Origin of the sequence: Micromonospora sp. NPDC049559, assembly GCF_040676675.1 — a bacterium.
Lineage (GTDB): Bacteria > Actinomycetota > Actinomycetes > Mycobacteriales > Micromonosporaceae > JBFAPK01.
In genome coordinates, this window is sequence record NZ_JBFAPK010000037.1 from 1 (window position 1) to 55,775 (window position 55,775).

The window sequence follows — 55,775 nt, forward strand, 5'->3', positions numbered from 1 at the left end:
CCAGGACCTGGAGGTTCTCCGCCTGCCGTCGGATCCGCGAGTTCGCGTTGTCGATCTGGTAGAGCTTCTCCAGCCGGGCCGGATCCCGCTCGTCGTGATTTGCCCTAGATCGACGGAGGGGTGGGCGCCTCGGCCGCGGCACCCGACGCCCGATGCCGGGTAACGGCCAGGGCGCCGCCGATGCATCGCGGGATGCGGATGTATGGATATCAGCCGAACGCGCGGCTAAGGGAAGCCGCCCGATCGGGTGCGCGTCAGCGGGGATCTTGCGGGGTCACCCCGGTAGTACCCTGGTCCGCATGCTGCCGACCGATCCCGCCCCCGGCGCCGCGGACGTGCTGGACCGCGCCGCGCTCGCCGGTGACGTGGTACGCCAGGTCGAGCGCGTCGCCGCGGCGATGCACCGCGAGCGGCAGATCGGCCTCGCCAAGCTCGGCCTCACCCCGGCCGTGGCCCGGGCCCTGCACGAACTCGACCCGGACCGCCCGCTGCCGGCGCGCGCCCTGGCCGACTCGCTCGGCTGCGACAAGTCCAACATCACGGCGCTGGTGGACAAGCTCGAACAGGCGGGCCTGGTGCAGCGCCGCTCCGACCCGGCCGACCGCCGGCTCAAGACGATCCTGGTCACCGACGCCGGCCGGCGGATCCGCGCCGAGGTGCGTGAGCTGGCCGCGGAGTTCCGGCTGCTCGACGGGCTGACCGACGCCGAACTCGGCACGCTGCGGGAACTGATCGGCAAGGTCTCCAACGCCGCCTGCGACGGGGACCCGTGCGACGATGCCGCCGCCGCGGCCGGCGCTGCCTGCGGCGAGGTCCCCGCGCCTTAGGTCCGCGCCCCCCGATTTCCTTACATACATTTGTCATTTCGAATGCATGTGCGTGGCGTCGCTGTCAATGTTGGTGGCGTTGTCGGGCTAGTGCGGTGCTCATATTCTGAATCAGCCTGTTCGGTCACGTGTACGCGGAAGACCTGAGGATCGGTCCCGCCGCGCGGTCGCCGGTCCCGAAAGGAAGAGCCCGTGTCAGGCTGCGAGGAACCGAAGTCCTATCCATTCGACAAGGACGGCCCCGGTCGGCTGAATCCGCTGTACGCCACGTTGCGCCGGGACCGGCCACTGATCCGGGTCCAACTCCCGTACGGCGAACCGGCCTGGCTGGCCACCCGCTACGCGGACGTGCGGTGCGTGCACGCCGACCCCAGGTTCAGCCGGGCGATGGCCGGTGAACGGGACCAACCCCGGGTCTTTCCGGTGATGCCGGAGGACAACCTCCAGGGCATGGATCCCCCCGACCACGGACGCGTCCGCCGGCTCGCCGCCCGGGTGTTCACCGTGCAGCGGGTTGCCCGGATGCGCCCCCTCATCCAGCGGATCGCCGACGACCTGCTGGACCGGATGGAACGGCAGGGGCCGCCCTGGGACCTGATCGAGGGCTTCGGCGCGCCGCTGACCAGCGGTGTGATCGCCGAACTGTACGGCGTGCCGCCCGCGGACCGGCCACGGTTCGCCGAGTGGTCCAAGGCGCAGACGGCCGTCACCTCCATGCCGCCGGAGCAGATCGAGGAGTACGTCGGAAAGCTCCAGCGGTGGGTCGACGACACGGTCACCAAGCGCATCGAGGAGCCGGGCGACGACCTGATCGGCGTACTGGTCGAGGGCTACCGGGAGGGCTCCGACATCTCCCGGCACGAGGTGGTCACGCTGGCGCGGCTGATGCTCGCGGCCGGGCACGACAGCGTCAGCTACCAGATCGGGCACTGCGCCTACCTGCTGCTGACCCACCCCGACCAGCTGGCGCGGCTGGTCGAGGAGCCGGACCTGATCACGCTCGCGGTGGAGGAGTTGCTGCGGTACGGCAAGACCGACGAGGCGGCCGTCTTCGCGCGCTACGCCCGGGAGGACGTCGAACTCGGCGGTGAGCTGGTCCGGGCCGGCGAAGCCGTGCTGCCGTCCAGGATCTCGGCCAACCACGACGAGGCCGTCTTCGATGATCCAGACCGGCTCGACCTGGGCCGGCGGCACAACCCCCACCTGGCGTTCGGATTCGGGCCCCACCACTGCCCCGGCGCGAACCTGGCCCGGGCGGAGCTCCAGATCGGACTCGGGTCGCTCGTCGCGAGATTCCCCACCATCCGGCTCGCGGTGCCGGCGTCGGAACTGCGCTGGCACGCCGGCGGCCTCGCGCGGGAAATCGTGTCCCTGCCGGTCACCTGGTGACCTCGACTCCTGGTTGGTGAAGCGTGCACCGTGACAGCCTCTCGACCGAAGCGCCGCGGCGGCTACCGTCGCTCACCGGGCTGCGGTTCATCGCGGCCGCGCTGGTCTTCGCCACGCACGTCGTCTGGAACACGAGCCTCGCCGCCGGCCCGTTCGGCGACGGGGTCAGGAGGCTCTTCTCCCTCTCCGGGGCGTACGGCGTCGGCTTCTTCTTCATCCTCAGCGGGTTCGTGCTCACCTGGACGGCCCGGCGGGGGGACACCGCGGGCCGCTTCTGGCGGCGCCGGTTCGTCAAGATCTACCCCTCGCACCTGGTGACGTTCCTGCTGGCCGGGGTGCTGCTGGTCGCCATCGCCCAGCCGATCGCCACGGTGGACTGGGTGGCCAGCCTGTTGCTCGTGCAGGCCTGGTTTCCGGACATCGGGACGAGTTCCGCGATGAACGGCCCGAGCTGGTCGCTCTCCTGCGAGTTCTTCTTCTACCTCATGTTCCCGCTGTTCTTCGCGGCGGTGCGGCGGCTGCGGGCGACGTGGCTGTGGTGGGCCGTCGGCGTGACGGTGGCGCTGATCGCCGGCGCGTTCCTGGTCGCGCAGTTCCTCGTCACCGATCAGCCCCGTCTCACGATCTTCTTTCTCTCCGGCACGTACTCGTTCACGCAGATCTGGTTCGTCTACTTCCTGCCGCCGGTACGGGCGTTGGAGTTCGTCCTCGGGATGCTGCTCGCCCGGATCGTGCTGGCCGGCCGGTGGCCCGCGTTCGGGGTGCTGCCGGCGGCGGCCGTGGCGGTCGCCGGGTACCTGGTGGCCCTCGTCGCCCCGTACCTGGCGGGGACGGGCGGGCTCGCCTCGATCTGGACCGCCCCGCTCATCGCGGCGGCGGCCGTCTCCGACTGGCGCGGCACGGCAACGGGGTTGCGCGGTCGGGTGCTGGTCCGGCTCGGCGAACTCTCCTTCGCCTTCTACCTGGTGCACTGGATAGTGATCATGACGGCGGCGCGCCTCCTCGGCCCCCAGAGGGCCTTCCCGCAGCCGGTCGGGTACGCGCTGATCGCGGTCCTGCTGGCGGTGTCGCTGCTGCTGGCCTGGGTGCTCCACACGGTGGTGGAGGACCCGGTGGTACGGCGGTTCAGCCGACCACGTACCGAGGAACGGGCACCGGAACGCGCGGTGCCGGCCGGCTCGGGCCGGCCCGACGACCGGGCGTTGGCGTTCACCGGCACGCAGGCGGCGGACGACGAACCGCACCACGGCCGCCCGGCCGCCGAATAGGACCCTCCACGTCGCGCAACCTCGTCGGCGTCGCGCTGCCGTGCATATTCGTTGCGGCCGGGTCAACAATTGCGGGGATTGACCCTGTGCCGGTCCATGGAAATAGTCTGGCTATCGTCCCGACAATGGCCCGAGGAGGAAATGTATGTCCGGAAACCCTTCCGGTGACGGTGAATTCCAGGGGCGGAACGATCCTGTGTCCGAGCTTTTCGGCATCGTCTGGGGCTATTCGACCTCGGCGGTGGTGAACACCGCGCTGGAGCTCAGGCTTCCCGATCTCCTCGGCACCCAGGCTCGGTCCAGCAAGGAACTCGCCACGGAGACCGGCACCCACGAGCCGTCGCTGAACCGGCTGCTCCGGGCGATGTCCAGCCTCGGCGTCACGAAGGAGACCGAGCCGGGCACGTTCGCGCTGACGCCGGCCGGGGCGCTGCTGCGCCGCGACGCGGAGAACTCGATGTGGTCGCTGGCCAGCCTGCTGCTGCACGAGTCGATGTGGCGGCCGTGGCAGCAGCTCACGGAGAGCGTACGGACCGGGGAGCCCACCTTCGAGCCGCAGTTCGGCGTCTCCTACTGGACGTACATGAGAGAGCATCCCGAGGTGTCGAGCGTCTTCAACGGCGCCATGGGGAACGCCTCGCAGGACGTCGGCGCGGCGATGGCGGCGACCTACGACTTCAGCCGGTTCGGCACCGCGCTGGACATCGGCGGCGGCAACGGTACGCTCCTCGCGGCGATCCTGCGGGCCACGCCGGGGCTGCGGGGCATCGTCTTCGACAGTGAGTCGGGGGTGGCCGAGGCGCCCGGGTACCTGGCCGAGCAGGGGGTCGCCGACCGCTGTGACATCCGTTCCGGGAGCTTCCTGGAGGAGATCCCGACCGGCGGCGACATCCACATCGTCAAGAGTGTGATCCACGACTGGGACGACGAGCGGGCCGCCGCGATCCTGCGCAACTCCCGCCGCGCCCTGCCCGCCGACGGCCGCCTGCTCATCGTCGAGCCGGTGCTGCCGCCGCCGCCGGTGACCGTGACCCCGCAGGGGCCGTTCGCCTATCTGAACGACCTCAACATGATGATCAGCCTGCGCGGCAAGGAGCGCACCGAGGCCGAGTACGACGCGCTGCTCTCCGCCACCGGCTTCCGCAAGACCGCGGTCGTACCGATGTCCGGTTACGCCCGGGTCAACATCATCGAGGCGGTCGTCGCGCCGTAGCGCCGGTCGAGGTCGTGCCGGCCCTCCGTCCGGTGCCGCCGCAGCGGGCGGGACCGGACGGATCGGCGTGACCGGGTGCGGACGGTTGGGTGATCGCCACCTGGCGGTACGTGTCGGAGTGGTCGGTGGTGGCCCGCGTCGGTAATGCTGTCCGACGTGACCACCCCCCAAGATCTCGACGAAAGGTTCCGGGAGGCGGTGGGCGCTCTCGCCGTCCCGGCCGCCCGGCGCTCACCCGACGAGCCGGTCCGTGACGGTGGCACGCTCACCGGGGAGGCCGCGCTCGAACTCTTCGACGCCCAGCTGACCAGCCGGCACCTGGATCTCGCGGCGCGCTGGCTGCGCAGCTTCGGCGAGGGGTACTACACCATCGGCTCGTCGGGGCACGAGGGGAACGCGGCGGTGGCCGCGGCGGTACGCCCCACCGACCCGGCCCTGCTGCACTACCGCTCCGGCGGCTTCTACTGCGCCCGGGTCGCCCAGGCCACCCCGGGCGGCGCGCTGAGCCGGCCGGTGGCCGGTGCGGGCGCCGAGGGCGGCGAGGAGGCCCCGCGTACCGAGGACCGGGCCGGCGCCGCGACGGCCGGCGCGGCCGGGCGCGACGACGCGGACGGCGTGGACGACGCGGACCCGATCAGCGCCGCCGCCCGGGACGTGCTGCGTGGGGTGGTCGCCTCCGCGGCCGAGCCGATCGCCGGCGGCCGGCACAAGGTCTTCGGCAATGCCGGGCTCGCCGTCATCCCGACCACCTCGACCATCGCCTCGCACCTGCCCCGGGCGGTCGGGGTCGGCTTCGCCATCGAGCGGCTCCGGCGCGCCGGCACCGCGCCGCGCGGTTCGGGACGGCAGCGCCCGCCGGCGTTCCGTGCGGGGGCCGAGACGCGCTCGCCCTGGCCGGCCGACGCGATCGTGGTCTGCTCGTTCGGCGACGCCTCGGTCAACCACGCCAGCGCCACGGCCGCGTTCAACACCGCCGGCTGGTGCGACCACACCGGACTGCGGATCCCGGTGCTCTTCGTCTGCGAGGACAACGGGCTCGGGATCAGCGTGCGCTCGCCCGAGGGCTGGGTGGCCGCCGCGCTGCGGGCCAGGCCGGGGCTGCGGTACTTCGCCGCGGACGGCTGCGACCTGGTCGAGGCGTACGAGGTGGCGGCGCAGGCGGCCGCGTGGGTGCGCCGGCACCGGCGGCCGGCCGTGCTGCACCTGTCGACGGTACGGCTGATGGGGCACGCGGGCGCGGACGCCGAGGTGGCGTACCGCCCGGCCGCCGAGATCGCCCGGGACGTGGAGCGGGACCCGCTGCTCGCCACGGCCCGGCTGCTCGCCGAGGCGGGGTTGGCCACGCCCGAGGAGCTGCTCGCCCGCTACGACGAGGTGGGCTGGCAGGTGCGCAAGGTGGCCGAGGAGGTGCTGGGGGAGGCGAAGCTGACCGCCCCGCCCGACATCGTCGCCCCGCTGGCGCCGCGCCGGCCGGTACGGGTCGCCCGGGCGGTCACCGAGGCCGCCACGCGGGCGGCCGGTCCGGGGGCCGCCGCCCGGGCCGCCGCCTTCGGCGACCGGCTGCCCGAGCAGGAGGGGCCGCTGACCCTGGCGCAGACCATCAACGCGGCGCTCGCCGACGGGTTGCTCGACCACCCCGGGATGGCGGTCTTCGGCGAGGACGTCGCGACCAAGGGCGGGGTGTACGGGGTGACCAAGGGCCTGCGGGAGCGCTTCGGGGTGACCCGGGTCTTCGACACCCTGCTGGACGAGACGTCGATCCTCGGGCTCGGCCTCGGCGGCGGGCTCGCCGGGATGCTGCCCGTACCGGAGATCCAGTACCTGGCGTACCTGCACAACGCCGAGGACCAGATCCGGGGCGAGGCGGCGACCATGCAGTTCTTCTCGCAGGGGGCGTACCGCAACCCGATGGTGGTGCGGATCGCCGGGCTGGCGTACCAGGAGGGGTTCGGCGGGCACTTCCACAACGACAACTCGGTGGCGGTGCTGCGGGACGTGCCCGGCGTGGTGCTCGCCGTGCCGGCCCGGGCCGACGACGCCGCGCCGATGCTGCGCTCCTGCCTGGCCAGCGCGGCGGTGGACGGCACGGTCTGCGTCTTCCTGGAGCCGATCGCGCTCTACCACACCCGCGACCTGTACGCCGAGGGCGACGGGGAGTGGCTCGCCCCGTACGCCGGTCCGGGCGGCTGGGCGGGCAGCCACGTGCCGATCGGCCGCGCCCGCGTGTACGGGGTCGGCTCGGCCGAGGACATTACCGTCATCACATTCGGTAACGGGGTGCGGATGTCGCTGCGGGCCGCCGCCCGGCTCGCCGAGGAGGGGATCGGCACCCGGGTGGTGGACCTGCGATGGCTGGCGCCGCTGCCCGTGGCGGACATCATCCGGGAGGCCTCGGCGACCGGCCGTGTGCTGGTCGTGGACGAGACGCGCCGGTCCGGCGGGGTCGGCGAGGGGGTGCTGGCGGCCCTGGTCGATGCCGGATTTGTCGGTTCTGCCCGGAGAGTAGCCTCTATCGACTCGTTCATCCCACTTGGCCCGGCTGCTCGTCAGGTACTGGTCTCGGAAGATGCAATTACCCAGGGTGCCCGTACGCTGCTGGCACGGTAAATTCCGTTCCACTCGGTGCGCCACTTGCGCCGAGGGGCGCGACTGTGTGGACTTTGCCCTACCGGTGTCACCACTGATGCCGCTAGCAGTTGAGATGAGGAGGCACGCGACAGTGAGCGCGACCGCTGGTCAGGCCGCCGACGGAGTACGGAGCCTGGCGGACCGGTTCGGCATCGAGCCGGGAATGGTGGTCATGGAGATGGGGTACGACGACGACGTCGACCAGGATCTCCGTGACGCCCTGACCGACCGTTGTGGGGAACTGGTCGACGAAGACACCGACGAGGTCGTCGACGCGGTGCTGGTCTGGTACCGCGACGGCGACGGTGATCTCTTCGAACTGCTCGTCGACGCCCTCGGCCCGCTGGCCGACAACGGCGTGGTGTGGCTGCTGACGCCCAAGGCCGGGCGCGAGGGTCACGTGGAGCCGAGCGAGATCAGCGAGTCGGCGCCGACCGCAGGCCTGCAGCAGACGTCGACCGTGAACGCGGGCAAGGACTGGAGTGGCGCCCGTCTCGTCCTGCGCCGGGGCGCCAAGGGCAAGAAGTAGCGGCGCGGGCACCGGCCGGGAGCCAGCCGGTGCCCGTGGAAGACTGGATGCCTTCGCAACAACCAGGGGGAGCAGCGATGCCGATTGGAACTGGTGCGGAGGCGCCGGACTTCGTCCTGCGGGATCAGAACAACCAGGAGGTCCGGCTCTCCGAGTTCCGCGGGCGCCGCGCCGTGCTCCTGGTTTTCTACCCCCTCGCGTTCACGGGCACCTGCCAGGGCGAACTGGGCGAGATCCGGGACAACCTCGACGAGTACCTCAACGACCAGGTCCAGGTCCTCACGGTCAGCGTCGACTCGGTCTACGCCCACAAGGTCTGGGCCGACCGCGAGGGGTACCGGTTCCCGCTGCTCGCCGACTTCTGGCCGCACGGGGCCGTGGCGCAGGCGTACGGGGTCTTCAATGCCGAGCGGGGCTACGCCAACCGGGGCACCTTCGTGGTGGACCGGGCCGGCGTGATCCGGTTCGCCGAACTGAACATGCCGGGCGAACCCCGTGACCAGGCGGGCTGGCGCAAGGCCCTCGCCTCGGTCGCCGGCGCCTGACTCCGGGTGCGAGCACCGATCCTGGCGAGGGTCGGCGTACCCGGAAACCCTCACCTTCCTCGCCTCGGCGCGCCGAGGCACCGGGCGGCAGGGTAAGCTTGCCGCCGCCGGCCCGCCCGCCGTACGGGCGTACCGGGCGCGTAGCTCAGTGGGAGAGCACTCGCCTTACAAGCGAGGGGTCGCAGGTTCGAAACCTGCCGCGCCCACCACCCGCACCAGCCCGCTGGCGGTCGTCGACCGCGGGGCGGAGTGCGTCGACATACTCGGAAGCAGCCGGCGTCGCGACCGCTGACGCCGGCACGGGTCAGGCGGACTGTGGGGCGTGCAGCGACTCGACGGCGCGCACCAGCGGTGCCAGCTCCGGGTTCGTCGCCGCCGCGTCGAGCGCCTCGCGCAGCGCGGTGTCGTTGGTCGGGCGGGCGTGCTCCAGCAACTCCAGGCCGGCGGGCGTGACGTTGGTGTAGATGCCCCGCCGGTCGGTCGGGCAGAGGTAGCGCTCCAGCAGGCCCCGGTCCTCCAGGCGGGTGACCAGCCGGGTGGTGGCGCTCTGGCTGAGCACCACCGCGTCCGCGACCTGCCGCATCTGTAGGTGACCGCCCGGACCGTCGTGCTGCCGGCTGAGCACCTGGAGCAGGGAGTACTCGCGCACGCTGAGGTCGTGCCCGGTCTGTAGGGCGCGCTCGATGTGGGCCTCGATCCGGTCGTGCAGCAGGGAGAGGGAGCACCACCCCTGGGCCAGGGCCGTGAGCGCCGGGTCTGTCGCTGTCATGGGCCTTCCCTCCGTCCCGGAGCCGCTCGGCCCAGTATAGAGCACAATCGCGATATACGGCGTTTGCAATTAGCCCGCGTCTGCAACTATGGTTGTCCGCGTACTAAGCGCATCCGCAACTTTCCGGAGGGAACTCTCGTCATGCCTCTCGCGCTCCTGGCCCTCGCGATCGGGGCCTTCGGGATCGGCACCACCGAGTTCGTGATCATGGGCCTGCTGCCGCAGGTGGCCCACGAGTTCCGGGTCTCCATCCCCACCGGTGGGCTGCTCGTGACCGGTTACGCGCTCGGCGTCATGTTCGGCGCCCCGCTGATGACCGTGCTCGGTACCAAGGTGCCCCGCAAGCGGATGCTCATGGTGCTGATGGGCCTGTTCGTCGCCGGCAACCTGCTCTCCGCCGTCGCGCCGTCCTTCGCGGTCATGCTGATCGGGCGGGTGGTCGCCTCCCTCGCCCACGGAGCCTTCTTCGGCATCGGCTCGGTCGTCGCGGCCGACCTGGTCGCCCCGGACAAGAAGGCCGGCGCCATCGCCATGATGTTCACCGGCCTCACCGTCGCCAACGTCGTCGGGGTACCGCTCGGCACCCTGGTCGGACAGTCCGCGGGGTGGCGGGTCACCTTCGCCATCGTCGCCGCGGTCGGTGTCCTCGGACTGGTCGGTGTCGCCCGCCTCGTCCCCGACGTACCGAAGCCCCAGGGCGTACGCCTCCGGCACGAGGTGTCCGCGCTGCGGAACATCCAGGTGCTGCTCGCCATGGCGATGACCGTGCTCGGCTTCGGCGGGGTCTTCGCGGCGATCACCTACATCGCGCCGATGATGACGCAGGTCACCGGCTTCGCCGAGGGGTCCGTCACCTGGCTGCTGGTCCTGTTCGGCCTCGGCATGGTCGGCGGCAACCTGGTCGGTGGCCGGTTCGCCGACCGCGCCCTGATGCCGATGCTGTACGTCTCCCTGGGCGGGCTCGCCCTCGTCCTCGCCCTGTTCACCCTCACCGCCCACAACCGGGTCGGCGCCGCGGTCACCATCGCGCTGATCGGCGCCCTCGGCTTCGCCACCGTCCCGCCGCTGCAGAAGCGCGTCCTCGACCACGCGCACGGGGCCCCGACGCTGGCCTCGGCCGTCAACATCGGCGCCTTCAACCTCGGCAACGCGTTGGCCGCGTGGCTCGGCGGGCTCGTCATCGCCGCCGGTCTCGGCTACACGGCCCCGAACTGGGTCGGCGCGGTGCTCGCCGCGAGCGCCCTCGTACTCGCCGCCGTGTCGGCGGCCCTGGAACGGCGCGACGCCGGGCACGGCGTCGCGGTGCCCGGTGCCGCCGCGGCTCACGCGGCTCAGCCACCGGTGGCGGCCGTCCGGCACTGACCCGGGTCACGCCGCCGCTGCCGGCCGTCACCGTGCCACCGGGCCCGGGTAGGGCCGCCGCCACGGCGGTGTGCGACCCGAGACCACCCCTCGTCCCAAAAGTCGAACAGTCCAGTTAGGAGAATCATCATGAGCACCACCGCCGTAGCGCCCCTCACCGTCCAGGAGGCGGACGCACTCGTCGCCGCCGCGAGCCGCGCCGCGGAGGCGGCCGGGGCCACCGTCAGCGTGGCCGTCCTGGACGCCGGTGGCCAACTGCTGGCCTTCCGCCGCGACGACCGCGCCGTGCTGATCTCGGGTGAGACCAGCCGGCGCAAGGCGTACACCTCGGTCCAGCTGAACGCGCCGACGGCCGACCTCGTGGACGCCGTACAGCCGGGTGCGCCGTTCCACACCCTACCCACCGCCCTCGACCAGCCGCTGCTCTTCATCGCCGGTGGCATCCCCGTGCACCGCGACGGCCGGCTGATCGGCGCGATCGGTGTCGGCGGCGGCACCCCGGAACAGGACCACTCCTTCGCCGCCGCCGCGGTCGAGACGCTCGGCTGACGGGCGGCTCACGGTACGCACGCCGGCTCACGGTACGCACGCCGGCTCACGGTACGCACGCCGGTTCCCGGGCCGCCTGGGAACCGGCGGGAGCGGCCATGGGCCGGTACCGCCGGGTACGAGCGGTCGGCGGCCGGCCGGTCGGCGCGCACCGACGTGTGTCCGCTATGGACATGGTTCGGTACCGTCCGACCCCGTACCGTCGCCGACGGCGGCTCGTCGGCCACGGCCGCGGTCTCGCCCAGCCGGTCCCGACAGCGAACGAGGAGTTCCCACCGTCATGACCATTCCCGCCGCCGTACGTCGGCCCCGTCCCGTCTCCGGTTCGATCGCGCTGCTGACCCTCGGCGCCATGGCTCTGGGCCTGGCGGGCTGCGGCAGCAAGACCACCGACTTCGACCGGTTCGTCGAGCGGCACCGGTGCGAGAAGCTGGTGCGGGGCGGTGACGGCGACATCGACATGTCCTGCGTCGACCCGCAGAGCGGCAAGCGCGTGGACATCGAGTTCGAGGCCAACGACCGCCCGGGGCAGTACTTCACCGACACGCCCTTCGGCGGCACCGTGCAGGTCTTCGCGCAGGACGAGGTCCGCGACTCCAAGATCTACTCGAAGATCAAGAAGTCCTGACCACGGCGGTGACGCGTCCGCCCGGGTGCCCGGTACCCGGGCTACGACGGCGTCGGCGCGGGCGGCGGTAGGACAGGCGTCGGCGGGGTCGGCGGCGGCGAGGCCGGGCCCGGCGGGGTCGGGCTCGGGCCGGGGCTGGCGCCGGTGCAGCGCGGGTCGTTCGCCACCACGTACAGCTCCCGGAACTCCAGCCCGATCGTGTCAGGCTCGTCCACCCACGCCTCGTAGACCATGTTCGGTCCGTCGCACCGGGTGCGGATCTCCGCGCTCTCGTCGCCGCAGGCCGCGGTCGAGAGCACCACGCCGGCCAGGGCCACGAGGCCGGCCCGTCGGGCCGCCCGGGTTGGTGCTCGCATCATCGGATCAACCTCCGGATGGGGGGAGAGCGGTCCGGAGCGCCACCGGAGCGGCGGTCACCGGCTGGGCGGTGCGGTCGGGGCGGGGCTCGCGGCGAGGCAGCGCGGGTCGTTCGGCACCACCCGTACGGTGCGCAGTTCCAGCTCGGCCTGGTCCTCGTCGTCGGCCTCCAGCCGCCACGACTCGTAGACCATGTTCGGGCCGTCGCAGCGGGTCCGGATCTCCCGCTGGCCGTTCGCGCAGGCGGCGAGCGCCGGCAGACAGGCGAGGGCCAGCACGGCCGGGCCGGCGATCCGGCAGATCCTGCCGAGGACACGACTCATAGACCGACCTCCACGCGCGCGTGGGAAATCTATCCGTGTGACATTGATATCCGATGTCGCGGCGGTGGCCAACCCCTGACATCGGCCGGGGCACGCCCCCGACCGACCAGGTCCCGCCACGCCTCCGCCCGGCGGCCGGGGCTTGCGCGTCGCCGGCCGGGGTGGGCCACCCGAAATATCCGGACCGTGGTAGCCGGCCGCCGGTCTAGGATCGCCCGGTGTTCCGACCGACCACTCCCATCGTCACGTCCCGCCTGCTCCTGCGCCCCTTCACCGTCGACGACGTGGACGACGTCTGGGCGTACCAGCGCCAGCCGGAGGTGGCCCGCTTCATGGCCTGGGAGCCGCGTGACCGCGAGCGGTCCGCGCGCTCCGTCGAGCAGATGACGGGGGAGGACGTACTGGCCAGGGAGGGCGACTGCCTGACGCTCGCCGTGGTCTGGCCGGAGACCGGCACCGTCGTGGGACAGGTGGAACTCGTCTGGCTCAGCGAGGAGCACCGCCAGGGTGAGATCGGGTACGTCTTCAGTCCCCGGTACCAGGGCAGGGGCCTGGCCACCGAGGCCGCCACCGAGCTGCTCCGGATGGGCTTCCGGGAGTTCGGCCTGCACCGGATCATCGCTCGCTGCTCGGCGCGCAACGAGGCCTCGGCGAGGCTGATGGAGCGGCTGGGCATGCGCCGGGAGGCACACTTCGTGCACAACGCGCGGCACAAGGGCGAGTGGAAGGAGGAGCTGGTGTACGCGATGCTGGAGCACGAGTTCCGGCCGCGATAGCGTCGCTCCGGCCGTACCGCCACCGCGCCGACCGCGCCGGTACAGTGCGCGAATGTTCGTGATCGACCTGGGTGACGGGGCCGAGCTGCGCCCGCTGGAGCCGTGGCAGGCCGAGGAGTTCCTGGCCCACATGGACCGGGCGCGCGCCACCGTGGACCCGTGGATACCGTGGGCCAGCCGCAGCACCGACCTCGACTCGGCCCGTGCCACGCTCCAGCGGTACGCGGACCTCGCGGCCCGCGACGCCGGCCGACTGTACGGGATCTGGCTCGACGGCATGCTGGTCGGCGGGACCATGTTCGTCTCCTTCGACGCCACCTACGGAGTCTGCGAGATCGGCTGCTGGTTGGAGCCGGCCGGGCGGGGCCGAGGGTTGATCACCCGGGCGGCCACCCACCTCGTCGACTGGGCGGTACGGGTGCGCGGCATCCACCGGGTCGAGTGGCACTGCCGGACGGACAACACGGCCAGCGGCAACGTGGCGCGCCGGCTCGGCATGCGGCTGGACGGGGTGCTGCGCGAGGAGTTCCTGCACCAGGGCGTCCGGTACGACACCGAGGTCTGGTCGCTGTTGGCGCCGGAGTGGCGCGGGGACGGTACCGCCGGTTGATCCGGTGCGGGCGCGACGGCTACCGGGCCGCGCCGGCATGGCGTCGGCGGCGCGGCGGTCGTCGGTGCGATCCTGGGTCGCATGACCGGATGGCGGGACGTCGAACGGGCGGAGCCGGAGTTCGCGCGGCGCGTGCGGGCGCTGTTCGACGCCCACCGGCACAAGACGATCGCCACCCTGCGCGCCGACGGGTCACCCCGGATCTCCGGGATCGAGGCGAGTTTTACCGACGGCGAACTGGTTTTCGGCTCCATGCCGCACGCGCGAAAGGGTGCGGATCTGCGCCGGGATCCCCGGTTCGCCCTGCACAGCGCCACAATCGACCCGGTCGAGGGCGCCGAGGCGCGGTGGCCGGGCGAGGCGAAGATCTCCGGTCGGGCGGTCGCCGCCGGGCCGATCGTCGATGGAGCGGAGGGTGAGCGCTTCCACGCCGACATCGCCGAGGTCGTGCACACCCACCTCGACGAGAAGGCGACGATGCTCGTGGTCGAGTGGTGGACGCCGGGGCGCGGGCTGCGCAGGGTGGAGCGCGCGTAGCCGGCGCGGTCGCGGGCGTCGCCATATCAGCGGTGGAGCGTTCCGCCTGTCCCCTTTCCGACAGTGGCGTCGGTGAATCGCACCAGTCGCACGGCGGGTGTCGTCACCGGGCCCGGTAGGTAACAATTCGGGCATGACGACCCGTTACTCGTCGCGGCCGAGCAACCGGCGCCCCCTGTACATCGCGCTCGCCACGGTGGTCGGGCTCTTTCTGCTCTGCGCCCTGTGCGGATTGATCACCGCACTGGGCTCGCGGTGATCCGCGACCGCGACGATCCAGCCCCCGAGGGGCGGCCCGAGCGTACCCGGATCCCCTATTCTCTCCCCCTAATCGGAGCCGCACGGGAACCGGGGATCTTGTCTGGCTCGTCCACCGTGGCGGGCACGGGCAAAGTCGGATGGAAGTGTGAAAGTGCCATTGACGCCGCTGGCTCTCCGTGTTTCCTAGCCGACCGGCGCGCGAGCAACTGATTCGGGAGTTCTGCTCCGCGCGCCCCGACCCTGCGGGATGGGTTTCATGCGGGATGAGATGCGGGATCTGATCGAGGCTGCGCACGGCACGATGCGCGAGCACGTCTCGGACGACGGCAACTGGTGTCGTTCCTGCGGCGAACGGCATCCCTGCCAGAGCCGCCGCGACGCGCGGAGCCTGCTGATCCGCACCGGCCGGTTGGTGCTGGCCCGGAACATGCGCCTCACCGATCCGACGCGGGCCGACGCGAAGGACAACCGCCACGGGTACGGTCGGCCGGAGGATCCGCGGAACTGAGCCGGCCCGAACCGGTCGCCGCCGTCACGTCGCCGGCCCTGTCACGTCGCCGGCCCGCGCCACTGGTAGGTCCAGGGCGGACCCTCCCCGAGCAGCGCGGTCAGCTCGTACATCTCGGCCTCGGCCAGTCCCCGCTCGCCGATGTGGTGATGGGTCAGCGGCGGCCGGCCGTTCGGATCCAGCTCGACGGTCACGACCGTACCGTCGGCGGGCCCACCCACCAGGGGGACCTCCGTGGTGAGTTGCATGACCCCATCTTGCCGAGGCGCCCGCGCGCCCGCAGCAGATCGCGCCAGCCCGCCCGGCCCGACCCGCTCCGTCCGAGCCCTCCGGGGCCACGGATCCCCGAGCGGCCGGGCCGGGCTCAGTCTCGCCAGTCGTACGCCAGCTCCTCCGGCCGCCACCCCACGGTGATCCGGTTGATCACCGCGACCAGGGCGCTCTGCCGGGCGGCGGGCGGTACCTCCCGGGCGGCCTCCTCGTTAAGCGCCGCGAACCGGGTCCAGGCCTGCTGCTCCACGCGCTCGGCGGAAACCCAGGGGCGCTCGCACTCCTCGTTCGGGCAGCCGTAGAGGCGCTGCCCGCTGGAGGCGAAGGCGGGCCGCAGCTCCTGGCCGCAGAAGCGGCAGTGCAGCAGGCCGCGCAGGTAGTAGGGGTCGGGCGAGGGCGGCGCGACGTGGGAAGAGTGCATCTCCAAGGCCCCTATTCGTCGGATCGTGGACCGCGGGTCGTTCCTCCTGTCGGGTAGTACGAAGCGGTACGAGTGGTCGGTTCATCACGGCGTCGGGACGGCCGGGGCGGGCCGATCGGCCAGCCCGACGGCGTACCACGGCGGCGACACGCGGCGCGGCATGGCCCGGTGGACGGTGCGGCGGCGACCCGGGCGGCACTCCCTAGACTGGGCGGATGCTGCTCGTCCACGGGTTCTGGCTGGTCGGCGGCCGGCTCGGCCTGTGGGCGGAGGACTCCACCCTGCCCGTACGGCCACCGCGCCGGCCCGGCCGGCCGCCCCGGGAACGGCCGCACCCCTTCGCCGCGGGGCACCCCGCGCTGGCCGAGGCGCTCGCCGTACCCCTGGGTGAGCTGGCGGCCAAGGCGACCACCGGAACCGCCCTGCTCACCCTGCCTACCCGCGACGGCGGGCCGGTCGACGCGCCGGAGCTGGTGCGCGCCGAGCCGGCCGGAGCGGCCCGTGACGCGCTCACCCTGGCCGGCTGGCGGGTCCCGACCCTGGAGTACGACGCCGACCTGGCCCTCGTCGTGCTGCTCGCGCTGCACGGCGACGGCGGCGCCGACCGGGCGGCGCCGACCAGTCGTGGCGGTGCCACGCCGGACGCCGGGACGCCCGCCGACGGCCGGGCCGGGGGTGCTCTCCCCGGCGGCGCCACGCCCGGCGCGGGCGGACCGGCCCGGGGCGCCGATCTGCGCGGCCTCGGCGAGCTGGCCGGATTCGCGGCCGACCTGGTGCGGCGCGGCCGTACCCTGCCGTCGCTCGACCTGACCGGGCGCGGGCCGGGAAGCGCCACGGCCCGATGGCGCCCGCTGCTCACCGGGGCCGACGCGGCCCGCGCCCGCGACCTCGCCCTGGCCCTGCCGCCGGCCGTCCGGGCCGCCGAGCCCGAGGGGGCCGCGGGACCGCTGGTCGCCGACGCACTCGACGCGCTCACCGACGCCGCCGCCCGCACGGCGCTGGACGGCGTACGCCTCATCGAGGCCCGCCGCGCCACCGGCACGGACGCGGCGGTGCGGGCCTGGCTGCGTGCGCTCACCGGGCGGCGGCGCGACTTCACCGCGTCGCCCGAGGCGCTGGCGACCCTCGGCGCGGAGCTGCGCGACTGGCAGCGCGACGCCGCCGGCGGCGCGGTACGCGCCTGCTTCCGGCTCGTCGAGCCGGCCGCGCCGCCGGACCAACCCGACGACGCCGGCCCGGCCGGTCCCGACGATGCCGCCCCGGCCGGTCCGGAGAGTGCGGCGGTGGCGCTCGACGGCGCGGGCGGGGAGCCCGGCGACGTCCGCTGGCGGGTGGAGTTCGCGTTGCAGTCGGCCGACGAGCCGAGCCTCGTCGTCGGCGCCGACCGGATCTGGCAGTCGCGGGGCGCGCTGCGGGCGCTCGCCCGCCGGCTGGAGGCGCCACAGGAGACGCTCCTGGCCGAGCTGGGCCGGGCCAGCCGGCTCTGGCCGGAGCTGGAGGACGCGCTGCGCACCGCCGCGCCGGAGGCGCTGGAGCTGGACACCGAGGGGGCCCACCGGTTCCTCCGCGACGGCGCGCCGGTGCTGCACGCCGCCGGCTTCGGCGTGCTGCTGCCCTCCTGGTGGCAGCGGCCGGGCGCCCGCCTCGGCGCGCGGCTGCACGCCAAGAGCCGTACGGCACCGGGCACCGTCGCGTCGCGCAGCGCGCTCGGTCTCGACTCCCTGGTCGACTACCGCTGGGAGCTGGCCCTCGGCGACCAGGTGCTCTCCGCCGCCGAGCTGCGGTCGCTGGCCAAACTCAAGACGCCCCTGGTGCGCCTGCGCGGGCAGTGGGTCGAACTGGACGCCAAACGGCTCGCCGCCGGGCTGAAGCTGCTCCGCGACGGCGGCGCGATGAGCCTCGGCGACCTGCTGCGCCTCGGCCTCGACGCGGCGGACGAGCCGGGGACGCTGCCGGTGCTGGAGGTACGCGCCGACGGGGCGCTCGGCGACCTGCTCGCCGGGCAGGCCGAGCGTCACCTCGCCCCGATCGACCCGCCCGAGGGGTTCGCCGGGACGCTGCGGCCGTACCAGCGGCGCGGGTTGGCCTGGCTGACCTTCCTCCAGTCCCTCGGCCTCGGCGGCATCCTCGCCGACGACATGGGGCTCGGCAAGACCGTGCAGATCCTCGCGCTGGTGGCGGGGCGCGGGCCGCAGGACGGGCCGACCCTGCTGGTCTGCCCGATGTCGCTGGTCGGCAACTGGGAGCGGGAGGCGGCCCGGTTCACCCCGGGGCTACGGGTACACGTGCACCACGGGGCCGAGCGGGCCCGGGGTGCGGAGTTCGCGGCGGCGGTGGGCGAGGCGGACCTGGTCGTCACGACGTACTCGGTGGCGTCGCGGGACGCGGAGGCGCTGGCCGAGGTGGGGTGGCACCGCGTCGTCGTGGACGAGGCACAGGCGATCAAGAACGCCGCGACCCGCCAGGCGGCGGCGGTACGGTCGCTGCCCGCACGGCACCGGATCGCGGTCACCGGTACGCCGGTGGAGAACCGGCTGGCCGACCTCTGGTCCATCATGGAGTTCGCCAACCCCGGCCTGCTCGGCGGGGCGGCGCGGTTCAAGAGGCGGTACGCCGAGCCGATCGAGCGGCACGGCGACGAGGAGGCGGCGCAGCGGCTACGCCGGATCACCGGTCCGTTCGTGCTGCGCCGGGTGAAGACCGACCGCTCGATCATCTCCGACCTGCCGGAGAAGCTGGAGATGGAGGTGCTCTGCAACCTCACCGCGGAGCAGGCCTCGCTCTACCAGGCGGTGGTCGACGACATGCTGGCCCGGATCGAGACCAGCGAGGGCGCCGAGCGCCGTGGCCTGGTGCTGGCCACCCTCACCAAGCTCAAGCAGGCCTGCAACCACCCGGCCCAGCTGCTGCGGGACGGCTCGGCGCTGCCCGGCCGCTCCGGCAAGCTGGCGCGGCTGGAGGAGATCCTCGACGAGGTCCTCGCGGCCGGCGAGAAGGCGCTGGTCTTCACCCAGTACGCCGAGTTCGGCAACATGCTCCGGGCCCACCTGGCGGCCCGGTACGGGCGCGGGGACCTCGACTTCCTGCACGGCGGCGTCGGCAAGGCCGAGCGGGACGCGATGGTGGCCCGGTTCTCCGGCGACGCCGGACCGCCGCTCTTCCTCCTCTCGCTCAAGGCCGGCGGTACGGGACTGAACCTCACCGCCGCCAACCACGTGGTGCACGTCGACCGCTGGTGGAACCCGGCGGTGGAGGACCAGGCGACCGACCGGGCGTTCCGGATCGGGCAGCGGCGGGCCGTGCAGGTCCGCAAGTTCGTCTGCGCCGGTACGGTCGAGGAGAAGATCGCCGCGATGATCACGGAGAAGCGCGGGCTGGCCGCCCGGATCGTCGGTACCGGTGAGCAGTGGCTGACCGAGCTGTCCACCTCGGAGCTGCGGCAGCTCTTCGCGCTGGAGACCGGGGCGGTGGTCGAGTGAGCCCCGCGTCCCCGGCCCGCGACTTCTCCGACTTCGGCCCGCCCCGGCGGGTCGCCGGCGGGGTACGCGCCCGCAGCACCCGGGGCGCGATCGGCCGGTCCTGGTGGTCGCGGCGCTTCCTGGACGTGCTGGAGTCGTTCGCGCTCGGCACCCGGCTCACCCGGGGCCGGTCGTACGCGCGGGCCGGTCAGGTGCTCTCCGTCGACGTGGCACCCGGGCGGGTGAGCGCCTCCGTGCAGGGCTCCCGGCCGGCCCCGTACCGGGTGACGATCGGGCTGCGGCCGTTCCCCGAGCCGCTCTGGGCCCGGATCGAGGCGCTGCTCGCCGCGCAGGCGCTCTTCAGCGCGCGGCTGCTCGCCGGCGACCTGCCGCCCGAGCTGGAGCAGGTCTTCGCCGAGGCGGGCGCGCCGCTCTTCCCGGCCGGCGTCGCCGAGCTGGCGATGAGCTGCGACTGTCCCGACTTCGCGGTGCCGTGCAAGCACCTCGCCGCGACGTTCTACCTGCTCGCCGAGGCGTTCGACGCGGACCCGTTCCAACTGCTGCACTGGCGCGGGCGAGCCCGCACCGCCCTGCTGGCCCGGCTGCGCGAGCTGCGTACCGGCGAGACCCCCGCCCGCGCGACGGCCGGCGCGAGCCACGGCGGTGCCACGACGCGCGGTACCGCGCCGGGGCGCGCCACGACGAGGCGCGGACGTGGTACGCGGGCCGGTGCGGTCGCCGCCACCGTGGCAGGGGTCGACGCCGCCGCTGATACCGGCTCGGCCTCCGCGACCTCGGATGTGCTCGACGGCCTGCCCCAGGTGCCGCTGGCCGAGGCGGTCGACCGGTTCTGGCTCCCCCCGGTCCCGCTGCCCGAGCGGGCGCCGACGCTGCCCACCGAGCCGGACCTGCTGCTGCGCCAGCTCGGCCCGCCAGGGGCCGCGCTGGGCGGCCCGGGGCTGACGGAGCGCCTGCGCCGGGCGTACGAGCGCTTCGCCGCCCAGCCGGACTGAACCGCCGGATCACGCCGGACCGCCAAATCGGGTCGGCTGGCCGGATCACACCGAACCGCCGGATCGGGTCGAACCGCCCAGTCGGTCTGAACTGTCGAGCCGGATCGGGCCCCGTCGGGCCGGGTCAATGGAACCGGCGGCGGGAACGCCACATCAGTCCGCCGTTCACCAGCAGCGCCGCGGCGCACACCGATCCGGCCAACCCGCCCCCGAACACCGCCACCGCGGGCAGCGACGCCCACAGGACGATGGCGAGTATGAGCAGCAAGCGGTACCGCTTGGCCCGTGCCCGGTCGTCGAGCCGGGCGAAGAACTTCGGGTCGGTCATCCTGAGCTGCCGGACGATCTGGTCGAACCGGCGCTGATCCTCTTTGCTGAGCATGCTGGCCTTCCCCTCACGTCAACGGTCCGGCGGAATACCCGCTGCGCCGCCGGGTCACGCGCCTCGTCGAGGCGCTACTTCCACTCCGCGCACCGGTTCCCGCGCCCGCCGGTCACCGCCACGTCGATCATGGACGTGTGGTCGGTGGTTTGGCGTGGGCTGACCCATTTTGCCCTGGCCGCAACTCCTTGATCGGCGGGGTGGGGGTGCGGGGCGGGGACGTACCCGGCAGGCGGGACGAATGGTCGGAGCGCGGCCGGCGAGGCCGGCTCGCGCCTACGGTGGTCCACCGACTCCGATCCCGTCCGGACCCGGTGCCTCGCCCAGGTCCCGGACCCGCCGGGTCCCGGGACGCCGTCGGTGACGCGCGCGGGGTACGGGCGGCCCGCCGGCCGGCTCGGTCCTGAGTGGACGTCGGCGCAGCCGCCGCTTAGTGGACGCTTAAGTTTCGCTGTGGCGGCGGCCGGTACCGAATTCCGGGCCGCTCACCGGGAACCCCGGCCCGCGCCGACCGCGACGGCATCGGTGCTGGTGGTGGGCGCGTTCCCCGGCGGGGTGCGGTGCCCGGCCGTCCACTGTCGCCTGAGCGCCGCCTTAAGCGGTCACCGGGACGGCATTTCCGCGCCTTGAGGCGCCCGTCGGGCCCGGCTAACTTCCCGGGGCAAGCCCCTCACACGAAGCCGCCGGACTCCCGCCCCCGATTGTGGGTGGTACCGGCGCGCCTCGGGAAGTTGGACCGGTACATGACCGAGCAGAATGTGCCACCACGCCGGCCGGCCGAGTTGCCGAGGCTGGACGACGAGAGCGACGAGGGCGGCGGAGACGACGAGGCCCGGCTGGGCCGGCGCCGGACGCTGATCGCCCTCGGCGTCGCCGCCGTCGCCGGGGCCGGCGCCTTCGCCGTCACCCCGCCGGGCCGCGACCTGGCCGGGCGCCTCTTCGGCGACTACGTCCACCGCGCCGACCGCCACCCGCAGTACCAGCTGCGGTGAGGCGACCCTCGACGGCCGGCCGGCGGGTCCCGGGCTGGGAAGAGAGCCCGGAACCCGCCGGCCGGCGCACGGATCCGGCCGCCGCAGCGAGCGGGTCGGTGTGCCGGACCGGTCGCCGCGCCCGGGGCCGCCGGACGGTCCCGGGACCGGAGACGAACTGGAGGAGCACCGTGCACACCTTCCCGTTGCATCCCGCCTGTCCCGACCTGCTGCGCCTGGCACCGACCCGGTTCGAGGCGCTGCTGCGGGCCGAGGCCGAGCTGGTCGAGGCCGAGAACCACGCCGAGCGCGACCGGTTCGAGACGCTGAACCGCGAGGAGGAGGCGCAGCAGGACGGCCGGGGCGTCACCCGGCGTACGGTCGTCACCGGCGCCGCCGCGACCGTGACGGCGCTGGCCACCGCGCAGTTCGCCACCGTACGGGCCTCGTTCGGCGCCACCGGGGGCGGCACCCTGATCCATGTCTTCCTCTACGGCGGGCTGGACGGGCTGAGCCTGATCGCCCCCGCCGACGACCCGGTACTGGCCAGGGCGCGTCCGGACCTGCTGCTGGCCGGTGACTCGCTGGCGGTCGGCCGCGGGTTCCAGCTCACCAGCGCGTTCGCGCCGCTGGCGCGGTACCTCCGGGCGGGGCAGCTCGGCTTCGTGCCGGCCGTCTCGGACCCGCGCCTGTCGCGCAGCCACTTCCAGGCCGCCGACGCCTGCAACCTGGGCGGCCTGCCGGCCGAGACCGGCGGGCGGAGCTGGCTGGACAGCCTGGTCGACGCCCTCGGCCCGGGTACCGCCTTCCGCGCCGTCGGCGTCGGCAGCACGCTGCCCCGCTCGCTGGTCGGTACGGACGCCGCGCTGTCGCTGACCGGTGTCGGCTCGCTCGGCCTCAACGGCGACGCCCGGTTCCCGGCCGGCACCGAGAAGGCGATCAAGGGACTCTTCACCGACGTCAACCACCCGGTCGAGGAGGCGGTGGCCGAGGGGCTCGCCGCGCTGGGCACGGCGCGGCAGCTCGCCGCGAAGCCGTACCAGCCGGCCGAGGGGGTCCGGTACGAGGGGATCGGCACCTCGTTCCGTACGCTCGCGCAGCTGATCAAGGGCGGCGCCAACGTACGGGTCGCCACGGTCGGCATGGGCGGCTACGACACCCACGAGAACCAGGGCACCGGCCCCGGCGGGTATCTGTACCGGCGGCTCGGGGAGCTGGCCTCCGCCCTGGCCGCCTTCTTCGACGACCTCGGCCCGCTGGCCGCCGACGTCACCGTGATGGTCTCCAGCGAGTTCGGCCGCCGGGTCGCCGGCAACCGGGGCGGCACCGACCACGGGCACGGCGGCGTGGTGGCGATCCTCTCCGGCAGGCGGCTCGCCGGTTCGCTGCTCGGCCGCTGGGACGGGCTGGAGCGGCTCGACAGCGGCGACGTGCCCGAGTACAACAACATGTTTGACGTCTACGGCTCGGTGGCCCAGGGCCGGTTCGGGCTGACCGACGCCGAGGTGGCGAAGGTGTTCCCCCGGCAGCGCTACAACCCGATCAGGTTGTACGCGTGAGCACCCTCCGTTCGCGCGGCCCGGCCCGCCGCCCGCGCCAGACGAGCGAGGGATGGGACCGCCCGCGCCCGGCGAGCGAGGGATGGGACCGCCCGCGCCCGGCGAGCGAGGGATGGGACCGCCCGCGCCCGGCGAGCGAGGGATGGGACCGCCCGCGCCCGGCGGGCCAGCAGCGGGGCCGCCCGCGCGGCCGGGGCGAGGATCGGCACGCCCCGTACCGGCGCCCGGCCGCCTCCGCCACACCGGCAGCCGCCGGTCCGGCCGTGCCGGCGCGGCGCGGACCGCTGCCCGGCTGGTTGGTCGTCGGGCTGCTCTGGCTGGGCCTGCTCGCCAGCGTGCTGCCCTGGTGGCTCGACACGCCGACCGGCTCGCTGCGCGGTACCGCCGCCCAGCTGACCGCCGCCGGCCAGATCACCGGCCTCGTCGCCGGATACCTGCTGCTCGTGCAGGTGCTGCTGCTCAGCCGGCTGCCCGTGCTGGAGCGCTGGATCGGCGCGGAGCGGCTGATCCGCTGGCACCGGGACGTGGGTGCCACCGTGGTCGTGGCGGTCCTCGCCCACCTGGCGCTGATCGTCGTCGGCTACGCCAGGCTGGAGCGCCGGTCGTCGCTGGGCGAGGCGTGGACGCTGCTGCGCGAGTACGAGGACATGCTCGGCGCGTACGCCGCCGCCGGCATCATGGTGCTGCTCGGGCTCACCGGCATCCGGGCCGTGCGCGCGCTGCTGCCCTACGAACTCTGGTACTACCTGCACCTGAGCAGCTACGCCACGCTGCTGCTCGGCTTCGGCCACCAGTTCACCCACGGCCAGCAGCTGTTCCGGCCCGGTCCGGTGCGTACCGGCTGGATCGTCGCGTACGTGCTGGTGCTGGCCGCGCTGCTCGGGGGCCGGGTGCTCGTGCCGCTGCGGCTCAACCTGCGCCACCGGCTGCGGGTGGCCGACGTGGTGGCGGAGAACCGGGACACCATCTCGATCTACCTGACCGGCCGGCGGCTGGACCGGCTCGCGGTCCTCGGCGGCCAGTTCTTCCGCTGGCGCTTCTTCGCGCCGGGCTGCTGGTGGCAGGCGCACCCGTTCTCGCTCTCGGCGGCGGGCAACGGGCGGTGGCTGCGGATCACCGTCAAGGTCGTCGGGCGGCACACCGCCGACCTGCGCGAGCTCGACCCGGGTACGCCGGTCTGGTTCTCCGGGCCGGCCGGTACCTTCACGGCCGCCCACCGGCGCCGCGACCGGGCGCTGCTCATCGCCGGCGGTACCGGCATCACGCCGATCCGGGCCCTGCTGGAGGAGTTGCCGCCGGGCGCGACCCTGGTCTACCGGGCCCGTACCCCGCACGACGTGCTGCTCGGCCCCGAGCTGGACTGGCTCGCCGAGGCCCGCGACGTCGACCTCTGGTACGTGGTCGGCTCCCGCGACGACCCCGGCCCGCGCCAGATCCTCAGCCCGCGCGGATTGCGGGAGATCGTCCCCGACGTCGCCGAGCGCGACGTCTACCTCTGCGGGCCGGCGGGCCTGCTGGCGGAGTCCGTCCGGCTGCTGCGCCGCGCGGGCGTGCCCCGGCGGCGGATCCACCTGGCCACGTTCGAGTTTTGAGTAGGAGGTAGCCCATGCGCCGTGCCATCCTCGCGATCGGCGGCCTGGCCGCGTCCACCACGCTGCTGGTGGCGGTCAAGGGCGCGCCCGCGGTCACACCGGTGGCGCAGGCCGGCGCCGCCGGGCGGTCCGGGGCCTCCGGCGCGCCGTCCGGGCCGGCGGCCGGTGGTGCGTCCTCCGACCCGACGGCCAAGGGATCGGCGCCGCCCGGCCGCTCCGGCGGCGCGAAACCGCCGGCCGGCGCGCGGACCACCGGGCCCGCGAACCGCCCGCCCGCCGGGCCGGTCACCGTCACCGGCGCGCTGGTGGCCAACGAGTACGGCAACGTGCGGGTCCGGGTGACCCTGAACGGTACGGACATCACCGCGGTCACCGCGCTGGAGCTGCCGGAGAGCACGGCCGACTCGACCCGCCGCAGCGCCAGCGTGCGGTCGCGGATGGGGGCGCAGGCCGTGCAGCGCGACAGCGCCGACCTCGACACGGTCTCCGGCGCCACGGCGACCAGCGACAGCTACCGCCAGTCGCTACAGGCGGCGCTGGACCGGGCGGCCCGTGGTGAACGGGGCTGACGTGGCGCCGGCCGGGATCGGGCCGGTGGCCGGGATCGGGCCGTGGTGAGGAGGAGCGCGTTGCCCACCCGACCGGGCCTGCGCCAGGTCGAGCAGATCATGGGTACCGCCATCAGCCTCGACCTCGCCGACGACCTGCCCGGGGCGCGGCTGGCCGCGCTCGCCGGCGAGGTCTTCGACTGGCTGCGCGAGGTGGACCGGCGGTTCAGCACGTACCGGGCGGAGAGCGAGGTCAACCGCCTGGACCGGGGCGAGCTGCTGCCCGCGCGGGCCTCGGCCGAGCTGCGTACGGTGCTGGGCCGCTGCGCCGACCTGTGGGGCGAGACGGACGGCTACTTCGACGCGCACGCCACCGGCCGGTTCGACCCGTCCGGCTACGTGAAGGGCTGGGCGGTGCAGGTCGCCTCGGACCGGCTGCGCGCGGCCGGCGCGGCCAACCACTGCCTCAACGCCGGTGGCGACGTACGGGTCCGTGGGCGCTCCTCGTCGGGCCGGCCGTGGCGGATCGGCATCCAGGACCCCTGGGAGCCGGCGGCGACCTGTTGGGTGGTGGCCGGCACCAACCTGGGCGTCGCCACGTCCGGGGTGTACCTGCGCGGGCAGCACGTGGTCGACCCGCGCCGCGGCACCCCCGCGTACGGGCTGCGCTCGGTCACGGTGGTCGGACCCGACCTGGGCCGCGCCGACGGGTACGCCACCGCGGCGGTGGCGATGGGCCGGGCCGGCCTGCACTGGCTGGCCCGGCTCTCCGGTCACCACTACGCGGTCGTCACCGACGACGGCCGGTACCTCCAGTCACCCGGCTTCCCGGCCACGGAGTGACCCCGGCCGCCCAGCCGGCCGGTGACGCCGGCCGCCCGGCGACGCGGTGACCCCGGCCGCCCGGCGACCCCGGTCCGCCGCCGGTCAGCGGACGGGCCGGTGGGTCCCCGCGGGGCGCGAGCCGGTGGGCCGGGGCCGGCCCGGGCGGGAGCCCGCCGGCCGGGTACCGGCCCACCGGCGGGCCACGGCCGCACCGCTCGGCGCGGCGGCCCCGGTGCAGGCGCACAGGACGTTGTCACCGGACATGTTCACCCCCGTTGGCCGCCCGTGGAAACCGGGCCGCTACCAGCCTTAACGAGTGCGCCAACGGGGGGAAGCTGCGTCACCGGCGCGCCGGCCCGGCGAGTCCGGCCCGCGCCACCGGCCCCCGCGCGGCGACTTCCGGGTGGCGGTTCAGGCGCACCCGCTCGCGCGCACCGGCTTCGTCCGTACCGACTCCCGCACGGCGGGTCAGGCGCGGTGCCGGGCCCGTACCGGCGCGCTCCGCTGCGGCCCCGGATCGCGCCGGGCCGGCGGTCCCGGCTCGGCCGGCGCCGAGCGGTACGACGGCTGGTACGCCGCGCGGTGCGAGGCCCGGTGCGCCGGCAGCGGCGGTCCGGGCGGCGCCGGCGGCAACGGTCCGGGCAGCGACGGCGGTGAGGGCAGCGAGGACGGCGGCGGCGACGGTTCGGCCAGGGGCGGCAACGGTTCGGGCAGCAGCGGCGGCGGCACCTGCCCGGGGAGCGGGGCCGAGGGCAGTGTCCGGCCGGCGGCCCGGAGCGTCTCGACCAGGATCCGCTGAAGTACGCCCGAATCCGGCAGCCGCCATCCGGTGGCCCGTGGCGGCACCGCCCAGCGCACCGTCCCCTCCCGCAGCCGGGTCGGCGGCGCCGGAATCCACGAGTCCCGGCCGTGCCGCAGCACGTAGAAGCACTCGTCCAACTCGGGCCGGAGCGGCTCGCCGGGGCGTACCAGGAACATCCAGCGCCCGGTCGGGGTGACCGCGACCGGCCCGCACGCCGGTCCCGGGTCGGCGCCGGCCCCCGCCCGACGCGCGCCCGGACGCCACCGCGCCGGCACTGGTCCGGCCCGGTGCGACGCGGGCGCGTTCTGCCGCGATCCGACCCGCACCGCCGCGGCGAGCACGCCGCGCCCCAGGTGCGCGGGGACCTCGAGTACGTCGAACGCCCGGCCGGTGGCGAGCAGCAGGCCGTACGGCCCGTCCCGCCACCAGTCGGCGACCCGCCCGACCTCGCAGCTCGCGGCGGTCTCCCAGTCCTCGACGGCGGGATGGCAGGACGTGACGGGGCAGCCGGGCCGGCCGCAGGCGAAGCCGCCGCGGGCCAGACGGGCGCCGGGGAAGACCGGCCAGCCCTCGGCGGCGTAGCGCTTCGCGGCGCGGCGCAGCCGGACCCGGTCCAGCGCCCGGATCCGGTCGGCGACGTGCGGTCCGTCCAGCGCCCGGATCCGGTCGCAGACCCGCGGTCCGTCCAGTGCGCCGATCCGGTCGGCGACCTGCGGTCCGGTCGGCGCGCCGATCCGGTCCGTCGGGCGGGTCGGCGCCGTCGCGCCGGTGTCGTCCGGCGGACGGATGGCGTCGAGCGTGGCCGTCGGCGGTAATGGTGGAACCAGCCCCCACATGTAGGTAGAACCCCCTATTTTCGCGGCGACGGCGGCCCGGACGTCGAGCGCCGTCACTGGCGGAACTTGTGGTCGTTTTTCTCGACAGAACGGCCAGGTGCAAGTTGCACGAAAGTTACGAGCGCCGATCGCCGGAACGCCGCACCAGCTGTGCGACCAGGACTGACGGACGTCGCACAGAACATCGAGAATGAGGAAACCGTCCCATGGAGCTCTCCGGCCCGGAACCGCCGGAGAGGGGAGAGGGGAGGCAGCCGGACGTGGACGAGCTACCGATCGGGCGTCGGGTGGCTTACTGGCGGGGGCGCCGCAAGATGTCGCAGCAGGTCTTCGCCGATCGACTCGGCAAGTCGAAGAGCTGGGTCGACAAGGTCGAGCGGGGGGTGCGCCGGCTGGACAAGTTCTCGGTCCTCTACGAGATCGCCGACGTGCTCCAGCTCGACGTCCAACTGCTGCTCGGCAAGGACCCGGAGCGGCGCAACGACGCCCTCAGCTGCATCGACCAGATCGAGGTGGAGGAGATCCGCGCCGCGCTGGCGCGGTACGACTCGATGACCGCCTTCTTCAAGGCGGTACCGGAGCCGCCGCCGCTGCCCGACCTGGCCAAGGCGGTCAACCATGCCTGGCTGACCTACCAGTACGCCCGCTACGGGGTGCTCACCCGGGCGCTGCCGAAGCTGCTGCGCGACGCGCAGGCGGCCGACGCCGCGTACGGCGACGACGAGGGCTGCCGCAAGGCCGCGCACCTGCTCGGGCAGGTGTACCAGATCGCCTCGTCGGTGCTGCGCAAGCTCGGCGAGCACGAGCTGGCCTGGCTCGCCGCCGACCGTTCGATGGCGGTCTCGCTGCGCGCCGGCGACGAACTCCTGGCCGGGGTGGCCACCTACCGGGTCGGCAACGCGCTGCTCGCCCTGGGCCGGGCCCGGCCCGCGCTGGAGGTCAACGTCAACATCGCGAACCGGCTCGCTCCCGGTGGCGCGAACGACTCGGGCCCGGAGCGGCTGTCGGTCTACGGCATGCTGCTGTTGCAGGGCGCCATGGCGGCGGCCCGGATCGGCGACAACGCGACCGTACGGGACCTGGTCCTGGGCGCGGGTGAGGCGGCCAGGCGGCTCGGCTCCGACCAGAACCACTACTGGACCAGCTTCGGGCCGACCAACCTCCAGCTGCACCAGGCCGCCGCCGCGGTCGAGCTGGGCGAGGGGCGCCAGGCGGTGCAGACGCACGAGCGGATCGAGCCCCAGGTCTTCGCGGCGATGCTGCCCGAGCGGCGGGCGCACCACCTGCTCGACCTGGCCCGCGGCTACACCCAGCTGGGCGACGTGGCGAACGCCGGCCACGCGCTGGTGGAGGGGGACCGGCTGGCCCCGTCGGAGATCAGATGCCGCCCGATCGCGCACGAGGTGATGTCCGACGTCCTGCGTCGCACACGGGGTGCGCCGCCTGCGGCCGTAGCGGAGTTGGCTGAGCACATGGGAGTTGGCATATGACGGCCCCGGCCCGATGACCGGGTACGGCGGCGAGGCGGGCGGCGGCGCGGGGGTCCTGTACGTGATCGCGTGCGGGTCCCCGGTGACCCGGGACGTCGGCCGGTTGGTGACGCTGGGGCAGGCCGACGGTTGGGACGTCTGCGTGGTGCTCACCCCGGACGGGCGGAAGTTCGTCGACGAGCGGGCCCTGGCCCGGCAGACCGATCATCCGGTGCGTTCGGCGTACAAGAACCCCGGGGATCCGGACGTGCTGCCGGACGCGGACGCGATGATCGTCGGTCCGGCGACGGTCAACACGATCAACAAGTGGGCGGCCGGCATCTGCGACACGCTGGCGCTCGGCCTGCTGGTCGAGGGGCAGGGCAAGGGGCTGCCCATCGTCGCGATGCCCTTCACCAACGCCGCGATGGCCGCGCACCCGGCCTTCCGGGAGAGCCTGGCGCGGCTGCGGGACTGGGACGTGACGGTGCTCTTCGGCGACGACGTGCTGCCGCCGCACCCGCCGGGCACCGGCGAGCGGCTGCGGCACCGCTTCCCGTGGGAGCTGGGGTTGGACGCGCTGCGGGCCCGGCGGTACGCCCGGGGCGCGTTCGGCCCGACCGCCGGTGCCCGTTGAGCCGCTCCGCTCCGACCGCCCCTTCCGCCCCGACGATCATGGAGTTGTGGCCGTCGCGAAGACCGCGAAACACTACATATCGGCGACCACGACTCCATGATCGGCGCTGAGGCGGGGCGGCCCCGTCTCGGGCCGGCGACGCGAACGGGCGAGTTCCGCCGGTAAGCTGGGCCGCCGTGAGCACAACCGGATCCCCGACCGTGAGCGTCGGCGACGTCGTGGCGGCGCTGGAACGGCGCTACCCGCCGGCCTGGGCGGAGCAGTGGGACCGGGTGGGGCTGGTCGTCGGCGACCCGGCCGCACCGGTACGGCGGGTTGCCTGCGCCGTGGACTGCGTACCGGAGACGGTCGCCGAGGCCCTCGCGGGTGGCGCGGACATGATCGTCGCGCACCACCCGCTGCTGCTGCGCGGGGTGCACTCGGTGGCGGCGACGACGTACAAGGGGCGGATCGTCCACCAGTTGATCAAGAACGACGTGGCCCTGTACGTGGCGCACACCAACGCCGACGTCGCCAACCCGGGCGTCTCCGACGCGCTCGCGGCCCGGCTCGGACTGGTCGACCTGCGCCCGCTGCACGAGCCCGCGCCGGGCAGCCCGGCCGCCGGCGAGGGCCGCGGCATCGGGCGGGTCGGGCGGCTGCCCCGGCCGATGACGCTCGCCGAACTGACCGGGTACGCGGCCGCCGCGCTCCCCGCCACCGCCTGGGGCGTACGGGCGGCCGGCGAGCCCGACCGGCTGGTGCGTACCGTCGCGGTCAGCGGCGGCGCCGGGGACGGCTTCCTGGCCGACGCCGCCGCCGCGGGGGCGGACGCCTTCCTCACCGCCGACCTGCGGCACCATCCCGCCAGCGAGCACGTCGCCGGCGGCGGCCCGGCCCTGCTGGACGCCGCGCACTGGGCGACCGAGCGACCCTGGCTGGACCAGCTCGCCGCCCACCTACGGGAGAGCCTGGCCGTATCGACGCTGGTGTCCGACCTGGACACCGACCCGTGGACGGTGCACGCCCCGTCACCCGCACCATTCGTGGAGAAGGAGCCCCGGCCATGAAGGCTGACCCGCAAGACCAGCGACGCCTGCTCGACCTGCAGGCGGTGGACACCGCCCTGGCCCAGCTGGCGCACCGGCGCCGTACCCTGCCCGAGTTCGCCGAGCTGGAGTCGCTGGCCCGGGAACTCTCCGCGCTGGAGGACCAGCGGGTACGCGCCCAGGTTGCGGTCGACGACCTGGACCGGGACATCGCCCGGCTGGAGAAGGACATCGAGCAGGTCCGCACCCGCAAGGACCGGGACCAGGCGCGGCTCACCATGGGCTCCGGCCCGGCCCGGGAGCTGGAGGCGTTGCAGCACGAGCTGACCTCGCTCAACCGGCGGCAGTCCGAGCTGGAGGACTCCGAGCTGGAACTGATGGAGCAGCGGGAGACCGCGCAGGGCGTACTCGACGGGGTGCAGCGGCAGCTGGTGGAGGCGCGGGAGAAGCGCGCGGCGGCCGAGGAGCGCCGCGACCAGGCGCTCGCCGACATCACCAAGGAGGAGGCGGCCAAGACGTCCGGGCGGGCCCCGCTGGCGGCGGACCTCCCAGCCGACCTGATCGCCCTCTACGACCGGATCCGCGAGTCCTCCGGCGGCCTGGCGGCGGCGCTGATGCGCGGCGGCCGGTGCGGCGGCTGCCGGCTGGAGCTCTCCGGCGTGGACCTGGCCCGGATCCGGGCCGCGGCCCCGGACGAGGTGGTGCGCTGCGAGGAGTGCCGGCGGATCATGGTGCGCACCACCGAGTCCGGCCTGTGAGCGTGGGTAAGGTCGTCGTCGAGGCCGACGGCGGGGCCCGGGGCAACCCGGGGCCGGCCGGCTACGGCGCGGTGGTGCGGGCGGCCGGCAGCGGCGAGGTGCTGGCGGAGCGCGCCGAGTCGATCGGCGTCGCCACCAACAACGTCGCCGAGTACCGCGGCCTGATCGCCGGGCTGGAGGCCGCCGCCGAACTGGGCGCGGCCGAGGTCGAGGTGCGGATGGACTCCAAGCTCGTGGTCGAGCAGATGTGCGGCCGGTGGCAGATCAAGAACCCCGGCCTGCGACCCCTCGCCGCGCAGGCCGCCACCCTGGTCCGCCGCTTCGACTCGGTGACGTTCGGCTGGATCCCGCGCGAGCGCAACCGGCACGCCGACGCGCTCGCCAACGCCGCCATGGACCGGGCCGAGGGGAAGCCCGTGAAGGCCCCGAAGGCGGCGAAGCCCGCGGTCGAACCGCCGGCCGAGCTGGGGCGTGAGCCGGCGGAGGCGCCGGCGGCGGACCCCTCGGCGCGGGCCCGGGCGCGGGAGATCGCCGCACAGGGCTCCACCGCGCGCAGCTCCTGGGAGCCGCGGCCGGCCTCGACCGCGACCCGGCTGCTGCTGGTACGGCACGGCGCGACCGAGCTGACCGCGCAGCGGCGCTACTCCGGCCGCGGCGACGTGCCGCTCGCCGAGGCGGGGGTGGCGCAGGCGCGGGCGGCCGCGGCCCGGGTGGCCGAGCTGGCCCCGTCGGTCGCGGCCGTGGTCAGCTCACCCCTGTCCCGGTGTACGGCGACCGCCGAGCTGATCGCGCGGGCGGCCGGCGGCGCGCCGGTGGTGACCGAGGACGACCTGATCGAGTGCGACTTCGGCGACTGGGAGGGCCGCACCTTCGCCGAGGTACGGTCCCAGTGGCCGGCCGAGATGGACGCGTGGCTCGCCTCGCCGGCGGTGGCGCCGCCGGGCGGGGAGTCGTTCAACGCGGTCACCAAGCGGGTGCGCCGGGCGGTGTCGACGCTGCTCAAGACGTACCCGGGGGAGACCGTCGCGGTCGTCTCGCACGTCTCACCGCTGAAGATCGCGTTGCGGGACGCGCTCGCGGCGGGCGACGCCTTCCTGCACCGGCTCTACCTCGACCCGGCCGGCATCTCCATCGTGGACAGCTGGCCGGACGGGGGCGTGGCCGTACGGAGCGTCAACGACACGGCCCACCTGCCCCGCGACTGAACCCTGCCGGCGGTCAGCGGTCGAGGAAGGCGAGCACCCGCTCGGCGAAGCCGCGCGGGTCGTCCACCCACGGGTAGTGCGCGGCGCCCGGCCGCACGGCCACCTCGGCGTGGGGGTACAGGGTGGCGAGCCGGTCGGCCGCCTCCGGCGTCGGTACGCTGTCCAACTCCCCGGCCAGGATCAGCACGGGTGCCCGCAGCGCGCGCAGCGCGTCGCGTACCCCGTCGGGGTCGGCGCTGAAGCCGGCGTAGAAGGCGGCGGCAGCCGGCTCGGACCGCTCCCACGCGTCCGCCTCGGCGTGCGCGCGGGCCGCCTCGGTCCACCGGCCGTACGCGAACGGCGCGGCCGCGAGCCGGAGCCGGGCCAGCTCGGCCGGGTCGGTGTCGTCGGGCGGGTCGTCGTGCGCGGCCTGCTGGGCGTCGAGCGCGGCGCGGGCCGGCGGGAACCACCACTCGTCGGCGCGGGAAGCGAGGGCCCGGTCGGCGCCGACCGGCTCGACCCCGACGGCGCGCAGGCTCGGGGTGACCAGGACCAGCCGGTCGAGCCGCTCGGGGTGGCGGGCCGCGTAGAGCTGCGCCACGCTGGCCCCGGCGGAGTGGGCGAGCAGGTCCATCGTGTCGAGGTCGAGGTGGCGGCGCAGCGCCTCCAGGTCGTCGACGAGCCGGTCGCAGCGGTAGCTGGCCTCGTCCGCCGGTACGGCCGAGTGGCCGGTGCCCCGCTGGTCCAGCAGGATCAGCGTCCGTCCGCCGGTCAGGCCCCCGAGGTCGCCCAGGTACGACGAGGCGCGGGCGGGGCCGCCGGGCAGGCAGATCAGCGGCGGCCCGGCGCCGCGTACGTGGTACGCGAGTTCGGTCTGGTCGTACGAGGGGAACCGGGGCACCACGACAGCATGGCGAGTACGGCGTTCCGGCGCCACTGGGCGCAGCCGGCTCGCCGTTCGGCGCACTGGTCGCCGGCAGGTCGCGTGACTGGCGTCACACTGCCGATAATCTCCGCCCGTTGAGTGATCTCTCCAGCGGTGCCGGAGGTGGAGCATGAGCGAGCGCGACGCGCGAATATTCGAGTATTGCCTGATAGCGCGCATGGGGATGCGGTGGCCGGACGGAGCGCGCGCATGAGCGACCCGGACGTGACACCCGCGCCCTCCGGCGGTACGGTGCCGTCGACCGGCGCCGGCACGTCGTCGTCAGCGGCCGGCGGGGGATCTTCCCCGGCGGCCGGCGGCCCGATCTCGGGCGAGGCCACCGACCGCAGCCCGTGGAACTGGCTGCTGTTCCTGCCGATCGTGGTACCGCTGGTGCCCGCGCTGTTCAACATGGACTCGCCGCGACTGTTCGGCTTCCCGACCTTCTACTGGCTGCAGCTGGCCTTCATCGTGCTCGGTGTGACCACCACCAGCGTGGTCTACCGGATGACCAGGAATCGGCGGTGAGGCCACGATGTGGCGCGACCATCTGACCGAAATCATCGTCTTCACCGTGCTCTTCCTGCTGGTGAGCGCGATGGGGTTCGTGGCGGCGCGGTGGCGCGCCCCCAAGGACATGGCCCACCTCGACGAGTGGGGGCTGGGCGGGCGCAGCTTCGGCGGCTGGATCACCTGGTTCCTCGTCGGCGGTGACCTCTACACGGCGTACACGTTCGTGGCGGTGCCGGCGCTGATCTTCGCGTCCGGGGCGGCGGGCTTCTTCGCCGTGCCGTACACGATCATCGTCTATCCGCTGGTCTTCCTGGTGCTGGTCCGGCTCTGGTCGGTGTCGCACCGGCACGGCTTCGTCACCCCGGCGGACTTCGTGCGTACCCGGTTCGGCTCGCCGACGTTGGCGTTGATCATCGCGATCACCGGCATCGCCGCGACGATGCCGTACATCGCGTTGCAACTCGTCGGCATCGAGTCGGTGCTCAAGACGATGGGGGTGACCGGGGAGAGCACCATCGCCCGGCACCTGCCGATCATCATCGCGTTCGCGATCCTCGCCGCGTACACGTACCAGTCCGGGCTGCGGGCGCCGGCGCTGATCGCGTTCGTCAAGGACACGCTGATCTACGTCGTGATCCTGGTGGCGGTGATCTACCTGCCGTACAAGCTGGGCGGCTGGGGCAAGATCTTCGACGCGGCGGACGCGAAGTTCACGGCGTCACCGGCGCCCAGCGACGGCGTGCTGTTGAACGCGAACAACCAGCTCCAGTACGTGACCCTGGCGCTCGGCTCGGCGCTCGCGCTCTTCCTGTACCCGCACAGCCTGACCGGCGTGCTGGCCAGCCGCAGCCGTGGCGTGATCAAGCGCAACATGTCGGCGCTGCCGGCGTACAGCCTGCTGCTCGGGCTCATCGCGCTGCTCGGGTACATGGCGATCGCGGCCGAGGTGACGCCGCTGGACGGTACGAAGCCGGGTACGACCGACAACAACACGGTCGTGCCGCTGCTCTTCGACCACACGTTCCCGAGCTGGTTCACCGGCATCGCGTTCGCCGCCATCGGCATCGGCGCGCTCGTGCCGGCGGCCATCATGTCGATCGCCGCGGCGAACCTGTTCACCCGCAACATCTACAAGGAGTACCTGCACAAGGACGCCTCGGCGGCCGAGGAGGCGAACGTCTCCAAGATCGCATCGCTGGTGGTGAAGGTCGGCGCGGTCGCCTGCATCGTCTTCCTCGACCCGCAGTTCTCGATCGACCTCCAGCTCATCGGCGGCGTGATCATCCTGCAGACGCTGCCGGCGGTGGCGCTGGGCCTCTACACCCGCTGGTTCCACCGGGGCGCGCTGATCGCCGGCTGGGCGGCCGGCATGGGGCTGGGCATGTGGATGCTGTACCAGATCCCGAACCCGGCCACGAAGCGCGCGCACTTCGGCAGTTCGGCGTTCCCGCTGGAGAAGTTCGGCTTCGACACCCCGAAGACGATCTACGTCGGACTGGTCGCCGTGCTGGTCAACCTGGTCGTCGCGGCGCTCGTGACGCTCGCGCTGCGGGCGGGCCGGGTGCCCGACGGCGCGGACGGTACGACCCGGGACGACTACTTCGCCGACGAGGGTGACCCCAAACTGGTACCGGCCCCGCGCCGGGCCGACGACGAGGTCGACGTCGAACCCGCCCCCCAGGTCTGACGCCCCGCCCCGTCGATCACCCCGCCCCGTCGCCCCGCCGCCCCGCCCCGCCCCGTCGATCTAGGGCAAATCCTCATTAGTTGATCTCTGATCACGACGATTTGCCCTAGATCGACGGGCGTGGGCGACCACGTCCTCGTTGAGCCGCTCCAGCATCCGGGCGAGGACGCGCCGCTCCTCGTCCGGCCAGTCGGCGAGGATGCCGTCGTAGAGGCGGGCGCGGGCGGCGCGTACCGCGTTCATCCGGTTCAGCCCGGCCTCGGTGGGGGCCACGACCGTGCCCCGGCCGTCGCGCGGGTCCGGCTCGCGGACGATCAGCCCGTCCCGTTGCATCGCGGAGACCTGCCGGGTCACGGTCGAGCCGTCCAGCACGAGGTACGCCGCCAGCGCCGAGACGTTCTGCGGGCCGGCCGCGTCGAGGTGCCGCAGGATCGCGTACGCGGCGCGGTCGAGCACCCGGTGTTCGGCGGACGGATCGCTGCGCCGGGTCGCCTCGCCCAGCCGCATCAGCATCGCCACCTCGGTTTCGATCCGCCCGAGCAGGTCGGCCCGCTCCTCGTCGGCCTGCCCGTCGGTGGCGGGTCGTGCGGTTCGCTCCGGTTCGTCGTACGCGGACATAGCTGTATGATACAGGGAGAATTATCTGTAAGATACAGCTACTTGGAGGTGTCGAGTGGATCGGAGCGCCGAACCGAACCGCGGCCCCATCTACGTCACCACGCTCGTCGCGTTCCTGGCCATCGCCGGGATCGCCATCGTCGACCCGATCCTGCCCGTCATCGGCGAGGCGATCGGGGTCACCGCCTGGCAGGTCGAACTGCTCTTCACCGCGTACATCGCGGTCATGGCCGTGGGCATGATCCCGGCGACCCTGGCCAGCGGCCGGTTCGGCTTCAAACCGGTGCTCGTCACCGGCGTCGCCGTGGTCGGCCTGGCCGCCATCCTCGCGTCCTTCAGCGGCAACATCGTGCAGCTCTCGGTGCTGCGCGGCGTCTGGGGCCTCGGCAACGCGATGTTCTTCGCCACCGCGATGGTGGTGCTCGTCGCCCTGGCCCGCAACCGCGAGTGGGTGGTCGGCCTCTTCGAGACCGCGCTCGGCCTCGGCTTCGCCGTCGGACCGCTGCTCGGCGGCCTGCTCGGCAAGGTCAGCTGGCGGCTGCCCTTCTTCGTCTGCGGCATCTTCATGGTGCTGGCCCTGGCCGTGGCCGGCCGCCGGCTGCGCGAGCCCGCCAACCGGCAGCCACCCGTCAAGCTCGGCGCCATCTTCGCCGTCTACCGCCGCCCCGCCTTCCGGATCCTCTGCGCGGTGACCGCGGCGTACAACTTCGTCTTCTTCGTGATCCTCGGCTACACGCCGCTCTTCCTGCGCCTGGACGTCGTACCGCTCGGCTTCGCCTTCACCGGCTGGGGGATCGGGCTGGCCGTCGGCATCCTCGGCGTCGGGCACCGGCTCGCCCACCGCATCGGCGCGGTACAGAGCGTCGGGCTGGCCATCGGCGGGCTGCTGGTCTGCCTGCTGCTGCTCGCCACCTCGGCCGGTACCGCCGAGTCGATCACCGTGCTGGTGGTCGCCGGGCTCTTCATGGGGCTGGTCAACGCCAACCTCACCGACCTGGCGCTCGGCCTGGGCAGCTCCGACCGGCGGATCGCCACCGGCGCGTTCAACCTGGTCCGCTGGGGTGCCGCCGCGCCCGCGCCGATCATCTCGGGCAAGCTCGCCGAGCACTCGCTCGCCCTGCCGTTCTGGGTCGGCGCCGCCGTGCTCGCCGCCGGCATCCTGGTCTACCTGGCGTTCGCGCACGTCATGGCCGCCGGCTACGGCGAGCGGGTGCTCTGGTCGCGCTGGAACCGGGCCGCGCGGGCCGTCGAGCGTACGCCGGAGGAGGCGACCGGCGAGGCGATGTGAGCTTCTCGGGCTCACGCGTACGCCCGCAGCAGGAGCAGCGCGCCGATCGCCGCGCCGAAGACGACGATCACGACCTTGAGTACGCCCGGCGCCAGCCGCCGGACCAGCCGCGCGCCGACGTACCCGCCGAGGATCGTCGCCGGGGCGAGCACCCCGACCGCGGCCCAGTTCACCGGGCCGACCGCACCGTACACGCTGATCGTGGTGAGCCCGACCAGCGCCGAGAGGACATTCTTGATCGCGCTGACCCGGGCCAGCGTCGCGTCCAGCACCAGCGCCAACCCGGCCACCAGCAGCACCCCGAGGGCGGCGCCGAAGTACCCTCCGTACACCGAGCCGAGCGCGACCATCGCCTGGAGGGTGACCGCCCGTCGGCGCGGGCCCAGCTCGCTCGGGTGGCCGACCAGGCGGCGAAGCTGGTCCTGGAAGGCGAGCACCGCCGTCGCGCCGAGCACCAGGAACGGCACCACCGCCTCGAACGCGCGGGCCGGGGTGGCGAGCAGCAGCCCGCAGCCGGCGGCGGTACCGAGCACCGTCGCCGGTACGAGCCGGAGCAGTTGACGGGTGGCGGGCAGGTCGTGGCGGCTGCCGAGGACGCTGGCCACATATCCGGGACAGACCGCGACGGAGTTGCTGACGTTGGCCGGTACGGGTGCCAGGCCGATCGCGATCAGGGCCGGGAAACTGATCAGCGAGCCGCCGCCGGCCACCGCGTTCATGGTGCCCGCGGCGAGCCCGGCGACGAGTAACAGGCCAGCCTCGGGGAGATCCACGCCTGCCGAGGCTAGCCCCACCCCGTCGATCTAGGGCAAATCCCCGTACGACCCGCCGTCGATCTAGGGCAAATCCCCGTGAGTTGATCTCCAATCACCACGATTTGCCCTAGATCGACGGGGCTGGGCGGGGCTGGGCGGGGCTGGGCGGGGCACGGTGGGGAGGAGCGGACGGTGGCAAGACCGGCCGGTACCATTGATCACGCGACGGACGAGTCGACCGGGCGGTCGCGTCGGTGAGCCGCAGGCTCGCCGCCGAGGAACGTCCGGACTCCACAGGGCAGGGTGGTTGTTAACGGCAACCCGGGGCGACCCGCGGGACAGTGCCACAGAAAACAGACCGCCGGGACGTTTCCTCCCGCCGAGAGGCAGGTAGGACACGGACCCGGTAAGGGTGAAACGGCGGGGTAAGAGCCCACCAGCATCCCGGGTGACCGGGATGGCTCGGTAAACCCCACCCGGAGCAAGGCCAAGAAGGGGCCCGGCGTCGACAGACACCGGCCCTGCGCAGGCGCTAGAGGGCGGCCCGTCCGATGCCTGCGGGTAGGCCGCTGGAGCCTGCCGGCGACGGCAGGCCGAGATGGATGGCCGCCGCCGGCGCCACCGGCAACGGTGCGCGCCGGGCACAGAATCCGGCGTACAGGTCGACTCGTCCGTCGCCCTCCAGGTCACGGTCCTGATCGAGGCCGTGACCTGCTCTCTTGCCTGGTACCGTTCGTTGACCACCACGACGGCGGCCAGCCTCGCCGGCTTCCGCACCGACCCAACGCTGTTACCTACATGGGTACCCCTGGCACACTCCTCGCATGGCGGTCTTTAAATGTGTCTCTTGCGGTACCGCGTTGACATCTGATCTGACTTTTTCGCCTGGAGAGTTGGTCCGTGAACGTGTCGAACGTGGTCCGGGGCCGTCGACAGTGGCTCGTGGATCGTTTGGCATCGACCCTGAACCGTTCGGCGCCCCGTTCGTGCCAGCGGAGGACCAGGATGATCCGCCAGCTGCCATTCCAGGGGTGCTCATGGACGTTGATGGCGTCAGCGTCGTGTCTGCCGGCCCCCGCAACACGATCGTGATCCATCCGGACGACGCGCCCTCGCTCCAGGTGCATCCGGACAGCTCTCGGCTCGGCGGGTGCTGTGGCCCTTTCGGTGACAACGGCCCAAATCGGGTCTGCGCCTGCGGTGCCGAGGTGGCAACGCTGATGGCGGACTGCTACGGCCCTCACGAGCTGCACCTCGATCCAGACCGAGTGTTCTCAGACGACGTGGTCCGACCGTCGTAAGGGTGCCATCAGACAGGAGCCCCGGAGTGGCGCGAGCGCGGTTCCCCCGCGGGTGTCGGTGGTTCACCCTCCCGGCGCCGGGGGCGGCCGGGCCTGACGGGCTACCAGCTCCAGTACGGCGATGACTGTGCCGGCTCCGACGATCTCGCCTCGCGTGATGAGGTCGCGTGCCTCGGCCAGCGGTATCCATGCCACCTGCTCGGCCTCGTTCACGTCCACGGGCGCTCCGGTGTAGTCCGCCCGTCGGGCCAGGAACAACAGGTGCTCGGCGTCCGCGGTGCCCACCCAGGGCTGGAACGACAACAGCGGCTCGACCTCGTACGGCCGCCAGCCGGTCTCCTCCTCGACCTCGCGTACCGCGCAGACCTCCGGCTTCTCGTCGCCGTCGAGATAGCCGCCCGGTAGCTCCCAGCCCCAGCGGTCGAACACGAAGCGGTGGCGTCGCATCAGCAGCAGGCGCTGCCGGTCGTCCAGTACCGCGACCATGGCGGCGCGGGGTGCGCGGATCACGTACTGCTCGAATCGGATGCCGTCCGGCAACTCGACGTCGGCGATGCTCAGCCGTGCCCGTCGCGTGTCGTCGACGACCCGCTCGCCGTGGATCGTCCACCGGTCAGCTCCTCCGCCATCCCGCCAGTATCGACCCGCCGGCACGACGGGTCATGCGAGGCCGGCTCGGCCCAGAGGTCTGGGGTGCCGGGCGCCCAGGTAATACCCGTCATGCAACCGTTGGTTGCACTTCCTGGTGGGGTCGGCTAGCGTGGTGCGCAACCAAAGGTTGCAGGAAAGTGGGGGAGCATGGAGTACGGAACGATCGAACGGGAGATCCACATCGACGCCTCGCCCGAGGTCGTCTTCGACGTGGTGAGCAGCCCCGAACACCTGCGCGAGTGGTGGGTGGACGAGGCGGAGTTCCGGGCCGTGCCCGGGGGAGCGGGGCGGATCGGCTTCGGGGACCGTTCGCAGGGCGTGAACTGGGTGCGGTTCGAGGTGGTCGACGCCGTACCGCCGCACCTCTTCTCCTTCCGGTGGACCCACGAGGAGGGGGAGTCGGCCGCCCAGGGGAACTCGAACCTGGTCGTCTTCGAACTCGAGCCCGCCGGGAGCGGGACGCTGCTGCGGATGACCGAGACCGGCTTCCGCGAGCGTGGCTGGGACGAGGCGAAGGTCGCCGCGAAGTACGCCGAACACGGCAGCGGCTGGGACTTCTTCCTGCCGAGGCTGTCGGCGTACGCCCGGAAGATCGGAGCGGGCGCATAAGCGCGATGGTGGACGACGACCTGTGGTCCGCCGTCGGTGACCCGACCCGACGCCGGATGCTCGACCTGCTGCTGCGCGACGGCAGCGGGACGGCGACCAGCCTGAGCGAGCACCTGCCGGTGACCCGTCAGGCGGTGGCGAAGCATCTCGCCGTCCTCGACCGGGTCGGCCTGGTGCACGCCAGCACGGCCGGCCGGGAGAAGCAGTTCCGCGTCGACGAGGCGCAACTCGCCCGCGCCGTCGCGCAACTCGCCGAGGTCGGCGCCGCCTGGGACTCCCGTCTCCAGCGCATCAAGCGCATCGCCGAGACGATCCAGCGCGAGCGGGACACCCACGGCGCGACCGAGAAGAAGCAGTAGAGCGGCGCGACCGAGAAGAAGCAGTAGAGCGGCGCGGCCGAGAAGAAGCAGTAGGGAAGGAACACGGATATGGCAGACATCCTGCACCGCATCGGCGTCGAGCATTCCTCGCCGAAGCAGGTGTACGACGCGCTCACCACCCTGGAGGGACTGTCCGGCTGGTGGGCCGAGAAGACGTCGGGGAACACCGACGTCGGCGGTGTGATCGAGTTTCGGTTCGGGCCCGGCGGCTTCGACATGAAGGTCCTCGAACTCGACCCGGGCCGGCTCGTCCGGTGGGAGGTCGTGGACGGACCGCCGGAGTGGATCGGCACCACCGTGCGGTGGGACCTGCACCAGGAGGACGATTTCACGATCGTGCTGTTCAAGCACGAGGGCTGGCGTGAGCCGGTCGAGTTCATGTACCACTGCAGCACCAAGTGGGGCACCTTCCTGATGAGCCTCAAGCAGCTCATCGAGACCGGCCAGGGCGCTCCGGACCCGCGCGACGTGCGGATCAGCAACTGGCACTGACCCGCCGCGTCCCTGACCAGGATGAGAGCCCTCGGCGGTTGCCGACGTCGAGGGCTCTCCCGTCCGCACGGCGCGAATCCCGCGCGCTGAAGGCGACGGGCGCGGGAGCTGATGCGCACTGGAGTCGACGGTCTGCTGGAGCTGGCGGGCGCTGGAGCCGACGGGCCCTGGAACTGACGGTCAGATTGCTGACGCGCCGGGTGGCGTGGGAGGGCTACTATCCGGCCGGATGTGCGGCTCGCGCCAGTGGTCCGGAGCGGATGATGAGCGACGAACGCGGCTTCTCGTTGAGGGTCACGGCTGCCGGTGCCGACGTGGACCGGACAGAGTTGGAGGAGATCGCCCTCCAACTGCGGCACGATCTGCTGGCCGCCGGTGTACCCGGGGTGGAGCGTGCGGCGTACGGGCCGGCGCCGGAGGGCACGCGCTCCGTCGAGCTGATCGCGGCGGCTGTCGGCTTCGTCATCACGGGACTCTCGACGGCGGCCTCGGCGGCCCAGTTGGCCGAGTTCGTGCAGCGGTGGCGGGAGGCGCACCCCCGCCGCCGGAAGGTCGAGATCAACATCGTCACCGGTACGGCCGGTATCGTCGATCCCCCCGCGCCCGCCGGCCCGACCCGTACCGGTCGACGCAGCGCCCTCCTGGTCGCGGGCGGCGAGTACCGGGACCCGGGGCTGAGCGGGCTGCGCTCCCCGGCCGCCGACATCCGCGCGCTCGCCGAGGTGCTCGGCGATCCCGACATCGGCGGATTCGACGTCCAGACGCTGACCGACGCGGCCGAACCTGTGGTACGTCGCCGGGTGGCGGCCTTCTTCGCCGACCGGAACCCCGAGGACGTGCTGCTTCTGCATTTTTCCTGCCACGGTCTCAAGGACCAGCGCGGTCGGCTCTACCTGGCCGCCGCCGACACCGAACTGAACGCGCTGGCGGCCACCGCGCTGCCGGCGTCGTTCGTCTCCGAGCGGATGGGCGAGTCCGAGTCGAGGTCCGTGCTGTTGGTGCTCGACTGCTGCTACAGCGGGGCGTTCGCCCGCGACACCCGGGGCGACCGTACGGTGCACGTCGCCGAGGAGTTCAGCCGCGGCGGGACGGGCCGCACGGTCTTCACCGCCTCCAGCGCCACCGAGTACTCGTTCGAGGGCGGCCAGCTCACCTCGTACGAGGTCCGGCCCTCGGTCTTCACGGAGGCGCTGGTGCGCGGTCTGCGTACCGGCGCCGCCGACCTCGACCACGACGGCGACATCTCTGCCGACGAGTTGTTCGACTACGCCGCCCGGCGGGTACGCGAGTCGCAGCCCGGCCAGGTGCCGCGCAGGTGGGAGTTCGACGTGAGCGGCGCGCTGCTGGTGGCCCGCAGCGTACGCCCGGCCGTGCTCCCCGAGGAGATCCGTGCCGACCTGCGCAGCGATCGGCCCGTCCTGCGGGAGGAGGCCGTCCGGGCCCTCGCCGAACTGCTGGCCGGCCCGCGCGACGGCTACCGGCGGGCCGCGTACGCCACGCTCGTCCACCTGCGCGACCACGACGACAGCAGCAGGGTCCGGAACGCGGCCGCCGAGGCGCTCACCGCCGCCCCGGCGCCCCCGACCCCGCCGCCCTCGCCCCCGCCGCCCTCGACCCCACCGCCAGCGACTCCGCCGCTGCCGGCCCCGGTGACCCGGCCGCTCACCCCGTCACAGCCCACGGCACCGGCCGCCACCGAGCCGACCACCACAGCACCGGCCAAGCTCGCCACCGCCGAGCCCGTGGCCGTCGACCCCGCCGTCCCGGGCGACGTCGCGGCCCCCGCCGTGACGTCCGCGCCCGACCAGGTGCTGGCCCCCGCCGTACCGGCGACCGGGGATTCCGTCCCGGCGAAGGCGCGTCCAGGCCCGGGTCCGTCCCGGCCGCCGGGCCCGCCGGAGCAGCGGAACCGCAGAGTACGCCTCATGGCGCTGGCGGCGGCCGGGCTCGCGGTCGCCGTGACCGTGACGATCGGGCTCGTCGTGCAGCACGCCGGCGGTGACTCCGAGGCCTCCCAGAACGCGCCCACCTTCGGCGACGACTTCGCGTCCGTCGCGGTCGACTACGACGGCGACCTCGAATCCGCCCTGCTGAGCCCGGACGGCAAGTGGCTGGTCACCCTCGACGCGGGCGCGAACGAGGTGGCGGCGCGTCCCGCGCGGATCTGGGACGTGTCGACCGGCCGGTCCGTCGTCGCCTTCGAAAGCGACTCCGATCCGGTCTTCAGCCCGGACGGCAAAATCGTCGCCACCACCGCCTTCACCGGCAAGCGCGAGGTCCGCACGGTCGACGGCCAGCCGATCGGCGTGCTCATCGGCGGGGAGACGCTGGTCGAGCTGCGGGAGACCGCGACCGGCCGGAAGCTGGCGACGCTCTCCGGCCACGCGGGCAGCGCGTACGTCGCGTTCAGCCCCGACGGCAGGACCGTCGCCACCGCCAGCACCCGCGCCTCCGAGTCGTCCTTCGACGCGCCGGTCCGCCTCTGGGACCGGTCCAACGGTCAGCTGCTGGCCACCCTCGCCGGCCATGACAACGGGATCCAGAGCATGGCCTTCGGCCCCGACGGCAGGACGCTGGTCTCCAGCGCGGCCGGCGGTACCACGAAGGTCTGGGACGTCGCGGCCCGCAAGGCCACCGCTACCCTCGCCAACGCGTGGTTCCCGATCTGGCTCAGCCCCGACGGCGCGACGCTCGTCACCCGGCACGACAAGGGTTTCGAGCTGCGGAGCATGCCCTCGGGCGCGCTCCGCGCCGCGATCACCGACGCGGGGAGCTTCGCGGGTTTCACCCCGGACTCCTCGGGCTACGCCACCGACACCGACGGCACGGTCCGGCTCTGGGACCTGGCCACCCGGATGGAACGCAGCGAGCTGAACGCGCCGGTTACCGGTCCGCTGGTGTTCAGCCCGAGCGGCCGGATGATCGCCGCCCACGCCAAGGACGGCACCCCGATGCTGTGGGACGCCGCCAACGGGCAGGCCCTGAAAACCCTCGTGGCGCATAGCGACGCCGTCCTCGACCTCGTGTTCACACCGGACGGGAGGATCCTGTTCACTGCGGGGAAGGACAAGACGGTACGGCAGTGGTACGTGGGCCGATGACCGCCAACCGCTAACTCTCGTCGGCGGCACCGGGCGCGGAACTGCCGAAGCCCGGCTGGAACCGCTCGGACGGCGCGCCGACCTCGGCCCAGCACCGCCCGTTGCGCATCTCCGCGCCCGGTACGTCGGTCAGCAGCCCCACCGGATCGACCAGGCTGGCGACCGCCTGGACCAGGTCGCCCCGCAGCTCGGCGACGGCCTCGTCCAGGGTGTCCGACTCCTGCGACCAGTCGATGTCCGCCTCCCCCAGCCGCTGGGCGGCGCGTTCGAGGACCGCGTCCGGGTCGTCGACCGTGACCTCCACCCGGCAGTACACCTGGAGAACGACCGGCTTCGTCTTCTTCATCCGGCAGAGCGTGCCACACGAACCGGGCGAGGCCGCCGGCAATTTCCCGGACCGGGAACCTCGACCGGCGGCGCCGGCGGTCCTGCTCGGCCGCTCCTGACCCGGGCTGACCGGGTCAGGAGCGGCGAAGCGGTCAGCCGGATCAGCGACCGGCCTGCAACGCCGTCCAGGTGGCCTTGCCGACGAGCCCGTCCGCCTGGAGGCCGCGCGAACTCTGGTAGTTGGTGACGGCCGTCTTGGTCGCCGGCCCGAAGGCGCCGTCGATGGTGACGGTACGGCCCAGCGCGGCGGTCAGCGCGCGTTGCAGCCGCCGTACGTCGGCTCCCGACGACCCGCTGCTCAGCGTGGGCTGGGTGCCGGCGGACAACAGCGCGGTCCAGGTGTGCGAGTCGACCACCCCGGTTGCCGGCAGCCCCCGGGCGGACTGGAAGGCGCCGACGGCCGCGACCGTGGTCGCGTCGAGCGTGCCACTGGGCACCTCGCCGCCGGTGTCGACGCCGAGGGCCTTGAGCAGGCACTGCGCGATGGTGACGGCCGTACCGGTGGCGCCCGCGGCCAGTTGCGGGTAGGCCGTGAGGTCGAGGCTCACGCCCTGGCAGGCCAGCGTTCCGATGTCGCGCAGGTAGAGCAGCCGGTTCGGCGAACCGGTACCCGGACTGGTCACCACGCCGGTGGTGGCGCTGTTGACGAGGTAGTCGCGGACCTGCGCCGGCGTGTACGACGGGCGCGCCGAGAGCACGAGCGCCGCCGCGCCGGTGACGTGCGGGGCCGCCATCGAGGTACCGCTCTTGACGCTGATGGCGGTGTCGCCGCTGTAGTCGGTCGAGGTGATCTCCGACCCGGGCGCGAAGAGGTCCAGGCAGGTGCCGTAGTTCGAGTACGACGCGCGGGCGTCGCCGACGGCGGTGGCGCCGACCGTGATGGCGGCCGGGACCCGGGCGGGCGACTGGCCGCAGGCGTCGACGTTGTCGTTGCCGCCGGAGACCGCGACCGTCACGCCGGACGCGATCAGGTTCGCCGTCGCCTGGTCCATCGCGGTGCTGGAGCCGCCGATGCTGATGTTCGCCACCGCCGGCTTGACCGCGTTGGCCCGCACCCAGTCGACCGCGGCGATGACGGCGTCCCAGGTGCCGCTGCCGGTGCAGTCCAGCGCCCGTACCGCGACCAGGTTGACCTGCTTGGCGACGCCGTAAGCGGTGCCGCCGACGGTACCGGCGACGTGGGTGCCGTGTCCGTTGCAGTCGTCGGCGCTGCCGCCGTCGACCGCGTCGAATCCGCTGGTGGCACGGCCGCCGAAGTCGCTGTGCGAGAGGCGGATGCCGCTGTCGACGACGTACGCCGTCACGCCCCTGCCCTGGGTCGGATAGGCGTACGCGTTGTCCAGCGGCATGGTCCGCTGGTCGACCCGGTCCAGCCCCCAGGAGGGCGGGTTGGTCTGGACACCGGTCGCCGTGACCCGCCGGTTCTGCTCGACGTATGCGACCGCCGGGTCGGCGGCGAGCCGGCGCGCCTCCTGCTCGTTCAGCCGGACCGAGAACCCGGGCAGGGCGTTCGAGTAGACCCGACCCACCTTGCCGCCGTGCGCGTCGGCGAGCCGGGCCGCGGTGCTCGCCACCGCGCTGGCCGCGGCGACGGTACCCGGGGCCGGCGCGGCGGTCTCCTTGAGCACGACGATGTAGCTGCCGGCCACCGCGTCCGGCCCGCCGGCGCCGCGGATCTCGCCGGCCACGGCCGCCGAGGCGGCCACGGCCGCCGAGGCGGCCACGGGTGCTGAGGCAGCCGCGTCCAGTGACGCGGCCGGGGGCGCCGACGCGGCCATGGCCGGGGCGCCGGCCAGCGTGTACCCGACGGCGAGACCGACGCCCAGCCCGGAGGCGACGGCGGATCTTCGCCAGGCTGCGAGTGAACGTTGCACGTCCCGTTCCTCCCCATGAGACAGCTCCGTCACCGGCGCGGAGGCGGCGGCGGACGATCGGGATCGATCGGGGGGAACGCTATGGGGCGGGCCGGGCCCTCGACAGGTGAGAAGTGGCCGGACGTCCGGGCGGCGGCCCGCGCGCGGTCGGCGGGAATGCCGAGCACCTGGGCGATGAGATCGCCGACCAGGTCCGGCGGGATCGGCCGGTGGGCGACGAAGCGGCGGTAGAAGAGCGGGCTGGTCAGCAGGTCGGTGGTCAGCTCCGGGTCGAGGTGGTCGGGCAGTTGGCCGCGCTCGCGGGCCCGGGCCAGCGCGACGAGCAGCGGTTTCCGGCGCCGCTGGGTCAGGTCGGCGTGGAGTGTCGCGAGGGTGGGATCCCGTTCGGCGGCGTCCATGAAGGCGGCGAGCAGGCGCGGGAACGGCGTCCGCTCCAGCATGGTGACGAACGCGTTGAGCAGCTGGGCGACGTCGGTCTCGACGCGGCCGGTGTCGGGGACCGGGAAGGGCCGGAACGTGGCGTCCATGGCGTCGATCATCAGCGCGCCGGAGGTGGGCCAGTGCCGGTACAGGGTCGCCTTGCTCGCGCCGGCCCGCCGGGCGACGGCCTCCATGGTGAAGCCGGCCAGGCCGTGCTCGTCGAGCACCTCCAGGGCGGCCCGCAACACCCGCTGCCGGGCGCCTGCCCCGCGTGCGATCGGTTCCCGGGCCTGGGGGCCGCTCGGCATTGCCTCACCTCCATCGAAACGATACCGTACCCATATAAGAGAACGGACCCGTATCGATAGGAGGGATCCGATGGTACGAGCGACAGCCGCCACCCCCGGATCGCCCGCCGGCCCGACGGCGGTGCGGCGCCACCACTACCGCGCCGCCGCCTACTGGTCGGTCACGGCGGTGGTCGTGGGCGAGTGCGCGATCGGCGGCGCGATGGACCTGTTCCGGATGCCGCCCTTCTATCCCGTGATGATCGACCTGGGATATCCCGCCTACCTCGCCACGATCATGGGTACCGCGAAGTTGATCGCCGCCGTGGTGTTGCTGGCACCCGGACTGCGCCGGCTCAAGGAGTGGGCCTACGCCGGCGTAATGATCAACATGATCGGCGCCGCCGCCTCGCACGTCGCCATGCACCAGGCCTCGGGCGTCATCGCGCCCGCCATGTTCGCGCTGCTCGCGATCGCATCCTGGGCCTGGCGTCCGCCCGCGCGCCGGCTCTGAACCTCCTTCCGCCCTCGGTCACTCCGCCGGCGTCGCCGGGCTCGTGCGCTCGGTCAGCCGCTCGAAACGCTGTCGGGCCGCCTGCGCGGTGCCGAGGCCGAGGCCGAACGCGATCGCCTGCCAGGTGAGCCCTCGGTTGCGGGCCAGGTCGAGCAGCCCCGCCTCCAGCGCGTCGAGTTCGGCGCGTACGTGCGGGATCAGGGTGAGCGCGGCCGTGAGGTCGGCCTGGTCCACCCGCTCCTCGTCCGGCGCCGGCAGCGCCGCCCCGCCCGCGAGCGCCGTCACCAGGCAGACCGCCTCGTACGGGTCGAGCACGCTCGGGTTGCTCCAGCGCCGCCGTTGTTCGTCGGTGGTGGCGTGCCGCTCGGCGATGCGCATGAGCGCCGCGTAGGTGCGCTGGGCGCGGGCCCGCCCGGCGTCCGGCGGCGCGAAGGGGTCCTCGGTCTGGCGTGCGTCACTCATGCCACCACCTCAGCATGTAAACGAGAAAATGTCAACAAAGCGTGTTGAACATAGCGTTTAACTATGTGCGTCACGCCGGCCAGGGCGATATCGTCCGCTCGTGATCGGCGAGCGGGGGAGGGATCACGTGGACGACGCGGACGGGTACTTCGGGGAGGACGTCGCGGCCCGCTACGACGATCCGTCCTCGGAGATGTTCCGGCCGGAGGTCGTGGCCGCGACCGTGGACGTACTCGCGGAACTCGCGGGTCGCGGCCGGGCCCTTGAACTGGGAATCGGTACCGGCCGGATCGCCCTGCCGCTGGCCGCCCGCGGCGTCCCGGTCCACGGCATCGACCTGTCCCGGGCGATGGTGGCCCGGCTGCGCGACAAGCCCGGCGGCGACGCGATCGGCGTGACCGTCGGCGACTTCGCCACCGCCAGGGCGGACGGGACGTTCTCCCTCGCCTACCTCGTCTTCAACACGATCATGAACCTGACGAGCCAAGAGGCTCAGGTGGCCTGCTTCCGCAACGTCGCGGCCCACCTCGAACCGGGCGGCCGCTTCGTCATCGAGGTGATGGTGCCCGAGCTGCGCAAGCTGCCGCCGGGCCAGAACGTCGTACCGTTCCGGACCGACCCGACCGGCTGGGCGTACGACATCTACGACGTCGCCACCCAGGCGATGAGCTCGAACTACGTCGAGGTGGTCGACGGGCGCGGCCGCTACCGGTCCATCCCCTTCCGGTACGTCTGGCCCGCCGAACTCGACCTGATGGCCCAGCTCGCCGGGCTGCGGCTGCGCGACCGCTGGGCCGACTGGACCCGGGAGCCCTTCACGGGCGAGAGCGGCAAGCACGTCTCGGTCTGGGAGAAGCCCGCCGAAGGGTGATCCGGGCGGGCGGCGCACTACGGTCTGACCATGACGGTCGCCCGTTCCATCGCGTTGTTCCTGCTCGCCGCGCTGGCGGAGATCGGGGGCGCCTGGCTGGTCTGGCAGGGCTGGCGCGAGCACCGGGGCCTGCTCTGGATCGCGGGCGGGCTCGTCGCGCTCGGCGTCTACGGCTTCGTCGCCACCTTCCAGCCCGACCCGAACTTCGGCCGCGTCCTCGCGGCGTACGGCGGTGTCTTCGTCGCCGGCTCGCTCGCCTGGGGCGTCGTGGTCGACCGTTTCCGCCCGGACCGGTACGACCTCGCCGGCGCGCTGATCTGCCTCCTCGGCGTCGCCGTCATCATGTACGCGCCGCGTAACGGCTGATCCTGTCGCGCCGCGTAACGGCTGATCCTGTCGCGCCGCGTAACGGCTGATCCTGTCGCGCCGCGTAACGGCTGATCCTGTCGCGGGTCGGGTCTCGGGGTCGGGGGTGTTTCTCGTTCTCGCTCCACATCTTCTTCGATGTGATCACATCGAAGAAGATGTGGAGCCGAAGAGGCGACTTACTTCCGGCGGGCCACCGTCACGATTGTTTCGCTGGTCGGCGTGTACGCGCCGCCCGCGAAGTCGCCGTACCGCTCCGACACCGTGAAGCCGGCGTCCGACAGGTACCCGTCGAGCGCCGTCGCTGAGAGGAAGCGCAGGCTCGCCCGGTCGACGCGCAGCGGGGTCCCGTCCCGGGTCGCGGTGGTCTCGGTGAAGGTGACCACGTCACCGACCTCCGCCTCGACGTGGTAGATCATGCGCAGCTCGCGCCCGTGGTGGTCGACCACGTCGTACGGTTCGTCGGGGTTCCAGCCGTCCCACTCCCGTACCAGCGGATTGCGGGTCTCGAACGCGAACGTGCCCCCGTCGACCAGCGCCGCGCGGACCGCCGCCAGCGAAGCGCGCAGCTCGTCGTCGGTGACCAGGCACTGGAACGCGTTGCTGGCCATCAGAGCGTGCGCGAACTCGCGGTCGAAGCTCATCGAGGCAGCCGTGCCGGCGACCCACTCGATGCCCGAGGCCGGGCCGGCAGGCCCGGAAGCGCCAGGCCCGGACGCATCGGTACGCGAGCGGGCGCGGGCCAGCGCCGCGGTGTCCGGGTCCACCCCGCAGAGCCGACCGGTGTGTCCCTCCCCACGCGCGCGGTGCAGCAGCATGCCCGTACCGCAGCCGACGTCCAGCACGCTCGATGCCGCCATGACGTGGCGGAGGTGGAAGTCGTCGCTCGGTCCCCAGGGGTTCAGCAGGTCGTAGAGTGCGGCCGCGTCGTCGTCGGAGTACACCGTGGCAGTATCCGCCCCGCCCCGTCCCGGCCGGTGGCGCGGGGCGCGCCGCCGGACCGCCGCGAGAACCGCGACCGGACCAGGGCGGGCAGCGAGGGTCCGCCGCACAGGCACCAGATGGCGATCACCGGGTCGCAGATGGCGCAGCCGAGCGACGAGTGCGCGTCGAACGGGACGATCGGCGCGCCCTTGAGGTGGTGCACGAGGTCCCAGCCGGTGTGCAGGAGCCAGCCGACGCCGGTCCACGCGTACGAGTCGAGGCCGCGGTAGGCGCAGTAGGTGACCGCCGCGGTGAAGGCGAACTCCCAGGGGCCGAGGGCGCCGCCGCTCAGGTAGGCGGCACCGGCGCCGGCAACCATGATCGCGTTGAACCGTCGCCGCGCGGGCTCCCGGAGCAGTGAGACGAGGAGGACGTACCCGAGACCGATGAGGAGCGCGCTGAGCACGAGCATGGAGGCGACGCTAACCACCCGGTCGCGGGCGGAGCAGTAGCCGCGGTGCCAGGTACCGACGGGATCTCGCCAGCGTCGCCAGCCGGTAACCGCGAGCCTGCGCGCGGCTCAGCGGTCTTCGCCGGTCAACAGCTCGGCCGGTACCGGCTCGACCTCCACGCGGTTGTCGTGGAAGGTCGGCGCGCCGCCCAGGTCGGCGTCGCGTACGGCGGTCACGGCGTTGACGTTGCCGCGCCCCGGGCTCAGCCGGGCCCAGTACGCCTTGTAGGTGAAGGCGACCCCCGGCCGGGTCGCGTCGTCGACGGCGACCGCCGCGAGGAACGAGCCGCGGTCGTTGCGTACCCGCACGGCGTCGCCGTCGGCCAGGCCGCGCGCCGCCGCGTCGTCCGGGTGCAGGTGCAGCCGCGGCGGACCCATCCGCCCGGAGTGCCACGGCTGCGAGGCGAAGGTGGAGTTCATGAAGAACTTCCCGGCCGGGGCGAGCAGCACCAGCGGGAAGCGTTCGGCCAGCGCCGGGTCGGTGGCCTCCGCCGGCCGGGTGTAGCCGACGAGCGGGTCGACGCCGAGCCGCGCGAGCATCGGGTCGAGCAGCCGGGCCCGCCCGTTCGGCGTGGGGAAGCCGCCCTTGGCGTACGGGGCCGAGCCGACCGCCACCCCGGTCGTGCGCGCGTACGTCCGTTCCCGCAGCTCCTCGAAGGTGACCGGGGTGCCGGCGAGCAGTTGCCGGGCCAACTCCTCGTCGCTGTCGCGCAGCCGGGGATGGTCGAGCCCCAACGCGGCGGCGATCCGGCGGAAGATCTCGGTGTTCGGCAGCGCCTCACCGGGCGCCCGGGTGGCCGGCAGGTTCAGGGTCGTGTAGTGGTGCCCGTACGACGAGATCAGGTCGAGGTGTTCGGGCTGCATGGTGGCCGGCAGCACCACGTCGGCGAAGTCGCAGGTGTCCGTCCAGCGCTGCTCCAGCACCGTGGTGAAGAGGTCGTCGCGCCGCAGGCCCGCGTGCACCCGGGTCTGGTCCGGGGCGGTCGCGGCCGGGTTGGCGTTGAAGACCACCAGCGAGGTGATCGGCGGGTCCGCCTCGCCGGTCAGCGCCGCCGCCAACCGGCTCATGTTGATCGAACGCGCGGGCGGGGCGGGCATGTCCCTCGGGCGTACGACGGGGGCCTCGTCGACCGGGTGGTGCCCGCTGGTCGAGCAGAGCGCGCCGCCGCCCGGGTACCGGAAGTCGCCGGTGACCAGCGGCAGTGCGCAGATCGCCCGGATCGCCTGCCCCGCGCCGTAGTGGCGCTGCAACCCGAGCCCGACCCGGATCGCGGTCGGGCGGGTGGTGGCGATCCGGTCGCCGAGCCGGCGTACCACCTCGACGTCCAGCCCGCACTCGGCCGCCGCCCGCTCCACCGGCCACTCGGCGAGCCGCGCCGCCAGCTCGGACCACCCGTCGGTGTGCGCCTCCAGCCACTCGCGGTCGGCCGCGCCGACGTCGAGCACGTGCCGCATCAGCCCGAGCGCGAGGGCGGCGTCGGTACCGGGCAGCGGCGCGAGGTGTTCGTCGCAGCGCGCCGCGGTGTCGGTGCGCAGCGGGTCGATCGCCACCACGTACGCGCCCCGCGCCCGGGCCTCGAGCACGAACGGCCACTGGTGCAGGTTCGTCGAGAGCAGGTTCGCGCCCCAGATCACGATCAGCCGCGCGTCGACGATCGACTCCGGTTCGAAGCCGACCGACCTGCCGTAGAGCGAGCGCAGGGCCGCGCCGGAGGCGGCGGTGCAGATCGTGGTGCGCAGCCGCGAGGCGCCCAGGTGGGCGAAGAGGCGCGGGCCCATCGTCCAGCCCTGCACGTGTCCCATGGTGCCGGCGAAGTAGTACGGCAGGATCGCCTGCGGCCCGTCCCGCTCGATGCTCGCCCGCAGCCCGGCCGCGACCCGCGCGACCGCCTCGTCCCACGTCGCGCGCCGGAACGACGACGGCCCGACCCCCTTCGGCCCCACCCGCACCATCGGGAAGACGAGCCGGTCGGGGCTGTTCACCACGTCCAGGTACCGGTTCACCTTGCCGCAGAGCGCGCCCCGGGTGAACGGGTGGTCCCGGTCGCCGCGGATCCCCACGGCCCGCCCGTCCTCGACGGTGAGCTGCCAGGTGCAGGTGTCCGGACAGTCGAGCGGGCAGGCGCCGAGGTGCGTGGTGCGGGGCATGACACGGATGCTACTCAGCCGCGGCGGCATCGGCCGGAGCGCGGAATTCGGACGGAAGCCTGGCCGAAATGTCTCCCGATTACTTCCGCCGGCCGGTGGCCTGCCGCCTGCCCCCCATGGCGCCCTTGATCGAGTTCAGGTTGCGCCCGGCCCAGTGTGTCAAGGGATGGTCGGACCCAAGCGCGGCGCGGAGCTTGCGGAAGCCCTGCTCGGCTAACTGACGTGCGGGAATTCTCTGTCCCAGATGCGCAAATTCGATCGAGAGGCGCACAGTCGATGCCGCGACATCGGGATGGTTGTCGCCGAGTAACCGTTGTTGCCTTTTCAGTACCTGCTGGTGTCTGCGTAGTGCTTCTTCGTGGTCACCTAGCCTACTGAAGACCACGGCCAGGTTACTGGCGGAGGTGAGAGTGAGGGGATGGTTGTCGCCGAGCACGTGTTGCCGCTTTTCCAGTACCTCTCGTTGTATACGCCGCGCCTCTTCGTAGTCGCCTAGCTTCACTAGGATGCTCGCCAGGTTGCTGGCGGAGCTGAGGGTGGAGGGGTGATCAGCGCCGAGTGTCCTCTTTTCCCGTTCCAACGCCTGCTCTTGCATGTGCCGTGCCTGTTCACAATCGCCGATATCGCGCAGCGCGCCAGCCAGGTTGCCCGCGGAGGTGAGGGTTAGGGGATGGTCGTCGCCGAGTGCTTGTTGCCGCTTCTCTAGTACGTGCTTGTGCATGCGGTGCGCCCGCTCGTAGTCGCCGAGGTAGGTTAGCGCGCCAGCGAGATCATTGATTACGGAAAGAGTCTCTGGATGATCTTCGCCGACCAGCGTCCGGAGCTTCTCCATCGTGTCTTCGAGCATCTTTCGTGCCTGCTCATAGCCCCGGAGTTGCATGAGTATGCCGGCGAGATTGGTGATGGCACGGAGGGTGTCGGGATGGTCTTCGCCGAGTAGGCGTTGTCGCTTCTCCAGTACTTCTTGCTGTATCAGCAGTGCTTGCTGGTAGTTGCCGAGGTCGTTGAGGCTGCTCGCCAGGTTGCTGGCGGAGGTAAGGGTGTCCGGGTGATCAGCGCCCAGTGTTCGTCGTTGGCGTTCCAGTACGTCTTTCCTCAGCCTCAGAGCTTCTTGGTAATCGCCGAGACTGCTGAGGCTGCTCGCCAGGTTATTGGTGGAGCCGAGGGTGTCGGGATGGTCTTCGCCGAGTAGGCGTTGTCGCTTCTTCAGTACTTCCTGGTGTATCACCAGTGCTTGCTGGTAGTTGCCGAGGTCGTTGAGGCTGCTCGCCAGGTTGCTGGCGGAGGTGAGGGTGTCCAGATGGTCCTCGCCGAGCACGCTTCGCCGTCGAGTCAGTACCTGCTCATCGAGCTTTCGTGCCTCCGCATGTTTGCCCTCGGTGCTGAATACGACCGCGAGGTCGCTGGCAGAGCGGAGGGTGTCGGGGTGGTCCTCGCCCAGGGTCGCGCGTTGACGAGTCAGGGTGTCCTCGACCAGTGGGCGGAGTTTGTGTAGCTCACCGAGGTCTCGGTTGGCCCAGACCAGTTCGGTCGCGGCCTTCAGGGTCTGCGGGTGATCCGCCCCGAGCGCGTCTCGCCACGTCCGGTAGAGGCGCTCCGCCAGCCGCTGCGCGGGCCGGGCGTCACCGCGCGCGATCAACATGACGATGGCCTGACAGGCCAGGCCGCGTAGCTCGGGGTTGTCGGAGTCGGCGGGGTTGGCGGCGAGCAGGTGCGGCAACAGCCGGGCCCAGCTCGGCCACGAGACGGGGTCGCGCGGGTCGCCGGGCTCTGCGACGCTCAACACGGCCTCGATCCGTGCCTGCAGCTGCGTGACGGCCGGGGGCGGCAACTGGTCACGGAGCACGGCCTGAACCAGT

The 55,775-nt window shown here is 73.0% G+C and carries 55 protein-coding genes, 1 tRNA gene, 1 other RNA gene and 1 pseudogene (1 of these 58 running past the window's edge); 39 read left to right on the forward strand and 19 right to left on the reverse strand.

Features of this window, described 5'->3' with window-relative positions; all coding sequences use genetic code 11:
* Positions 1-299 precede the first annotated feature (299 nt).
* From AB0J86_RS30480 to AB0J86_RS30515, 8 genes are all read left to right on the forward strand, one after another.
* Complete coding sequence (locus AB0J86_RS30480) at positions 300-827, forward strand: MarR family transcriptional regulator (RefSeq protein WP_363861098.1); 528 nt, start codon at positions 300-302, stop codon at positions 825-827.
* A 192-nt stretch (positions 828-1,019) separates the two neighbouring features.
* Positions 1,020-2,216, forward strand: a complete 1,197-nt coding sequence (locus AB0J86_RS30485) for a cytochrome P450 (RefSeq protein WP_363861099.1) — start codon at positions 1,020-1,022, stop codon at positions 2,214-2,216.
* Positions 2,217-2,239: 23 nt separating this feature from the next.
* Positions 2,240-3,484 carry an acyltransferase gene (locus AB0J86_RS30490; RefSeq protein WP_363861100.1) on the forward strand — a complete coding sequence of 415 codons (1,245 nt, stop codon included), beginning with the start codon at positions 2,240-2,242 and terminating at the stop codon, positions 3,482-3,484.
* Between the two features lie 196 nt (positions 3,485-3,680).
* Positions 3,681-4,697, forward strand: a complete 1,017-nt coding sequence (locus AB0J86_RS30495) for a methyltransferase (protein WP_363861101.1) — start codon at positions 3,681-3,683, stop codon at positions 4,695-4,697.
* Positions 4,698-4,841: 144 nt separating this feature from the next.
* The gene (locus AB0J86_RS30500; protein WP_363861102.1) at positions 4,842-7,304 is read left to right on the forward strand and encodes a transketolase C-terminal domain-containing protein; all 2,463 of its coding nucleotides are present in this window, start codon (positions 4,842-4,844) and stop codon (positions 7,302-7,304) included.
* A 112-nt stretch (positions 7,305-7,416) separates the two neighbouring features.
* Entirely contained in the window at positions 7,417-7,854 is a 438-nt protein-coding gene (locus AB0J86_RS30505) for a DUF3052 domain-containing protein (protein WP_363861103.1), read from the forward strand.
* 77 nt (positions 7,855-7,931) lie between these two features.
* Positions 7,932-8,399 carry a peroxiredoxin gene (locus AB0J86_RS30510; RefSeq protein WP_363861104.1) on the forward strand — a complete coding sequence of 156 codons (468 nt, stop codon included), beginning with the start codon at positions 7,932-7,934 and terminating at the stop codon, positions 8,397-8,399.
* A gap of 134 nt (positions 8,400-8,533) precedes the next feature.
* A tRNA-Val gene (locus tag AB0J86_RS30515) sits at positions 8,534-8,608 on the forward strand.
* Between the two features lie 95 nt (positions 8,609-8,703).
* On the opposite strand, the gene AB0J86_RS30520 is transcribed toward AB0J86_RS30515, so the two are convergent.
* Positions 8,704-9,168 carry a MarR family transcriptional regulator gene (locus AB0J86_RS30520; protein ID WP_363861105.1) on the reverse strand — a complete coding sequence of 155 codons (465 nt, stop codon included), beginning with the start codon at positions 9,166-9,168 and terminating at the stop codon, positions 8,704-8,706.
* Positions 9,169-9,309: 141 nt separating this feature from the next.
* Here AB0J86_RS30520 and AB0J86_RS30525 point away from each other — a divergent pair, with 141 nt between their 5' ends.
* The 3 genes from AB0J86_RS30525 (at position 9,310) to AB0J86_RS30535 (ending at position 11,707) form a co-directional block, all read left to right on the forward strand.
* A complete protein-coding gene (locus AB0J86_RS30525; protein ID WP_363861106.1) occupies positions 9,310-10,530 on the forward strand; it encodes an MFS transporter in 1,221 nt (406 codons plus the stop codon).
* A gap of 129 nt (positions 10,531-10,659) precedes the next feature.
* A complete protein-coding gene (locus AB0J86_RS30530; RefSeq protein ID WP_363861107.1) occupies positions 10,660-11,079 on the forward strand; it encodes a heme-binding protein in 420 nt (139 codons plus the stop codon).
* Positions 11,080-11,359: 280 nt separating this feature from the next.
* A complete protein-coding gene (locus AB0J86_RS30535; protein ID WP_363861108.1) occupies positions 11,360-11,707 on the forward strand; it encodes a hypothetical protein in 348 nt (115 codons plus the stop codon).
* Between the two features lie 41 nt (positions 11,708-11,748).
* Here the strand turns inward: AB0J86_RS30535 and AB0J86_RS30540 are convergent, their stop codons facing one another.
* Complete coding sequence (locus AB0J86_RS30540) at positions 11,749-12,066, reverse strand: hypothetical protein (RefSeq protein WP_363861109.1); 318 nt, start codon at positions 12,064-12,066, stop codon at positions 11,749-11,751.
* Positions 12,067-12,120: 54 nt separating this feature from the next.
* Positions 12,121-12,387, reverse strand: a complete 267-nt coding sequence (locus tag AB0J86_RS30545; protein ID WP_363861110.1) for a hypothetical protein — start codon at positions 12,385-12,387, stop codon at positions 12,121-12,123.
* Positions 12,388-12,605: 218 nt separating this feature from the next.
* Here AB0J86_RS30545 and AB0J86_RS30550 point away from each other — a divergent pair, with 218 nt between their 5' ends.
* The 5 genes from AB0J86_RS30550 to AB0J86_RS30570 all read left to right on the forward strand — a co-directional run bounded on the left by AB0J86_RS30550 (position 12,606) and on the right by AB0J86_RS30570 (position 15,079).
* Positions 12,606-13,163, forward strand: coding sequence for a GNAT family N-acetyltransferase (locus AB0J86_RS30550; RefSeq protein WP_363861111.1), 558 nt, complete (start codon positions 12,606-12,608; stop codon positions 13,161-13,163).
* 52 nt (positions 13,164-13,215) lie between these two features.
* Positions 13,216-13,773: a GNAT family protein gene (locus tag AB0J86_RS30555; protein WP_363861112.1), complete on the forward strand. Its 558-nt coding sequence runs from the start codon at positions 13,216-13,218 to the stop codon at positions 13,771-13,773.
* 81 nt (positions 13,774-13,854) lie between these two features.
* A complete protein-coding gene (locus tag AB0J86_RS30560) occupies positions 13,855-14,310 on the forward strand; it encodes a pyridoxamine 5'-phosphate oxidase family protein (protein WP_363861113.1) in 456 nt (151 codons plus the stop codon).
* 133 nt (positions 14,311-14,443) lie between these two features.
* Positions 14,444-14,569, forward strand: a complete 126-nt coding sequence (locus AB0J86_RS30565; RefSeq protein WP_363861114.1) for a hypothetical protein — start codon at positions 14,444-14,446, stop codon at positions 14,567-14,569.
* A 258-nt stretch (positions 14,570-14,827) separates the two neighbouring features.
* The gene (locus AB0J86_RS30570) at positions 14,828-15,079 is read left to right on the forward strand and encodes a hypothetical protein (RefSeq protein WP_363861115.1); all 252 of its coding nucleotides are present in this window, start codon (positions 14,828-14,830) and stop codon (positions 15,077-15,079) included.
* Positions 15,080-15,120: 41 nt separating this feature from the next.
* Here the strand turns inward: AB0J86_RS30570 and AB0J86_RS30575 are convergent, their stop codons facing one another.
* Together AB0J86_RS30575 and AB0J86_RS30580 are read right to left on the reverse strand one after the other, a co-directional pair.
* Positions 15,121-15,327: a hypothetical protein gene (locus tag AB0J86_RS30575; protein WP_363861116.1), complete on the reverse strand. Its 207-nt coding sequence runs from the start codon at positions 15,325-15,327 to the stop codon at positions 15,121-15,123.
* A 116-nt stretch (positions 15,328-15,443) separates the two neighbouring features.
* Complete coding sequence (locus AB0J86_RS30580; protein ID WP_363861117.1) at positions 15,444-15,770, reverse strand: zinc ribbon domain-containing protein; 327 nt, start codon at positions 15,768-15,770, stop codon at positions 15,444-15,446.
* A 215-nt stretch (positions 15,771-15,985) separates the two neighbouring features.
* Here AB0J86_RS30580 and AB0J86_RS30585 point away from each other — a divergent pair, with 215 nt between their 5' ends.
* Together AB0J86_RS30585 and AB0J86_RS30590 are read left to right on the forward strand one after the other, a co-directional pair.
* Entirely contained in the window at positions 15,986-19,249 is a 3,264-nt protein-coding gene (locus AB0J86_RS30585) for an SNF2-related protein (protein ID WP_363861118.1), read from the forward strand.
* The gene (locus AB0J86_RS30590) at positions 19,246-20,241 is read left to right on the forward strand and encodes an SWIM zinc finger family protein (protein WP_363861119.1); all 996 of its coding nucleotides are present in this window, start codon (positions 19,246-19,248) and stop codon (positions 20,239-20,241) included. Before AB0J86_RS30585 ends, AB0J86_RS30590 begins: the two co-directional genes overlap by 4 nt.
* Before the next feature lie 124 nt (positions 20,242-20,365).
* Here AB0J86_RS30590 and AB0J86_RS30595 read toward each other — a convergent pair whose 3' ends face one another.
* On the reverse strand, positions 20,366-20,623 hold the full coding sequence (locus AB0J86_RS30595; protein ID WP_363861120.1) for a DUF3040 domain-containing protein: 258 nt from the start codon (positions 20,621-20,623) through the stop codon (positions 20,366-20,368).
* A 743-nt stretch (positions 20,624-21,366) separates the two neighbouring features.
* Between AB0J86_RS30595 and AB0J86_RS30600 the strand changes: the two genes are divergently transcribed.
* The 5 genes from AB0J86_RS30600 to AB0J86_RS30620 all read left to right on the forward strand — a co-directional run bounded on the left by AB0J86_RS30600 (position 21,367) and on the right by AB0J86_RS30620 (position 26,136).
* Positions 21,367-21,615 (forward strand): hypothetical protein, encoded by a 249-nt coding sequence (locus AB0J86_RS30600; RefSeq protein WP_363861121.1) that lies wholly within the window; start codon positions 21,367-21,369, stop codon positions 21,613-21,615.
* Between the two features lie 170 nt (positions 21,616-21,785).
* Positions 21,786-23,153 carry a DUF1501 domain-containing protein gene (locus AB0J86_RS30605; RefSeq protein ID WP_363861122.1) on the forward strand — a complete coding sequence of 456 codons (1,368 nt, stop codon included), beginning with the start codon at positions 21,786-21,788 and terminating at the stop codon, positions 23,151-23,153.
* Complete coding sequence (locus AB0J86_RS30610; protein ID WP_363861123.1) at positions 23,150-24,745, forward strand: ferredoxin reductase family protein; 1,596 nt, start codon at positions 23,150-23,152, stop codon at positions 24,743-24,745. Before AB0J86_RS30605 ends, AB0J86_RS30610 begins: the two co-directional genes overlap by 4 nt.
* 14 nt (positions 24,746-24,759) lie before the next feature.
* Entirely contained in the window at positions 24,760-25,314 is a 555-nt protein-coding gene (locus AB0J86_RS30615) for an FMN-binding protein (RefSeq protein WP_363861124.1), read from the forward strand.
* Between the two features lie 99 nt (positions 25,315-25,413).
* The gene (locus tag AB0J86_RS30620) at positions 25,414-26,136 is read left to right on the forward strand and encodes an FAD:protein FMN transferase (protein WP_363861176.1); all 723 of its coding nucleotides are present in this window, start codon (positions 25,414-25,416) and stop codon (positions 26,134-26,136) included.
* A gap of 699 nt (positions 26,137-26,835) precedes the next feature.
* On the opposite strand, the pseudogene AB0J86_RS30625 reads toward AB0J86_RS30620, so the two are convergent.
* Positions 26,836-27,582: pseudogene (locus AB0J86_RS30625) on the reverse strand (bifunctional DNA primase/polymerase); the annotation flags it as partial.
* A 434-nt stretch (positions 27,583-28,016) separates the two neighbouring features.
* Between AB0J86_RS30625 and AB0J86_RS30630 the strand changes: the two are divergent.
* The 5 genes from AB0J86_RS30630 to AB0J86_RS30650 all read left to right on the forward strand — a co-directional run bounded on the left by AB0J86_RS30630 (position 28,017) and on the right by AB0J86_RS30650 (position 32,853).
* A complete protein-coding gene (locus AB0J86_RS30630) occupies positions 28,017-29,246 on the forward strand; it encodes a helix-turn-helix domain-containing protein (protein ID WP_363861125.1) in 1,230 nt (409 codons plus the stop codon).
* Positions 29,247-29,259: 13 nt separating this feature from the next.
* Positions 29,260-29,862 carry a flavoprotein gene (locus tag AB0J86_RS30635; protein ID WP_363861126.1) on the forward strand — a complete coding sequence of 201 codons (603 nt, stop codon included), beginning with the start codon at positions 29,260-29,262 and terminating at the stop codon, positions 29,860-29,862.
* 176 nt (positions 29,863-30,038) lie between these two features.
* A complete protein-coding gene (locus AB0J86_RS30640; RefSeq protein WP_363861127.1) occupies positions 30,039-30,911 on the forward strand; it encodes a Nif3-like dinuclear metal center hexameric protein in 873 nt (290 codons plus the stop codon).
* Positions 30,908-31,648 (forward strand): C4-type zinc ribbon domain-containing protein, encoded by a 741-nt coding sequence (locus tag AB0J86_RS30645; protein WP_363861128.1) that lies wholly within the window; start codon positions 30,908-30,910, stop codon positions 31,646-31,648. Before AB0J86_RS30640 ends, AB0J86_RS30645 begins: the two co-directional genes overlap by 4 nt.
* Positions 31,645-32,853: a bifunctional RNase H/acid phosphatase gene (locus AB0J86_RS30650; RefSeq protein WP_363861129.1), complete on the forward strand. Its 1,209-nt coding sequence runs from the start codon at positions 31,645-31,647 to the stop codon at positions 32,851-32,853. The genes AB0J86_RS30645 and AB0J86_RS30650 overlap by 4 nt, the downstream gene beginning before the upstream one ends.
* A gap of 13 nt (positions 32,854-32,866) precedes the next feature.
* Here AB0J86_RS30650 and AB0J86_RS30655 read toward each other — a convergent pair whose 3' ends face one another.
* Entirely contained in the window at positions 32,867-33,733 is an 867-nt protein-coding gene (locus AB0J86_RS30655; protein ID WP_363861130.1) for an alpha/beta hydrolase, read from the reverse strand.
* Between the two features lie 348 nt (positions 33,734-34,081).
* Here AB0J86_RS30655 and AB0J86_RS30660 point away from each other — a divergent pair, with 348 nt between their 5' ends.
* Positions 34,082-34,285: a DUF3311 domain-containing protein gene (locus AB0J86_RS30660; protein WP_363861177.1), complete on the forward strand. Its 204-nt coding sequence runs from the start codon at positions 34,082-34,084 to the stop codon at positions 34,283-34,285.
* A 7-nt stretch (positions 34,286-34,292) separates the two neighbouring features.
* Positions 34,293-35,957: a monocarboxylate uptake permease MctP gene (mctP, locus tag AB0J86_RS30665; protein ID WP_363861131.1), complete on the forward strand. Its 1,665-nt coding sequence runs from the start codon at positions 34,293-34,295 to the stop codon at positions 35,955-35,957.
* Between the two features lie 60 nt (positions 35,958-36,017).
* Here mctP and AB0J86_RS30670 read toward each other — a convergent pair whose 3' ends face one another.
* The gene (locus tag AB0J86_RS30670; RefSeq protein ID WP_363861132.1) at positions 36,018-36,575 is read right to left on the reverse strand and encodes a MarR family winged helix-turn-helix transcriptional regulator; all 558 of its coding nucleotides are present in this window, start codon (positions 36,573-36,575) and stop codon (positions 36,018-36,020) included.
* A 55-nt stretch (positions 36,576-36,630) separates the two neighbouring features.
* On the opposite strand from AB0J86_RS30670, the gene AB0J86_RS30675 reads away from it, so the two are divergent.
* On the forward strand, positions 36,631-37,863 hold the full coding sequence (locus AB0J86_RS30675) for an MFS transporter (protein WP_363861133.1): 1,233 nt from the start codon (positions 36,631-36,633) through the stop codon (positions 37,861-37,863).
* 11 nt (positions 37,864-37,874) lie between these two features.
* Here AB0J86_RS30675 and AB0J86_RS30680 read toward each other — a convergent pair whose 3' ends face one another.
* A complete protein-coding gene (locus tag AB0J86_RS30680; protein WP_363861134.1) occupies positions 37,875-38,636 on the reverse strand; it encodes a sulfite exporter TauE/SafE family protein in 762 nt (253 codons plus the stop codon).
* A 212-nt stretch (positions 38,637-38,848) separates the two neighbouring features.
* Between AB0J86_RS30680 and rnpB the strand changes: the two genes are divergently transcribed.
* Positions 38,849-39,292, forward strand: an RNA gene (gene rnpB, locus AB0J86_RS30685) — RNase P RNA component class A.
* A gap of 690 nt (positions 39,293-39,982) precedes the next feature.
* Here the strand turns inward: rnpB and AB0J86_RS30690 are convergent.
* Entirely contained in the window at positions 39,983-40,573 is a 591-nt protein-coding gene (locus tag AB0J86_RS30690) for an NUDIX hydrolase (RefSeq protein WP_363861135.1), read from the reverse strand.
* A gap of 144 nt (positions 40,574-40,717) precedes the next feature.
* Between AB0J86_RS30690 and AB0J86_RS30695 the strand changes: the two genes are divergently transcribed.
* The 4 genes from AB0J86_RS30695 (at position 40,718) to AB0J86_RS30710 (ending at position 45,152) form a co-directional block, all read left to right on the forward strand.
* Positions 40,718-41,179 carry an SRPBCC domain-containing protein gene (locus AB0J86_RS30695; RefSeq protein ID WP_363861136.1) on the forward strand — a complete coding sequence of 154 codons (462 nt, stop codon included), beginning with the start codon at positions 40,718-40,720 and terminating at the stop codon, positions 41,177-41,179.
* 5 nt (positions 41,180-41,184) lie between these two features.
* Positions 41,185-41,538 (forward strand): helix-turn-helix domain-containing protein, encoded by a 354-nt coding sequence (locus tag AB0J86_RS30700; protein ID WP_363861137.1) that lies wholly within the window; start codon positions 41,185-41,187, stop codon positions 41,536-41,538.
* Positions 41,539-41,607: 69 nt separating this feature from the next.
* On the forward strand, positions 41,608-42,051 hold the full coding sequence (locus AB0J86_RS30705) for an SRPBCC domain-containing protein (protein WP_363861138.1): 444 nt from the start codon (positions 41,608-41,610) through the stop codon (positions 42,049-42,051).
* A 263-nt stretch (positions 42,052-42,314) separates the two neighbouring features.
* A complete protein-coding gene (locus AB0J86_RS30710) occupies positions 42,315-45,152 on the forward strand; it encodes a caspase family protein (RefSeq protein ID WP_363861139.1) in 2,838 nt (945 codons plus the stop codon).
* Between the two features lie 10 nt (positions 45,153-45,162).
* Here AB0J86_RS30710 and AB0J86_RS30715 read toward each other — a convergent pair whose 3' ends face one another.
* The 3 genes from AB0J86_RS30715 to AB0J86_RS30725 all read right to left on the reverse strand — a co-directional run bounded on the left by AB0J86_RS30715 (position 45,163) and on the right by AB0J86_RS30725 (position 48,141).
* Positions 45,163-45,498 (reverse strand): hypothetical protein, encoded by a 336-nt coding sequence (locus AB0J86_RS30715; protein ID WP_363861140.1) that lies wholly within the window; start codon positions 45,496-45,498, stop codon positions 45,163-45,165.
* Between the two features lie 142 nt (positions 45,499-45,640).
* Positions 45,641-47,413 (reverse strand): S8 family serine peptidase, encoded by a 1,773-nt coding sequence (locus tag AB0J86_RS30720; RefSeq protein WP_363861141.1) that lies wholly within the window; start codon positions 47,411-47,413, stop codon positions 45,641-45,643.
* Between the two features lie 29 nt (positions 47,414-47,442).
* A complete protein-coding gene (locus tag AB0J86_RS30725; RefSeq protein ID WP_363861142.1) occupies positions 47,443-48,141 on the reverse strand; it encodes a TetR/AcrR family transcriptional regulator in 699 nt (232 codons plus the stop codon).
* A 70-nt stretch (positions 48,142-48,211) separates the two neighbouring features.
* Here AB0J86_RS30725 and AB0J86_RS30730 point away from each other — a divergent pair, with 70 nt between their 5' ends.
* Positions 48,212-48,634, forward strand: coding sequence for a DoxX family protein (locus AB0J86_RS30730; RefSeq protein WP_363861143.1), 423 nt, complete (start codon positions 48,212-48,214; stop codon positions 48,632-48,634).
* A gap of 18 nt (positions 48,635-48,652) precedes the next feature.
* Here AB0J86_RS30730 and AB0J86_RS30735 read toward each other — a convergent pair whose 3' ends face one another.
* Positions 48,653-49,096, reverse strand: a complete 444-nt coding sequence (locus AB0J86_RS30735) for a DNA-binding protein (RefSeq protein ID WP_363861144.1) — start codon at positions 49,094-49,096, stop codon at positions 48,653-48,655.
* Between the two features lie 100 nt (positions 49,097-49,196).
* Here AB0J86_RS30735 and AB0J86_RS30740 point away from each other — a divergent pair, with 100 nt between their 5' ends.
* The gene (locus AB0J86_RS30740) at positions 49,197-49,967 is read left to right on the forward strand and encodes a class I SAM-dependent methyltransferase (RefSeq protein WP_363861145.1); all 771 of its coding nucleotides are present in this window, start codon (positions 49,197-49,199) and stop codon (positions 49,965-49,967) included.
* Between the two features lie 30 nt (positions 49,968-49,997).
* Positions 49,998-50,333, forward strand: a complete 336-nt coding sequence (locus AB0J86_RS30745) for a YnfA family protein (RefSeq protein ID WP_363861146.1) — start codon at positions 49,998-50,000, stop codon at positions 50,331-50,333.
* Between the two features lie 179 nt (positions 50,334-50,512).
* On the opposite strand, the gene AB0J86_RS30750 is transcribed toward AB0J86_RS30745, so the two are convergent.
* The 4 genes from AB0J86_RS30750 to fxsT all read right to left on the reverse strand — a co-directional run.
* Entirely contained in the window at positions 50,513-51,277 is a 765-nt protein-coding gene (locus AB0J86_RS30750) for a class I SAM-dependent methyltransferase (protein ID WP_363861147.1), read from the reverse strand.
* Positions 51,235-51,729, reverse strand: a complete 495-nt coding sequence (locus AB0J86_RS30755) for a DUF6010 family protein (RefSeq protein WP_363861148.1) — start codon at positions 51,727-51,729, stop codon at positions 51,235-51,237. Before AB0J86_RS30755 ends, AB0J86_RS30750 begins: the two co-directional genes overlap by 43 nt.
* Positions 51,730-51,837: 108 nt before the next feature.
* Positions 51,838-53,916, reverse strand: coding sequence for a molybdopterin-dependent oxidoreductase (locus AB0J86_RS30760; protein WP_363861149.1), 2,079 nt, complete (start codon positions 53,914-53,916; stop codon positions 51,838-51,840).
* 79 nt (positions 53,917-53,995) lie between these two features.
* Positions 53,996-55,775: the 3' portion of an FxSxx-COOH system tetratricopeptide repeat protein gene (gene fxsT, locus AB0J86_RS30765; protein WP_363861150.1), read on the reverse strand. It continues 1,220 nt past the right edge of the window; only the last 1,780 of its 3,000 coding nucleotides appear in the window; its start codon lies off the right edge, out of view; it ends in the stop codon at positions 53,996-53,998.

Coding starts and splice junctions, on each gene's coding strand:
- AB0J86_RS30645 (WP_363861128.1), top strand. CDS start 30,908: ATGAAGGCTGACCCGCAAGACCAGCGACGCCTGCTCGACCTGCAGGCG.
- AB0J86_RS30695 (WP_363861136.1), top strand. CDS start 40,718: ATGGAGTACGGAACGATCGAACGGGAGATCCACATCGACGCCTCGCCC.
- AB0J86_RS30575 (WP_363861116.1), bottom strand. CDS start 15,327: ATGCAACTCACCACGGAGGTCCCCCTGGTGGGTGGGCCCGCCGACGGT.
- AB0J86_RS30570 (WP_363861115.1), top strand. CDS start 14,828: ATGCGGGATGAGATGCGGGATCTGATCGAGGCTGCGCACGGCACGATG.
- AB0J86_RS30525 (WP_363861106.1), top strand. CDS start 9,310: ATGCCTCTCGCGCTCCTGGCCCTCGCGATCGGGGCCTTCGGGATCGGC.
- AB0J86_RS30500 (WP_363861102.1), top strand. CDS start 4,842: ATGCTGTCCGACGTGACCACCCCCCAAGATCTCGACGAAAGGTTCCGG.
- AB0J86_RS30560 (WP_363861113.1), top strand. CDS start 13,855: ATGACCGGATGGCGGGACGTCGAACGGGCGGAGCCGGAGTTCGCGCGG.
- AB0J86_RS30635 (WP_363861126.1), top strand. CDS start 29,260: ATGACCGGGTACGGCGGCGAGGCGGGCGGCGGCGCGGGGGTCCTGTAC.
- AB0J86_RS30545 (WP_363861110.1), bottom strand. CDS start 12,387: ATGAGTCGTGTCCTCGGCAGGATCTGCCGGATCGCCGGCCCGGCCGTG.
- AB0J86_RS30705 (WP_363861138.1), top strand. CDS start 41,608: ATGGCAGACATCCTGCACCGCATCGGCGTCGAGCATTCCTCGCCGAAG.
- AB0J86_RS30580 (WP_363861117.1), bottom strand. CDS start 15,770: ATGCACTCTTCCCACGTCGCGCCGCCCTCGCCCGACCCCTACTACCTG.
- AB0J86_RS30730 (WP_363861143.1), top strand. CDS start 48,212: ATGGTACGAGCGACAGCCGCCACCCCCGGATCGCCCGCCGGCCCGACG.
- AB0J86_RS30755 (WP_363861148.1), bottom strand. CDS start 51,729: ATGCTCGTGCTCAGCGCGCTCCTCATCGGTCTCGGGTACGTCCTCCTC.
- AB0J86_RS30715 (WP_363861140.1), bottom strand. CDS start 45,498: ATGAAGAAGACGAAGCCGGTCGTTCTCCAGGTGTACTGCCGGGTGGAG.
- AB0J86_RS30600 (WP_363861121.1), top strand. CDS start 21,367: ATGACCGAGCAGAATGTGCCACCACGCCGGCCGGCCGAGTTGCCGAGG.
- AB0J86_RS30595 (WP_363861120.1), bottom strand. CDS start 20,623: ATGCTCAGCAAAGAGGATCAGCGCCGGTTCGACCAGATCGTCCGGCAG.
- AB0J86_RS30735 (WP_363861144.1), bottom strand. CDS start 49,096: ATGAGTGACGCACGCCAGACCGAGGACCCCTTCGCGCCGCCGGACGCC.
- AB0J86_RS30710 (WP_363861139.1), top strand. CDS start 42,315: ATGAGCGACGAACGCGGCTTCTCGTTGAGGGTCACGGCTGCCGGTGCC.
- AB0J86_RS30725 (WP_363861142.1), bottom strand. CDS start 48,141: ATGCCGAGCGGCCCCCAGGCCCGGGAACCGATCGCACGCGGGGCAGGC.
- AB0J86_RS30745 (WP_363861146.1), top strand. CDS start 49,998: ATGACGGTCGCCCGTTCCATCGCGTTGTTCCTGCTCGCCGCGCTGGCG.
- AB0J86_RS30620 (WP_363861176.1), top strand. CDS start 25,414: ATGGGTACCGCCATCAGCCTCGACCTCGCCGACGACCTGCCCGGGGCG.
- AB0J86_RS30555 (WP_363861112.1), top strand. CDS start 13,216: ATGTTCGTGATCGACCTGGGTGACGGGGCCGAGCTGCGCCCGCTGGAG.
- AB0J86_RS30615 (WP_363861124.1), top strand. CDS start 24,760: ATGCGCCGTGCCATCCTCGCGATCGGCGGCCTGGCCGCGTCCACCACG.
- AB0J86_RS30670 (WP_363861132.1), bottom strand. CDS start 36,575: ATGTCCGCGTACGACGAACCGGAGCGAACCGCACGACCCGCCACCGAC.
- AB0J86_RS30700 (WP_363861137.1), top strand. CDS start 41,185: ATGGTGGACGACGACCTGTGGTCCGCCGTCGGTGACCCGACCCGACGC.
- AB0J86_RS30565 (WP_363861114.1), top strand. CDS start 14,444: ATGACGACCCGTTACTCGTCGCGGCCGAGCAACCGGCGCCCCCTGTAC.
- AB0J86_RS30540 (WP_363861109.1), bottom strand. CDS start 12,066: ATGATGCGAGCACCAACCCGGGCGGCCCGACGGGCCGGCCTCGTGGCC.
- AB0J86_RS30520 (WP_363861105.1), bottom strand. CDS start 9,168: ATGACAGCGACAGACCCGGCGCTCACGGCCCTGGCCCAGGGGTGGTGC.
- AB0J86_RS30760 (WP_363861149.1), bottom strand. CDS start 53,916: ATGCCCCGCACCACGCACCTCGGCGCCTGCCCGCTCGACTGTCCGGAC.
- AB0J86_RS30530 (WP_363861107.1), top strand. CDS start 10,660: ATGAGCACCACCGCCGTAGCGCCCCTCACCGTCCAGGAGGCGGACGCA.
- AB0J86_RS30585 (WP_363861118.1), top strand. CDS start 15,986: ATGCTGCTCGTCCACGGGTTCTGGCTGGTCGGCGGCCGGCTCGGCCTG.
- mctP (WP_363861131.1), top strand. CDS start 34,293: ATGTGGCGCGACCATCTGACCGAAATCATCGTCTTCACCGTGCTCTTC.
- AB0J86_RS30535 (WP_363861108.1), top strand. CDS start 11,360: ATGACCATTCCCGCCGCCGTACGTCGGCCCCGTCCCGTCTCCGGTTCG.
- AB0J86_RS30510 (WP_363861104.1), top strand. CDS start 7,932: ATGCCGATTGGAACTGGTGCGGAGGCGCCGGACTTCGTCCTGCGGGAT.
- AB0J86_RS30480 (WP_363861098.1), top strand. CDS start 300: ATGCTGCCGACCGATCCCGCCCCCGGCGCCGCGGACGTGCTGGACCGC.